Source organism: Kluyvera sp., assembly GCF_965301105.1.
The window spans coordinates 1-56,759 of sequence record NZ_CBDKZX010000016.1 but is presented as its reverse complement, the minus strand read 5'-3'; the positions used below and the strand labels follow the sequence as shown (position 1 = coordinate 56,759).

At 52.1% G+C, this 56,759-nt stretch carries 55 protein-coding genes, 2 tRNA genes and 3 pseudogenes (1 of these 60 running past the window's edge); 22 read left to right on the top strand and 38 right to left on the bottom strand.

Annotation, left to right across the window (positions count from 1 at the left end):
- Positions 1-569, bottom strand: the 5' portion of a protein-coding gene (locus ACW14G_RS08920; RefSeq protein ID WP_249022276.1) for a fatty acid desaturase. 403 nt of this gene lie to the left of the window's left edge; the window shows 569 of its 972 coding nt (coding positions 1-569); its start codon is at positions 567-569; its stop codon lies off the left edge, out of view.
- A 179-nt stretch (positions 570-748) separates the two neighbouring features.
- Between ACW14G_RS08920 and ACW14G_RS08915 the strand changes: the two are divergent.
- A pseudogene (locus ACW14G_RS08915) lies at positions 749-1,047 on the top strand (LysR substrate-binding domain-containing protein); the annotation flags it as partial.
- Between the two features lie 81 nt (positions 1,048-1,128).
- Here ACW14G_RS08915 and ACW14G_RS08910 read toward each other — a convergent pair.
- From ACW14G_RS08910 to ACW14G_RS08865, 10 genes are all read right to left on the bottom strand, one after another.
- Positions 1,129-1,965, bottom strand: coding sequence for an alpha/beta fold hydrolase (locus ACW14G_RS08910; protein WP_163449526.1), 837 nt, complete (start codon positions 1,963-1,965; stop codon positions 1,129-1,131).
- Positions 1,966-2,513: 548 nt separating this feature from the next.
- The gene (locus tag ACW14G_RS08905; RefSeq protein WP_163449527.1) at positions 2,514-2,780 is read right to left on the bottom strand and encodes a hypothetical protein; all 267 of its coding nucleotides are present in this window, start codon (positions 2,778-2,780) and stop codon (positions 2,514-2,516) included.
- Between the two features lie 645 nt (positions 2,781-3,425).
- The gene (locus tag ACW14G_RS08900) at positions 3,426-4,094 is read right to left on the bottom strand and encodes a Crp/Fnr family transcriptional regulator (protein WP_223803976.1); all 669 of its coding nucleotides are present in this window, start codon (positions 4,092-4,094) and stop codon (positions 3,426-3,428) included.
- A 29-nt stretch (positions 4,095-4,123) separates the two neighbouring features.
- Positions 4,124-4,603 (bottom strand): hypothetical protein, encoded by a 480-nt coding sequence (locus ACW14G_RS08895; protein WP_163449528.1) that lies wholly within the window; start codon positions 4,601-4,603, stop codon positions 4,124-4,126.
- The gene (locus tag ACW14G_RS08890) at positions 4,600-5,379 is read right to left on the bottom strand and encodes a winged helix-turn-helix domain-containing protein (protein WP_419057668.1); all 780 of its coding nucleotides are present in this window, start codon (positions 5,377-5,379) and stop codon (positions 4,600-4,602) included. Before ACW14G_RS08890 ends, ACW14G_RS08895 begins: the two co-directional genes overlap by 4 nt.
- Before the next feature lie 17 nt (positions 5,380-5,396).
- On the bottom strand, positions 5,397-6,584 hold the full coding sequence (locus tag ACW14G_RS08885) for an HD domain-containing phosphohydrolase (RefSeq protein ID WP_223803975.1): 1,188 nt from the start codon (positions 6,582-6,584) through the stop codon (positions 5,397-5,399).
- Positions 6,585-6,634: 50 nt separating this feature from the next.
- Positions 6,635-7,813 (bottom strand): fimbrial protein, encoded by a 1,179-nt coding sequence (locus ACW14G_RS08880; RefSeq protein ID WP_419057666.1) that lies wholly within the window; start codon positions 7,811-7,813, stop codon positions 6,635-6,637.
- Between the two features lie 24 nt (positions 7,814-7,837).
- The gene (locus ACW14G_RS08875; RefSeq protein ID WP_455648562.1) at positions 7,838-10,345 is read right to left on the bottom strand and encodes a fimbria/pilus outer membrane usher protein; all 2,508 of its coding nucleotides are present in this window, start codon (positions 10,343-10,345) and stop codon (positions 7,838-7,840) included.
- Positions 10,346-10,372: 27 nt separating this feature from the next.
- Positions 10,373-11,086 carry a fimbrial biogenesis chaperone gene (locus ACW14G_RS08870; protein ID WP_419057664.1) on the bottom strand — a complete coding sequence of 238 codons (714 nt, stop codon included), beginning with the start codon at positions 11,084-11,086 and terminating at the stop codon, positions 10,373-10,375.
- 38 nt (positions 11,087-11,124) lie between these two features.
- Positions 11,125-11,685 carry a fimbrial protein gene (locus tag ACW14G_RS08865; protein ID WP_416869992.1) on the bottom strand — a complete coding sequence of 187 codons (561 nt, stop codon included), beginning with the start codon at positions 11,683-11,685 and terminating at the stop codon, positions 11,125-11,127.
- Between the two features lie 456 nt (positions 11,686-12,141).
- Here ACW14G_RS08865 and ACW14G_RS08860 point away from each other — a divergent pair.
- A pseudogene (locus tag ACW14G_RS08860) lies at positions 12,142-12,642 on the top strand (LysR substrate-binding domain-containing protein).
- A 115-nt stretch (positions 12,643-12,757) separates the two neighbouring features.
- Here ACW14G_RS08860 and ACW14G_RS08855 read toward each other — a convergent pair.
- Positions 12,758-13,609 carry a LysR family transcriptional regulator gene (locus tag ACW14G_RS08855; RefSeq protein ID WP_228084740.1) on the bottom strand — a complete coding sequence of 284 codons (852 nt, stop codon included), beginning with the start codon at positions 13,607-13,609 and terminating at the stop codon, positions 12,758-12,760.
- Between the two features lie 145 nt (positions 13,610-13,754).
- On the opposite strand from ACW14G_RS08855, the gene ACW14G_RS08850 reads away from it, so the two are divergent.
- From ACW14G_RS08850 to ACW14G_RS08840, 3 genes are read left to right on the top strand one after another with little or no spacing between them, the layout of a single operon-like run.
- Positions 13,755-14,462, top strand: coding sequence for an AzlC family ABC transporter permease (locus ACW14G_RS08850; protein ID WP_419057659.1), 708 nt, complete (start codon positions 13,755-13,757; stop codon positions 14,460-14,462).
- Complete coding sequence (locus ACW14G_RS08845; protein ID WP_087050606.1) at positions 14,459-14,767, top strand: AzlD family protein; 309 nt, start codon at positions 14,459-14,461, stop codon at positions 14,765-14,767. The genes ACW14G_RS08850 and ACW14G_RS08845 overlap by 4 nt, the downstream gene beginning before the upstream one ends.
- A 42-nt stretch (positions 14,768-14,809) precedes the next feature.
- On the top strand, positions 14,810-15,505 hold the full coding sequence (locus ACW14G_RS08840) for an alpha/beta fold hydrolase (protein ID WP_419057657.1): 696 nt from the start codon (positions 14,810-14,812) through the stop codon (positions 15,503-15,505).
- 145 nt (positions 15,506-15,650) lie between these two features.
- Here the strand turns inward: ACW14G_RS08840 and ACW14G_RS08835 are convergent, their stop codons facing one another.
- Positions 15,651-16,271 (bottom strand): histidine phosphatase family protein, encoded by a 621-nt coding sequence (locus tag ACW14G_RS08835; RefSeq protein ID WP_455648564.1) that lies wholly within the window; start codon positions 16,269-16,271, stop codon positions 15,651-15,653.
- A 309-nt stretch (positions 16,272-16,580) separates the two neighbouring features.
- Here ACW14G_RS08835 and ACW14G_RS08830 point away from each other — a divergent pair, with 309 nt between their 5' ends.
- Together ACW14G_RS08830 and ACW14G_RS08825 are read left to right on the top strand one after the other, a co-directional pair.
- Positions 16,581-17,432, top strand: a complete 852-nt coding sequence (locus tag ACW14G_RS08830; RefSeq protein WP_223803972.1) for an aldo/keto reductase — start codon at positions 16,581-16,583, stop codon at positions 17,430-17,432.
- A 26-nt stretch (positions 17,433-17,458) separates the two neighbouring features.
- Positions 17,459-17,566: pseudogene (locus ACW14G_RS08825) on the top strand (aldo/keto reductase); the annotation flags it as partial.
- 212 nt (positions 17,567-17,778) lie between these two features.
- Here ACW14G_RS08825 and ACW14G_RS08820 read toward each other — a convergent pair.
- From ACW14G_RS08820 to proB, 3 genes are all read right to left on the bottom strand, one after another.
- A tRNA-Thr gene (locus ACW14G_RS08820) sits at positions 17,779-17,854 on the bottom strand.
- Positions 17,855-17,967: 113 nt separating this feature from the next.
- Positions 17,968-19,218: a glutamate-5-semialdehyde dehydrogenase gene (proA, locus tag ACW14G_RS08815; RefSeq protein WP_167576652.1), complete on the bottom strand. Its 1,251-nt coding sequence runs from the start codon at positions 19,216-19,218 to the stop codon at positions 17,968-17,970.
- A 10-nt stretch (positions 19,219-19,228) separates the two neighbouring features.
- Positions 19,229-20,332: a glutamate 5-kinase gene (proB, locus tag ACW14G_RS08810; protein ID WP_249022277.1), complete on the bottom strand. Its 1,104-nt coding sequence runs from the start codon at positions 20,330-20,332 to the stop codon at positions 19,229-19,231.
- A 287-nt stretch (positions 20,333-20,619) separates the two neighbouring features.
- Here proB and phoE point away from each other — a divergent pair, with 287 nt between their 5' ends.
- Positions 20,620-21,711: a phosphoporin PhoE gene (phoE, locus tag ACW14G_RS08805; protein ID WP_163449474.1), complete on the top strand. Its 1,092-nt coding sequence runs from the start codon at positions 20,620-20,622 to the stop codon at positions 21,709-21,711.
- Positions 21,712-21,790: 79 nt separating this feature from the next.
- On the opposite strand, the gene crl is transcribed toward phoE, so the two are convergent.
- The 3 genes from crl to gpt form a co-directional block, all read right to left on the bottom strand.
- Positions 21,791-22,192: a sigma factor-binding protein Crl gene (gene crl / locus ACW14G_RS08800; protein ID WP_065357890.1), complete on the bottom strand. Its 402-nt coding sequence runs from the start codon at positions 22,190-22,192 to the stop codon at positions 21,791-21,793.
- 57 nt (positions 22,193-22,249) lie between these two features.
- Positions 22,250-23,494, bottom strand: coding sequence for an esterase FrsA (gene frsA / locus ACW14G_RS08795; RefSeq protein WP_249022278.1), 1,245 nt, complete (start codon positions 23,492-23,494; stop codon positions 22,250-22,252).
- A 106-nt stretch (positions 23,495-23,600) separates the two neighbouring features.
- Positions 23,601-24,059: a xanthine phosphoribosyltransferase gene (gene gpt / locus ACW14G_RS08790; protein WP_064547670.1), complete on the bottom strand. Its 459-nt coding sequence runs from the start codon at positions 24,057-24,059 to the stop codon at positions 23,601-23,603.
- A gap of 256 nt (positions 24,060-24,315) precedes the next feature.
- Between gpt and pepD the strand changes: the two genes are divergently transcribed.
- The gene (pepD, locus tag ACW14G_RS08785) at positions 24,316-25,773 is read left to right on the top strand and encodes a cytosol nonspecific dipeptidase (protein WP_249022279.1); all 1,458 of its coding nucleotides are present in this window, start codon (positions 24,316-24,318) and stop codon (positions 25,771-25,773) included.
- 68 nt (positions 25,774-25,841) lie between these two features.
- On the opposite strand, the gene ACW14G_RS08780 is transcribed toward pepD, so the two are convergent.
- The 9 genes from ACW14G_RS08780 to ACW14G_RS08740 form a co-directional block, all read right to left on the bottom strand.
- The gene (locus tag ACW14G_RS08780; RefSeq protein ID WP_223803266.1) at positions 25,842-26,285 is read right to left on the bottom strand and encodes a GNAT family N-acetyltransferase; all 444 of its coding nucleotides are present in this window, start codon (positions 26,283-26,285) and stop codon (positions 25,842-25,844) included.
- A 2-nt stretch (positions 26,286-26,287) separates the two neighbouring features.
- Positions 26,288-27,343 carry a DNA polymerase IV gene (gene dinB, locus ACW14G_RS08775; protein ID WP_163449469.1) on the bottom strand — a complete coding sequence of 352 codons (1,056 nt, stop codon included), beginning with the start codon at positions 27,341-27,343 and terminating at the stop codon, positions 26,288-26,290.
- A gap of 95 nt (positions 27,344-27,438) precedes the next feature.
- The gene (gene nqrM, locus ACW14G_RS08770) at positions 27,439-27,654 is read right to left on the bottom strand and encodes a (Na+)-NQR maturation NqrM (protein ID WP_064547684.1); all 216 of its coding nucleotides are present in this window, start codon (positions 27,652-27,654) and stop codon (positions 27,439-27,441) included.
- Positions 27,655-27,656: 2 nt separating this feature from the next.
- Positions 27,657-28,880, bottom strand: a complete 1,224-nt coding sequence (gene nqrF / locus ACW14G_RS08765) for an NADH:ubiquinone reductase (Na(+)-transporting) subunit F (RefSeq protein WP_064547662.1) — start codon at positions 28,878-28,880, stop codon at positions 27,657-27,659.
- A 12-nt stretch (positions 28,881-28,892) separates the two neighbouring features.
- Entirely contained in the window at positions 28,893-29,489 is a 597-nt protein-coding gene (gene nqrE, locus ACW14G_RS08760) for an NADH:ubiquinone reductase (Na(+)-transporting) subunit E (protein ID WP_064547661.1), read from the bottom strand.
- A gap of 6 nt (positions 29,490-29,495) precedes the next feature.
- Complete coding sequence (locus tag ACW14G_RS08755; RefSeq protein WP_163449467.1) at positions 29,496-30,134, bottom strand: NADH:ubiquinone reductase (Na(+)-transporting) subunit D; 639 nt, start codon at positions 30,132-30,134, stop codon at positions 29,496-29,498.
- A complete protein-coding gene (locus tag ACW14G_RS08750; protein ID WP_163449466.1) occupies positions 30,127-30,921 on the bottom strand; it encodes a Na(+)-translocating NADH-quinone reductase subunit C in 795 nt (264 codons plus the stop codon). Before ACW14G_RS08750 ends, ACW14G_RS08755 begins: the two co-directional genes overlap by 8 nt.
- The gene (locus ACW14G_RS08745; protein ID WP_167577342.1) at positions 30,914-32,152 is read right to left on the bottom strand and encodes an NADH:ubiquinone reductase (Na(+)-transporting) subunit B; all 1,239 of its coding nucleotides are present in this window, start codon (positions 32,150-32,152) and stop codon (positions 30,914-30,916) included. The genes ACW14G_RS08750 and ACW14G_RS08745 overlap by 8 nt, the downstream gene beginning before the upstream one ends.
- A gap of 3 nt (positions 32,153-32,155) precedes the next feature.
- Positions 32,156-33,499: a Na(+)-translocating NADH-quinone reductase subunit A gene (locus tag ACW14G_RS08740; protein ID WP_167576662.1), complete on the bottom strand. Its 1,344-nt coding sequence runs from the start codon at positions 33,497-33,499 to the stop codon at positions 32,156-32,158.
- Between the two features lie 561 nt (positions 33,500-34,060).
- Here ACW14G_RS08740 and dpaA point away from each other — a divergent pair.
- Complete coding sequence (gene dpaA, locus ACW14G_RS08735) at positions 34,061-34,801, top strand: peptidoglycan meso-diaminopimelic acid protein amidase (protein ID WP_064547653.1); 741 nt, start codon at positions 34,061-34,063, stop codon at positions 34,799-34,801.
- On the opposite strand, the gene ACW14G_RS08730 is transcribed toward dpaA, so the two are convergent.
- Complete coding sequence (locus tag ACW14G_RS08730; RefSeq protein WP_064547651.1) at positions 34,772-35,539, bottom strand: class II glutamine amidotransferase; 768 nt, start codon at positions 35,537-35,539, stop codon at positions 34,772-34,774. The two genes, dpaA and ACW14G_RS08730, sit on opposite strands and share 30 nt — an antisense overlap.
- Before the next feature lie 41 nt (positions 35,540-35,580).
- Positions 35,581-36,162, bottom strand: a complete 582-nt coding sequence (gene lpcA / locus ACW14G_RS08725) for a D-sedoheptulose 7-phosphate isomerase (RefSeq protein ID WP_065357896.1) — start codon at positions 36,160-36,162, stop codon at positions 35,581-35,583.
- Positions 36,163-36,400: 238 nt separating this feature from the next.
- Here lpcA and fadE point away from each other — a divergent pair, with 238 nt between their 5' ends.
- On the top strand, positions 36,401-38,845 hold the full coding sequence (fadE, locus tag ACW14G_RS08720) for an acyl-CoA dehydrogenase FadE (protein ID WP_249022280.1): 2,445 nt from the start codon (positions 36,401-36,403) through the stop codon (positions 38,843-38,845).
- Between the two features lie 131 nt (positions 38,846-38,976).
- Positions 38,977-39,747, top strand: a complete 771-nt coding sequence (locus tag ACW14G_RS08715) for an amidohydrolase (protein WP_419059003.1) — start codon at positions 38,977-38,979, stop codon at positions 39,745-39,747.
- A gap of 51 nt (positions 39,748-39,798) precedes the next feature.
- Here ACW14G_RS08715 and ACW14G_RS08710 read toward each other — a convergent pair whose 3' ends face one another.
- Both ACW14G_RS08710 and ACW14G_RS08705 read right to left on the bottom strand, forming a co-directional pair.
- Entirely contained in the window at positions 39,799-40,275 is a 477-nt protein-coding gene (locus ACW14G_RS08710; protein WP_419059004.1) for a hypothetical protein, read from the bottom strand.
- Position 40,276: 1 nt separating this feature from the next.
- A complete protein-coding gene (locus tag ACW14G_RS08705; RefSeq protein WP_419059005.1) occupies positions 40,277-41,104 on the bottom strand; it encodes a winged helix-turn-helix domain-containing protein in 828 nt (275 codons plus the stop codon).
- Positions 41,105-41,958: 854 nt separating this feature from the next.
- Between ACW14G_RS08705 and ACW14G_RS08700 the strand changes: the two genes are divergently transcribed.
- The 6 genes from ACW14G_RS08700 to ACW14G_RS08675 are packed head-to-tail and all read left to right on the top strand — an operon-like array spanning position 41,959 to position 48,002.
- On the top strand, positions 41,959-42,561 hold the full coding sequence (locus ACW14G_RS08700) for a helix-turn-helix transcriptional regulator (protein WP_419059006.1): 603 nt from the start codon (positions 41,959-41,961) through the stop codon (positions 42,559-42,561).
- 53 nt (positions 42,562-42,614) lie between these two features.
- Positions 42,615-43,199: a fimbrial protein gene (locus tag ACW14G_RS08695; RefSeq protein ID WP_419059007.1), complete on the top strand. Its 585-nt coding sequence runs from the start codon at positions 42,615-42,617 to the stop codon at positions 43,197-43,199.
- Between the two features lie 52 nt (positions 43,200-43,251).
- Complete coding sequence (locus ACW14G_RS08690; RefSeq protein WP_419059008.1) at positions 43,252-43,932, top strand: fimbrial biogenesis chaperone; 681 nt, start codon at positions 43,252-43,254, stop codon at positions 43,930-43,932.
- 19 nt (positions 43,933-43,951) lie between these two features.
- On the top strand, positions 43,952-46,483 hold the full coding sequence (locus ACW14G_RS08685) for a fimbria/pilus outer membrane usher protein (RefSeq protein WP_455648561.1): 2,532 nt from the start codon (positions 43,952-43,954) through the stop codon (positions 46,481-46,483).
- Complete coding sequence (locus ACW14G_RS08680) at positions 46,474-46,992, top strand: fimbrial protein (protein WP_419059010.1); 519 nt, start codon at positions 46,474-46,476, stop codon at positions 46,990-46,992. The genes ACW14G_RS08685 and ACW14G_RS08680 overlap by 10 nt, the downstream gene beginning before the upstream one ends.
- The gene (locus ACW14G_RS08675) at positions 46,992-48,002 is read left to right on the top strand and encodes a fimbrial protein (protein ID WP_419059011.1); all 1,011 of its coding nucleotides are present in this window, start codon (positions 46,992-46,994) and stop codon (positions 48,000-48,002) included. The genes ACW14G_RS08680 and ACW14G_RS08675 overlap by 1 nt, the downstream gene beginning before the upstream one ends.
- Positions 48,003-48,078: 76 nt before the next feature.
- Here the strand turns inward: ACW14G_RS08675 and ACW14G_RS08670 are convergent.
- Both ACW14G_RS08670 and dnaQ read right to left on the bottom strand, forming a co-directional pair.
- Positions 48,079-48,155 (bottom strand) — tRNA-Asp (locus tag ACW14G_RS08670).
- A 129-nt stretch (positions 48,156-48,284) separates the two neighbouring features.
- Positions 48,285-49,016, bottom strand: a complete 732-nt coding sequence (gene dnaQ / locus ACW14G_RS08665; RefSeq protein ID WP_167576676.1) for a DNA polymerase III subunit epsilon — start codon at positions 49,014-49,016, stop codon at positions 48,285-48,287.
- Here dnaQ and rnhA point away from each other — a divergent pair.
- Positions 48,970-49,548, top strand: coding sequence for a ribonuclease HI (gene rnhA / locus ACW14G_RS08660; protein ID WP_167576678.1), 579 nt, complete (start codon positions 48,970-48,972; stop codon positions 49,546-49,548). The genes dnaQ and rnhA overlap by 47 nt on opposite strands.
- On the opposite strand, the gene ACW14G_RS08655 is transcribed toward rnhA, so the two are convergent.
- Positions 49,545-50,270 (bottom strand): class I SAM-dependent methyltransferase, encoded by a 726-nt coding sequence (locus ACW14G_RS08655; protein WP_167576680.1) that lies wholly within the window; start codon positions 50,268-50,270, stop codon positions 49,545-49,547. The two genes, rnhA and ACW14G_RS08655, sit on opposite strands and share 4 nt — an antisense overlap.
- A gap of 30 nt (positions 50,271-50,300) precedes the next feature.
- Between ACW14G_RS08655 and gloB the strand changes: the two genes are divergently transcribed.
- Positions 50,301-51,056, top strand: a complete 756-nt coding sequence (gloB, locus tag ACW14G_RS08650; protein ID WP_249022286.1) for a hydroxyacylglutathione hydrolase — start codon at positions 50,301-50,303, stop codon at positions 51,054-51,056.
- Between the two features lie 71 nt (positions 51,057-51,127).
- Positions 51,128-52,489 carry a murein transglycosylase D gene (mltD, locus tag ACW14G_RS08645; protein WP_167576683.1) on the top strand — a complete coding sequence of 454 codons (1,362 nt, stop codon included), beginning with the start codon at positions 51,128-51,130 and terminating at the stop codon, positions 52,487-52,489.
- 58 nt (positions 52,490-52,547) lie between these two features.
- On the opposite strand, the gene ACW14G_RS08640 is transcribed toward mltD, so the two are convergent.
- Complete coding sequence (locus ACW14G_RS08640; protein WP_163449448.1) at positions 52,548-53,342, bottom strand: endonuclease/exonuclease/phosphatase family protein; 795 nt, start codon at positions 53,340-53,342, stop codon at positions 52,548-52,550.
- Positions 53,343-53,484: 142 nt separating this feature from the next.
- On the bottom strand, positions 53,485-54,660 hold the full coding sequence (locus ACW14G_RS08635) for an MFS transporter (protein ID WP_249022287.1): 1,176 nt from the start codon (positions 54,658-54,660) through the stop codon (positions 53,485-53,487).
- A 104-nt stretch (positions 54,661-54,764) separates the two neighbouring features.
- On the opposite strand from ACW14G_RS08635, the gene yafC reads away from it, so the two are divergent.
- On the top strand, positions 54,765-55,658 hold the full coding sequence (gene yafC / locus ACW14G_RS08630; RefSeq protein WP_223803271.1) for a DNA-binding transcriptional regulator YafC: 894 nt from the start codon (positions 54,765-54,767) through the stop codon (positions 55,656-55,658).
- An 86-nt stretch (positions 55,659-55,744) separates the two neighbouring features.
- Here the strand turns inward: yafC and dkgB are convergent, their stop codons facing one another.
- Entirely contained in the window at positions 55,745-56,548 is an 804-nt protein-coding gene (gene dkgB, locus ACW14G_RS08625; protein WP_249022288.1) for a 2,5-didehydrogluconate reductase DkgB, read from the bottom strand.
- Between the last annotated feature and the right edge of the window lie 211 nt (positions 56,549-56,759).

The window sequence follows — 56,759 nt, the reverse complement described above, 5'->3', positions numbered from 1 at the left end:
CCGTGAGTGATCCACATCAGCATGGCCGCTACCTGCATGCGGCGAAAGGCTGACACGGCACTGCCCAGCGTCTGCACGATATCTATCAGCGGCGCCAGCAACAGCCGTCCGATAAAGGTGTTACGCAGATGAATCACCCGCTTCTGCCACGGGCGAAACCGCGCCCAGCTTTCATCGCTAAAGTAATAAGACTCAGGATCGTCCACGGGTACGGTAAGGTGGTCGTTACGGTGATGCGCCAGATGGGAGTCGCGATACAGGCCATACGGATACCAGACCGCCAACGGCAGCGTGCCGAAAAGCTGGTTCAGCCGGGGAAATCGGGTGGGATGTCCGTGGATCAACTCATGCTGTAGCGACATATACCAGGCGGTAAACCCGATAAGCAGCACGGTGGCGGGATATAAACCCAACGTCTGCCAGTTCGCCAGGGTCGCAAACCAGCCGCCATAAATGGCCATCATGATTATCCAGGTCGGGAGTTCGCTGCGCCACAGGATGCTGGTTGAAAGCTGGTGAATATGTTCTCGTTGTTGTTGGTGCAAATAGAGGGAGTTTCGTTTACCCATTCCTTCAGACGCCCTTTCCGCCAGTGTATATATGGCATGAAGATCGGGGATAACGCCTGAAATAACAAAGAACTTAAATCGCTATGCTTTGCCAGAAAAACTGGGGCTGCACCACGCAACATCGGGTTAGCCGCCGGACGATAATCGTTATACGAGCACAAGCACCAGCGGACTAAGCCGCGCATCCGTGTATTGCCTATCAGTTTGGCGACGGAAGTATGTAGCAGTGGGATCTCATCCAGAGTGACTCACCGGCCGCAGGGACAGTGGGCCTTATCTGACAGCTATATGGAAGCGGAAGCGCCCGGCTGAGTCTGGGACTGGCATATGTTCCCCTAGAGCTAGTCGCCGATAATTTAGAGCGCGGGGCGCTTATTCGGGTTTTTTAGGGCGTACGAATGGAGGGACTGTTTCTCTATTATCCGCATCGCAACGTCTCCCTGCCCTCAGGATGGAGATTGAAACGTTGAATATTTGAGCATTTATATGTCTACTGCCTGATGGTGGCGCCGAGACATATAACTGGAAGAGCGCGGGACACGCTCTTCCACTGCACGATTTATGATTTTATAAACGCCAGAATATCAGCATTAATGACGTCCGCATGCGAAGTATGCATTCCGTGAGGATAGCCCGGATAGATACGTAGCGTGCTGTTGCTCAGTAATTTGTCCTGCAACAGAGCGGCGTTTTTATAGGGTACAACCTGATCGTCATCACCCTGCATAACCAGAACGGGTACCGTAATGGCTTTCAGATCGTCGGTCTGATCCGTCTCAGAAAAGGCTTTGATCCCTTCATAATGAGCTTTTGCACTCCCCATCATCCCCTGACGCCACCAGTTATTGATGGTTCCCTGAGAAACCACCGCCCCATCGCGGTTGAATCCATAGAACGGCCCGGATGCCACATCAAGATAGAACTGCGCGCGATTGGCAGCCAGCGCCTGACGAAAACCATCAAAGACAGAAACCGGTGTGCCGCCTGGATTACTGTCGGTTTTAACCATCAGCGGAGGTACTGAGCTAATCAGAACTGCTTTTGCAACACGGCCTTGTGGCTGACCATATCTGGCCACATAGCGCGCAACCTGACCGCCGCCAGTAGAATGACCCACATGTACTGCATTTTTCAGATCCAAATGTTCAACTACAGCCGATGCATCAGCAGCATAGTGATCCATATCATGCCCTTCACTTATCTGGTCCGAACGCCCATGACCGCGACGATCGAAGGCAATAACGCGGAACCCCTGCGCCAGGAAGAAAAGCATCTGGTTATCCCAGTCATCAGCACTGAGTGGCCATCCATGATGGAACACGATTGGTTGCGCTGATTTATCGCCCCAGTCTTTAAAATAAATATTAACGCCGTCTTTTGTGGTTACGAATGACATAGCGGTTACTCCTGTATTTAGATCATCTGGCCTATTGCCTCTCACTTAAGGAATTAAACTACGCCTTGTTACCCGTAACGTATAATTGACTTCACCAATGAATATCATCAGCAGGACCTTTTATTAGTAATGGTTATGTCATCGTCGCGAGGGACCATGCCAGCGAGGGGTAAAAAGTGGATCTTCAGCAACTTGGGTGGAGATTTTCATGTCTCTCAATAACACCATTACTCCAGCTACTGGTGATGGTTTCGCATAGCACCCAAACGTCACGTTCACGCGGGAATACTTTGGCTGAGGTGAATTCGTGTTAATGGCGCAATAGCATGATGCAGGCGGCGCAGCCGGAAAACTGTGCCGCTATTTAGTCACAACTATCTGCGGGATAATGAGTCTGACCGCAAATTTGAGCGTTGAGGCAAGCCGGTTAGATAAGCAAAACTGATACTGATGTCACTGAAAGCACGGTGACGTTTAACATTGCAGCAGGGACATATATTAATTATAACAAACTTTATAGCATCGCCTTTTTTAATAAAGACAGACAACTATGAATAATTTAACGTCACAATCCGGGCTTGACTTAGCCTATTCTTAAAGGTGACGGTGACATGTTTAATTGTAGTCATAATACTGGCACCTTGTTTACTGTGGCAGATATTTTCAACGCCAAACGTCAATGCTTGTTCCACGCATTGCTGCCTTGCTGAAGCAGCATTATCGACTACCATTCCGGATAGATAAATTTTCCCTGCATAAACCGGCGCGTTAACTAAAAAAATCATAAAAGCAGCAATGCTTAATATATTTCTCATTATCATAGCCTCAAACTCAACAGGACAAATACCATACTACCCACAACATCCACTTATTCAAGAGGTTGTTTTGAAATAAATAAAAAATTGGTATTTACGCTTCATTTGACGACAATTCAAATAAATTTAAAATTTATATTTTCAATAAAATAACATTTTCATATCAACCTGGTGATTTAAACTTTATATTCAGAAAGAATCAGACGATAACAGTAAGGTTTCCATCTTCGTAGATGTGTGCACAGAGAAAAGGTGGAAACCGTCTGGAGGCGAGCTTGTTGTATTTTAAGTGTGACAACATCAGAGATGACAGGCCAGTGTGAACGCATCACTGCCATGTTAGTGCGGCAATACGGTAGCGGCAGTCATGCCTATCGACTGTATTTTACCGATATCCCCCTCTCATCATCGTTACCATTCACATCGTTCTTGCAGGCTTCAAAGAGAAGTGAAACGTGATGGTCAACGGTTGCAACATGAGCATTAAGCGCTGACTCAAAACCAATACAGAATTCGGTGAGAAACGAAGTGCATAAATTTTTAGGTGGACCTGCTCATGCGACGAAGCGGTGCGTTGCCGAGTCAGTCATAAAATGACGGGAGTGCGGTGGGAAGAAGCAGGCTTTGCCCACCACGTGATGACTTCTACAGTAAGGTAATCTCTTTCTTATTTACCGCGATGATTTGCTGCTCAACCAGCGTATCAAGCGCCCGCGCCAGCGTCGATTGTGAAATGCCCAACAGTTGCGCTAACTCTTTTTTGTTCAGCGGAAGTTCAAAATCGTGGTGGTCAAAACCATATTCTTTACGCGTATCTGCCATTAGCTGGATGAAGTCGCTGACTTTCTGTAACCCGTCGGGTTTTACCAGCACGCTAATTAACTGCTGCTTTTCTTTGGCGGAGCGTGAAAGTATATGAATAATCAGATTGGTAAAGTCTTGTGTAATCTGACTAATCTGATAAAAGTGACGGTTTTGCAGCTCACAAACTTCTACCTCAGTGGCGGCCTGGACGCTGTACTGATAGTGGCTGGCAAACAGCTCATCCACGCCCACAACCTGGCCGGGAAAGACGACACCCTGGAGGGTATTTTGCGCATCATAAACCTTCGCAATACCGCGCCTCAGTGCATACAATGCGCGAACTGGCGTGCCACTTTGATAAATATACTCGTTTTTTGCTACTCTTTTTTTACGCGACAAATCGTTGATAAACATAGGCTCCTGCCGGTCGAAAAGATACGACTGGCAGGCGGCCGCAAAGCCGCATTTGGAACAATTAACACAATTTGATTTTTTGATTTCTTGATGCACAAGAACTTCCTTGTGATGTTGAACGAACATCAGGACTGAATGACGCAATTCATCAGCGGTGAGAGCGCATTACCGATAGTGATAAAGTTATTATCATTTTTCGTCATATGCATTGAATATTCACCACTGAGAAAGAATATTTTAATGGCGAGCGGGGATAAGTCGGCCGGGACATTATCGTGGGCCATAGTTTCCTGAGAAAGTACTTTCACCCTATAGGAGTTATCTTTGATGTTTGTATAAGTGAATTTTACGTAACGGGATAAAGTATAATTCTTCCCCTGATAACCCATATCGCCGGATAAATTAAATTGCCCTGTTTTATTTTTAGACATTTCAAAAACAATATTACCTTTGAAGCTGAAAGCGTTACTGTCGGTACTATCAGTGTAGGTGAAGTTCGCAAAGCAACGGTCATCTAAATAGGACGAAGAATGATCCATCAATCCCCAGAAAAATGTAGCCGTTAAAGTGGCTATAACCGCAGACAGTGTTAGTGCAAACTTCATTTCATTTCCCAGTTAAATGCGTAATGGTTTTCACAATAGGTCAGCTCACCGACCTCTGAATCCAAAGAACACAATGAATAAAAAATCCGTCCGCGGCTACCGTAAAATACGCTTGGCTGGATATTCACCATCAACTGTGTCGGGTGCTTAAGGCATTTCTCATTTAGATTTGGTTCGGCGGATCGCAGCACTTCCAGTATTCTTTTCCGTGTATCTGCTGAAACATGTTCGTAGGTACTGATAGTGCATTTTTCTAAGTTCCCCATGAAGGCCAGATTGGAATAGCGCTCATTCTTCTGCGAGGGATACCAGACCCACAGATTAGCGATGATAAGCACAATCACGATGAAGGTGGCGAACACGTATTTTAGCGGTAAGGATTTCTTTGGCGTATATACTGGTTTAGGTTCGGCCCGGCCCGGTATCTCGTTGACCGCATCAATTCGCTCAATGTCGATATCCGCAGAAAAGAAAAAACCCACTTTCGGGACAACAATAATTGACTCTTCAATATCAGTGAACGAAGTCAGCGTTTTGCGCAAAATGCTGATGTACTGATTTAATGATGAGCTTGAGCTGGTGTGGCCAACAGACTCCCATACCTGCTCAAGCAGATACTGGCGTTCAAGTACTTCACCGGGTGAGGCGATAAGCAGTGACAGGATCCGGTTCGCCGTATGTGTGAGCTTTTTGCTTTCAGTAAGCTCGTCATCAGGAATGTTCAGCTCCCCGCTTTCCGTATCGTAAACGACTTTATTGGCAATCAAATATTTCATTTTCTGTTCTTACAGACTCAATACATTGCGACAAGTGGCTTCACAGTTGCAATATTATGGTCTAGTAATACCACGATGTCCCGATCCAACCTATAATTCGCCGCCTCTTCACGGAGTATGGTCAGCGCTTTCTCACTTTGCATGCCTTGTCGGTAAGGGCGATTCTCTGTCATGGCAGTAAAAACATCCGCGACGGCAAGAATGCGCGAAGGCATATCGAGCGAGGCTGCTGTAAGCCTGAAAGGGTAGCCGCTGCCATCCAACCGTTCGTGATGATTCGCAGCCCAGTGCACAATGTTGCCAAGCTCTGGAATCGGGTTGAGCATTACCAGCGTTTTATAGCTGTGCTGTTTCATTATCGCGTACTCATCGTTTTCGAGTTTCCCTCTTTTTTCCAGAATACTGAGCGGTGTAAAAAGCTTGCCGATATCGTGAAGGTAGCCAGCAATACATATTTTTTCCTGCATATCGCGATCGTAGCCGTACAGCTCAGCTAAGCGCGCGGCGACATGGGCCACGCTGGTGCTATGGGTGCGAGTAAAGCTGCTGTGGGTATCCACAATTCTGGAAATCAGCTGGCACACCTCCAGAAAGTCATGGTGATCGAGCATGTGGTCGTGTAGCGGGCTGATGGCGTTCAGTACCTGAGGCAGCATGGGGTTACCAAGCCGGAACCAGAAGCCGTCCTCGTTGCTGGATTCCTTTAGTGCATTGATCAACTTTTCTGGCCACTGCTCGGGCAGGAGGAAAAACTGCGTAATAATCTGTTCACGCTGAGCAATAAAGTCGCCTTTAATCGTGCGCAGATAAAGTTCGAACGTGTCCGCCATATGCACAAGATGGTTCACCAGCGGCAGGTTTTCGTCGTTAGTATCGGACCACTTCACATGGTGATTTTCAAGGATCGGCGTGACCGGATTAAGGAAACGGATCCCTGATGTCATCGTTCTCCCCAGTTGTTCATGGTTATCAAGAAAGTCCTCGCTACCGACGGTGAGCCTGGCGCGATCTTTGCTGAGCGCACCGATATCATGAAGCATCCCGGCCAGAAATGCCGTACTGACGGACTGTTGATCAAGCCGGGCATGACGGCTCAAATAATAAGTGATAATCGCCGTTCTTTGTAAGTGATTAACCAGATCTGCAGAAACTGGAACAATAATATTGTGTAATAAATTAAGCACAGTCTGAATTGATATCTTCATGACAACCTTTCACGCTATTCAAAAATAAATAAACTTAGATAAATAATGACCTAATCGTAACCAAGCATAATTTGTGCCGTCGCCACAACTGTGCCGGTACTTAGCGCGGAAGCTTTATAGACTTTGTAATAAGCATGCAGATAAATATATTGAATATCCTGAATGTCATCGTTTTTGGCGATGTCAAGAATTTGCGTCGCGTGTTCCATATCGTTACTACTGGATATTTTAACTTCTTCATAATCGCCCAAAAAATAGCGACTGCGAATGGCAATACCAACGCCACCAGCGGTTGTTTCATCATTAACCATAACTTGATAGCTGGTGTCAGTTGTGAGCAGATCGTTGCTGGACAGCCAGGCTTTAACGTTCCTCGTCGCCGTTTTGACACCTGCAAGGTTGCCGCATTTTAAGGGAATAGTGAAATCAGCCCCATTGGCTTTGCCGTTTATTTTTAGCATATTCAGTGATGCTGGCGGTAATTTTACCGTCATATTATGCGTCATATTGCAGGTAGTCTCTTTGGGTTCAAACTGAATAGTAAGTTTCTCGTAGGCAATAAAATGATCGGTATCCCAGCTTTTGCGAGCGGTGTCCGACATCATGTTATTCCACGCACGATAGGCGTAGGTCTTACTGGACAGTAACGGGCTATCACTGCCAGAACCGGTACCGCTCATCACGGCGGGAATGACGCTCAGCGCGCCGTTATACGTGGTTTTAGTATAGGTAGACACCCCCGTTGGTGGAGTGGTCAACAGCTCCGCGCGCACGGTGTATTGTGTCTGGTAAGCTATCGAGTGAATACCCACGATACCACTGACGGTAACTTTGGTATCACCGGTGATTTGCGCCGTCACTTTAATCCAATAGCTATTCTCACCATCCGCGCTATTAAAGTTAAGATACACCGGGTTGCTGTTAAAACCGGTGAAATAATAGAGATGATCCTGCAACAGCCCGCCGATACCCACATTCCCATAAACACAGGTCATACTGCCGGACCAGCTTGTGGTGTAGGTTTTCTCGACGACGTTTGAGGTCAAAAACTCAGAAGAAAGATTTAACGATTTATCCGCCTCGGCAACGCTGTTAAATAGAATGCCGCTATTACGGCAAGTATCGCCAGTTACCGCTCGGGCCTGAACATCTGCCGCTGCATTGGCATCATGCAGTGGGAGAAATATCAACCAAAAAACAGCTGCGATAATAAATAAATTTTTTCTCATGTTGGTATCATTACTCACATCAGGTTATCGGCAGATATTGGTGGCATTTTCTTTTGGCTGCATAATAACGCAGCTACGCTTTAATTTGCCTTTGCTGGTATTAATACGGATTGTGTCAGGCATCGTGTCAGATTTAATAAACATCTGACTTCCCTGAGACACATAGCCCAGCTCTTGATTCTGGTTATCTGAAACCAGTGCACCGAACGGTAGTTGATCGCCGTTGCTGTCCTGAACATCCAACATAAATACCTTGCGAGTATCTGTTTTATATTTCAGATAAGTGATGCTGCCTTCGTATGGGGCGATATTCAGCAAGTTGCCCTGTAAATCCACATCGCTGCTTTTAGTACCATCCTGTTCGAGATGGAAGTTATTTTGTCGATACGGCGTAGCGCTGGTAACCAAGGCAATACCGTGGTTATTGGTTCGCGTGGATGAGTCACCGTTGACCACAGCATTTTCTACACCGGGGGCTTCAAGAATGACAAAGTTCCGCCCGGTATTTGGTGAGGCTATCACCCCGCCCTGCCACGCCAGAATATTGCCGCTCGCCCCGAGGCTGGTTTGACGATACTCGCGAGCCATGCTTAGCCCGGTGTTAAGGCTGGTGAGACTATTTTTCCAGGAGGTATACAAATCAGCAGACCGTGAATTACCATCGCGATCGTGTGCAAGCATCAGGCTATAATCAACATTTTGCGCGCTGCCGCTCAAACTGACATCAGACGAAGTATACTGCCCCTTCTGAACGCTGGCATGTGTCGCGACGCTGCCCGGAGTCCCAAAGATAGACATCGGGATAGTCACGGATAAATAAAGATTATTTTCCGTATTCCCCCGCGAACGCAGCGAACTGACAACGTTACCTTCGTTATTCGTTTCATAGTCGTAGTAAGACTGCGAAACCTCAGAGCGACGCAGTGAAACGGAGTAATTCACGCTGTTAAAGACGTTACTCCAGGTCAGGTTATATTGACGACTGGTTTTTTGACCGCGCCAGTAATCACGCCAGTACGCCGATAACATAAGGCGGCCAAAATTATCCGGCAGCGGCTGATTAATATTGGCGCTGAAAGCCTGTTTGCTATTCTGCGTTGAGGTATTCGTACCACCGTAGTCCGCGATATTGGTTCGGGTCAGAATATAATCGCTGAACGATGCGTAATCCTGTGTCCGGTAGTAATAGGAAGCCAGCGTCAGGTTAGTTTTGGTCGGGAAGAATTTACTCCATGAGAGCGAATATTTTTCACCATGGCGCTGACTATCTCCCGGCAATTTATATTGTGATGTCTCAGCGGATGCCGATAGCGACCCTGCGTAGGGAAGGGACAGCGCGCCGCCAACCAAAAACGAACGATAGTCGGCATTCCAGATGCTTCCCGCGGTGGCGGTCACATAGTTGTTGATCCCCCGCGAATAGCTGAGTTGAGCGAAGCTGCTATGGTCGTTGATACCACGCATATCCACTTCACCAATGTTGAACTGATAGTCGCTGGTCCCTGGACGAAGCATGTCAGGAATGGAAGAAAAGGGCACCACAAAACGCTCGGTATTACCGCCGTTGTTTTTCACTTCCACAGAGAGATCGCCTCGCGAACCGGTTGGCATTAAATCCCTGATTGAAAAAGGACCAGCAGGAACCGTGAGCTGATGAATAATATGCCCGTCCTGATATACGCTCACGACCGCAGAACTCGTGGCAATGCCGTTAATCACAGGCATATACACACGTTCGCTGTCGGGCAACATCTGGCGACTTTTGTTGAGCGTCAGGCCACGAAAGCGCACGGTATCAAAGTAGTCTGAGGTGGTATAAGCACGGCCAACGCGCATTAGTGCGCCAATCTGCGCAATCGGCTTCTCCAGATAACGGGTTGTATTGACCCAATAGCTTTTACCGAGGTTGCTGTAACGCATCCACGTTGAATTGTCGATGAAGTGCCAGCTGGATAGGTTCAAGCCGCTGTTCAGTGACAGATAAACGTTATCGCTGTTGGTATATCCTTCGCTCAGGCCGTGAAAGTTGTAGTAGTTTACGTTGTAATTGGTATAAATGCCGTTGATACCCTGGTCCCATTTCTGCGGGGAAACCCAGTTACGGTTCTCGGTGATCACGTAGGCCTGCGGCACTTCCAGATCCAGACGCAGCTCGCCCGGCGTCAGTTTGCTTTTCCCGCCGTGCAGTAACGCATTGATATCGATCAGACGCACTGGCGCAGCTTCAACCGCGGCGTCCAGGTCGCTAATTCCCAGCAATGACACATCATCTCGTGAAATCTGTACCGTCGTTTTATCATCGTTGGCAATCGTCATAGCGAATTTGCCGCGCCATGCATTATTCACATAGATATCAAGATCGTACGTACCTGGGGTCATCACCAGTTTTGTATTACTCCAATCCATATCCGCGGAATTACCGACCAGCAGGCTACTGTTGAACGTTTCGCCGTACGCCCCAAAAGAAGAACATAAAGCGAGGCTGACGGAATGAACTAACAGGCTTTTACAAAACAGAAAACTGTTCTTCATCAGAATAGAACCTGGTATCAGCAGTAATTACGATTTATTAAGTAGGCTGAAGCGTTTAGTACCGTAATCATCAAGCCAGGTTATACGATACTGTCCACCGGAGTGGACTTTGTCGGATACGAGTACACAGCCGAATGGCTGAATAAACACGGTATCGGAGAGTAAATTGTCTTTTCTGACCTGCTTTAGCTGACCGCCCTGCCAACTGACAACCTGAGGGATGGTTAGATAGTACGGCGAATCATTTTTCAGGCAGGTTCGACCGCCCGATGTAGAAATCGAGACTTTTTCGATCGTTTTACTATCCAGTGGTTCCAGTGAGGTCGGACGATAAAAGACTTTAATGCGGTTACGAATCGCCACCTGGAGGTAGTTTTCATTGGCATCTTCCGGCGTAGGCGGAACGTCCAATACGTTAAGCCAGAATACGCTTTCTCTATCAGCAGGCAGTGTCTGGATATTTGTCGCGGCAATTTTCAACGTTTGTCCGCTATGACCGCTCATTTTGACCACCGGTGGCATCAGAGAAAACGGCACTTTGATCTTTTCTGGTGCTGCGGATGCATCACCGTTATCCAGCCAGGACTGTACCAGGTGGGTTTTATCACTGTCATTAACGAGCTGTACCGAAACAAATTTTGTTTCGGCTGGATAGATAACGCGAGTCTGATTAATGACGACGCTGGCGGCGACCGTCTGTGAAACTAGAGCTGCGAGGAGAAACACTATTAATTTTTTCATGATCTTGAAGGCCGGGGTTGATACCCCGGCTTATGTGATTAATCGTAGCTAAAAGAATAGGTTGCATCGGTAACCACTTTACCGGTGGTCGCAGCAGCGCCGCCAAAGTTGTAGTAGTTAGCGTGCATAGTCAGCGTAACGCCGTCAGCGCTAGATGCGTCTGCAGAGGTCAGGCCGGTATTGAATGCCGTTTCAAACGGTACAGCGGTGGAGCCGTCAGAGGTCAGAGCAATACCCACACCTTCTGCGCCGTTGGCGCTGTAGTTTTTCAGGTATTTGCCATCATCAGACAGGTTGCTGCTGGTGAAGGTGATTTTCAGAGTCTGAGTATCTGCATCCGCTGCGGAGCAGTTTTTTAGATTCATGGTGAAATTTTTGCTGTTGGCGGTAACGATACCCGTGGAGCTAGTTACGTCGGTAAGTGTGATCGGTGCCAGATTTACCGTGAAATCGGAACCATTATTAGTTGTCACATCACAGGTGGTGTCGGAGACAGAACCATTAAACGTGATAGTACCCCCTGCTACGCCGGTGCTTTCCGCTGCCATTGCTGCGCCAGAAAATACGATTGCCGCTGCGATTAACGTTTTCTTGAACATTCTTTTATATCCCAATTTTCAATATCAGTAGTGCCTATGCGCAGTGATCCGATGGGTGATAGAACATCGTATTGCACCGTCGCTTTTGGTTGGAATATAAAACCACTCACAACACCATCAGTAAACGTAAATATCGCTTAAATCATTTTTTTAAACCTAAAACACCATTTTTTAATTAATTTATAGGTTTATATTATTTTTGAAGATAAAAAGGAATGGGAAGGGAGAAAGGAATCGCTATTTAAAAAAACTTAAAAATAGTCATATGGCGATTTTTTCTTTTAGAGGAATGGCTGTTTTTAAATATTTCGCTTCGTAATTACAAAATATCGTTAAATACATTTAACAAAAACAAAACATCATCAGCAGTGAGAGTACATAGGTCGGAAAATGAGAAGGTCACCTCCCGGGTCAACGCATAGACACTCACAGTAATCTGCATGCCATGCAGATCGTATTTCACGGTGTGAATGTCATGATCTCCATGGCGATATCATCGAGGAAAGATTTGATGCCGGCGTCCGTCTGGGGCCTGAAGTTGGCCAGGGCATGGTAGCTGTGCGCATCACGCCCGATATGGAGATGGCGATTGTGGGTACTCCGGAACATTGTCGTCGCGACGGTTTTCCGCAAACCCCGGCGGATTTAAAAGCGCATCCCTGTGTTTGCCGACGCCAGCGTATACCAGTGGGAACTCAATCAGGATGATAAAAAATAACCCATCGACCAGAAGGACAATGGACCTTATCTGACAGCTATATGGAAGCAGCCGCCGCCCGGCTGAGCCTCGGGTTAGCCTATGTCCCTGTTGAACTGGTCGCGGATGATTTAGAACACGGTAAGCTTATCAGGGTGTTGCAGCGTTACAGCCTGCGAATGGAAGGATTGTTTCTCTATTATCCGCATCGAAACGTCTCCCCTGCCCTGCGGATGGTCATTGATACGTTGAAGATCTGATCGTTAGCGATGGCCGCTTCTTCACTATGCAAAATTGTGTCAGGTGTCCCTAAGCTTTCAATTCCAAGGTCCGCTTTGAGCGAGGAGCGGACGTTGAGGCACCTAATAAATCGTCTTAACTTTCAACTTTTCTGACCCGTAATGTCCTGAGGAGCAAATCGTACAAACTATCCACTGCAGGAGAACCCTGGGAAGTATGGCTTCTGAACAATGAGACTTCCATGGGTTCAAGAGGCCCCAAAAGATGTTCACTGCCAAGAATTTGCAGATGAGGTGGCACGCTGCACTGGGTCAGAACGGCAACAGCCAGGCCACTTTCTACAGCTGTAATCTGTCCCGACAGACTGGAGCTGTTATACACCACCTTATATCTCCGCCCCTGCAGTGCTAGTGCGTTGATAGCACTACGTTTAGCAAGGCTTGTACTTTCATAAACCGCAATGGGTAATGGATCGCGCCGCCAGACCTCAAACTGTGGAGAACCCACCCACACCATCGGTTCATAAAACAGTAACGCGCCCTGGTTGGGTTGCTCCCGGGAGACCAGGGCCAAATCGAGATCGCCGCTCTCAACGCGAGGAATGAGTGACGTTGATTGCTCGCAGCTCAGTTCGATCTCGACTGACCCAAAGTTAGGGGCAAATCTCTTCAGCGCAGGGGTAAGGTATTTTGCTGCATAGTCATCAGGAACTCCCAGACGAATACGCCCTGTTAACTCCTTACCGTGAAATGCGGCCTGTGTTTCAGCATGAAGGTCGAGCATCCTTCGGGCATACCCCAGCAGTTTTTGTCCTTCAGACGTGAGTTGATGTTGACGAGGGCCGCGAAGTAAAAGCTGACACCCTAATGCAGATTCCAGCTTTTTAAGTTGCATGCTGACCGCAGATTGTGAGCGATGGACTTCAGGTGCCGCAGCCGAAAGCGATCCCGCATCCACTACCGCGACAAAACATTTAAGCCAGTCCATCTGGAGGTCTTGATGATGCACCTTTGAGCCTTTCATTCGATAATCAAATATTAATATCAATTATTATGCGTTTTTATCGATTCCACAACACTGTCATAGTGGCCCCCTGTTTGCTTTCACTGTTATGAAATTCATGAGGTCCCGGATGACGCATCACCAGCCCGATTTGTCTCAACTTAATCATTCGCTGATATGGGATGGTTTTCGGCAGCTTATCCCGGTTTCACTCTTTGTCGCTATTTTTGGTGCCGCCTTTGGCCTGGCCGCATCGCAGAAAGGAGTGGACCCGACGTCGGCGACAATGATGAGTTTGCTGGTTTTTGCCGGTTATGCTCAATTCGCCACCTTAGAGCTTTGGACCGATCAGGTTCCTGTATTAACCCTTATCGCCACCGTTTTTGCCATTAATGCCAGGCATCTGTTAATGGGGGCCACTTTATACCCGTGGTTGCGCGCGTTAACACCCGCTAAACGCTACGGGATCATAATGGTCGTTTCCGATGCTAACTGGGCCATGTCCATACAGGCATTCAGCAGGGGAAGCGCGGGGTTGGGATTACTCTTTGGTGGCGGTCTTGCGTTATGGCTTTTTTGGGGAGCAGGGACCCTGGCAGGACTGTATTTTGGGAGCGTTATCCAGGATCCCAAAAGCGTTGGTCTTGATATGGTCATGGGGTGTTTTCTCCTTTCTATGGTGTTCGAAGGGGAAAGAAACCTGAGGATGTTGATTATCTGGGCCGCAGCGGCCAGTGCCTCGCTGATAGCGTATAAATGGTTACCAGAAAATAGTCATGTGATCGCTGGAGCCCTCGCCGGAGGTATTACTGGAATTATCATGAGAGAGAAAAAATGAGTATTGAGACGGTAGGCACAGGACCTCTTATTATTATTTTTATTATGGCGTTGGTCACACTCGTTACCCGATGGGGTGGTGTCTGGATTATGTCCTTTGTGCCTTTTAATCACCGAATAAAAGCCTTTATTCAGGGGATGTCAGGCTCCGTTCTCGTGGCGATTTTAGCCCCCGTTGCCCTCACAGGCGACAAAGGCGCTCAGATGGCATTATTGACCACGGCCGTCGTGATGCTGGTTTATAAAAGACCTTTAATAGCTATCACCCTTGGGATTGTCGTTTCAGCCTTGGTCAGATATTTTTAAACCGTTCCTGAGCTAATCCTTCGATATATTTAAGCGAGTGCTATGAGCCTAATGCCACGAACGATCGTTTTAATTCCCGGGTATATGCTGAATGAAATGCTCTGGCATGAATTTGAAACATACCTGCCGGCAAACTGTATTGTTCATCATGCTTCCGTAACCGGAGGACTAACCCTGCATGATATCGCGCAGCATATGAGTACCTGTCTGCCTGACAAATTTACGTTGATAGGTTTTTCACTGGGAGGGTACATTGCCCGGCAGTTTGCTGCAGATTTTTCGGATCGTGTGGAGTCCCTGGTACTGATTGCCAGTTCGTTACGGGAGGATACGCCATTAGAGGCGGAATCAAAGCGGCAAAGCGCGCAGTCATTGTCACCCGCAACGTTTAAGGGGCTGAGCAGCAATGCTATTGCCCGGTCACTGCACCCCCTAAACGCATCAGATCGGGATATGATTTCAACTATCCAGCAAATGGGACGTTGTCTCGGATTTGAAGCCTTCATTACGCAATCGACCTTAACCCGACAAGGTATTCCTTCAGCAACGATAGGTTGTCCCACTCTGGTTATTGCCAGTGAAGATGACGCCATCCGTTCAATGCAGGAGGCGGAGGAACTGGTCGATGCCATACCTAGTGCATCGTTGAGAACCATCAAGGATTGCGGTCATATGATCCCGCTCGAACAACCTGAGGCGTTGGCGAGAACCATTACTGAATGGATCTCAGTCGAGTAAATTACTGCAGTGGGTAAGGTCTGCTATTGGCACGCAGCGGACCTTCAGCTCAGTCAGCAACGTCCGCTGCGTGCCAAAAGCGGACATTGTGCTTAAATAATGATGACTCTGGCAGGATGGGTTTTCAATGCTTGAAAGGTAGCCACTAATTCAGGTGACGTAAATGTGTAGCAATCCCCCACTTTAGGCCGATACATTTTCCATTAATCAGGTCGATAACAGAATAACTTGCATTGGGGTGAGCATAGCGAGGGAAACTATTGACAGTCCCTTCTTTAAGAATTGCCAGAGTGCCCTGACTGACATGCCCGTGAGACACAATACATATTGTTTGTTGATGTGATGAGGTATCTTCCAGGTTTTGTAAAAAACGCATAACTCGCTGAGAAGCATGCGCCAGTGACTCCCCCCCAGGTGGACAATACTCTGCATCAAGCCTGAATAACGCATTTGCATCGTTCGGATGTTTTTGTCTGAGTAGTTCTAACGGCATACCTTCAAACTGACCAAAGGCCTGCTCTTTAAGGGCCGGTTCAGCCGTCAGTGAACAATGAAAGTGTTCAGCCAGGCTTTGCCCCATTTGCCAGGCACGCCCAAGCGGAGAAGCGTAAACACTCTCTATTTGATACTCACTTGCACTAAACGCTGCTAGTAGGACGGATGTTTCACGCAAACCCCGACAGGTCAAGGGGCTATCGCTGTGCCCCTGAATAATTCCTTCCAAATTCCACTCTGTTTCTGCGTGTCGAACAAGTATCAATTTCATCGTTAGCTGGCCATGCTCGTTGTTGATCAAAATGTCCCAACTGCGCGATGTCAAACACACACCGTTGAAGCAGCGGAAGGCTTTCCTGTTTTGGAAATAATGAACAAGTGTAGCTTATTGCCATTATGCAGCGGCTCTGGGGGTGAGGCGCTGAATTTTATCCGTAGTTAACTTCCGCTCTTGGCACAAAGCCGACCTTGAGTCCCTTATTAATGAACAAATCTAATAAACCCTAGCTAATTACCCCATCTAATTAAATAAATCACTTTGCGCTATCCTTTTCCTACTCAACGACCAAAGGATAACGTCATGCAAACTGTAAAACTGAACAACGGTATTGAAATGCCCCTGTTGGGCTTTGGTGTGTTTCAGATGTCTGATGCCGCTGAATGCGAAAGAGCCGTTATTGATGCCATCGATACGGGATACCGCCTGATTGATACCGCCGCGTCTTATCAGAATGAAACCCAGGTCGGGAATGCGCTGAAACAAAGCGGTATCACCCGTAACGAGCTCTTTGTAACGACCAAACTATGGCTGCAGGATACTAACTACGAAGGCGCTAAAGCACAGTTCGAACGCTCCCTGAATCGGCTGCAACTTGATTACGTCGATCTGTATCTAATTCACCAGCCTTACGGCGATGTCCATGGGGCATGGCGTGCTATGGAAGAACTTCAGCAGGCAGGTAAAATTCGCGCCATTGGTGTCAGCAATTTCCATCCTGACCGACTGGCCGATCTCATTGCCTTCAACAAGGTTTGCCCTGCGGTGAACCAGATTGAAGTTAACCCCTTCAACCAGCAGTTGCATGCGGTTCCATGGAATCAAAGCCATGGCATTCAGCCGGAAGCTTGGGCACCGTTTGCAGAAGGTAAAAATGGTCTGTTTGAGCATCCCATGTTAACAGCGATTGGCCAGAAGTACGGTAAAAGCGTTGGACAGGTTGTGCTGCGGTGGATCTTCCAACGAGGCATCGTTTCGCTGGCAAAAACGGTGCGAAAAGAACGCATGGAAGAGAACCTTAACATTCTCGATTTTGAACTGAGTGATGAAGATATGCTGCAGATTACCGCTATCGATACCGCAACAAGTGCTTTCTTCTCCCACCGCGATCCCGCCAGAATTGAATGGTTGACTGGTCGCAAACTGGACGTTTAAGACGCGATAAAAGAGACAATTAATCAATGCAAGAACGTTATCTGGGTCAATCAGAACTCGAAGTGTCCGCGCTTGGGCTCGGTTGTATGGGCTTAAGCTACGGCTACGGCCCGGCGGTAGATAGCGCTGGCGCTTGAAACGATTAAAATCGTCGGCGAATATTGCTCTCCCGAGCATCAGGCACGCATAGGTCATTGATATCTTGCGGGTTACACAGCGAATGGCGGACCCCGTTATTCCGAGTACCAAAGCGTATCGATCATCAGCACAAAGGCCGGCGGATGCCAAATACGGCACAAGAGGAGAAAGTAGTTTACTTAAAATTCAGATAAGCGCTTGATTTAAATGGTGCCGATAATAGGAGTCGAACCTACGACCTTCGCATTACGAATGCGCTGCTCTACCAACTGAGCTATATCGGCCCTGCAAGAGGTGTTCACGAGCGTGAATCACGGGGTAAAAGGTTAAGACTAACCGGGCGATGCGTCAATAGTCAGATTAATCAACCGCCTATTTTTGCATCGCCCGTTTTCAATTACGCACGAATGGTATCTTCGCCGAAGCCGATCCACTTGTAGGTGGTCAGTGCTTCAAGGCCCATTGGGCCGCGCGCGTGGAGTTTCTGGGTACTCACCGCCACTTCTGCACCCAAGCCGAACTGGCCGCCATCGGTGAAACGGGTGGAGGCGTTGACGTACACCGCGGAGGAGTCCACTTCGTTGATAAAACGGTTGGCGTTGCTCAGGGTGCGGGTCAGGATCGCGTCGGAGTGCTGGGTGCCGTGTTGACGGATGTGTGTAATGGCGCTGTCAATATCCGGCACCAGCACCACGTTGAGATGCAGCGACAGGTACTCGTTATCAAGCTCTTCCGGCTTCAGCGGCACCAGCGTTGCCGGGCCTTTCAGCTCGCGCATCACCGTCTCATCGCCGTGCAGCGTAATGCCGCTTTCAGCCATCTGCTGGCTCAGCGCTGGCAGGAAGCGATCGGCGATGGATTGATTCACCAGCAGCGTTTCCACGCTATTACAGGCGCTCGGGCGCTGGGCTTTCGCATTGACGATAATCTTCAGCGCCGCTTCAATCTCTGCGCTGTCATCAATATAAATATGACAAACGCCGATACCACCGGTGATAACCGGAATCGTCGACTGCTCACGGCACAGCTTGTGCAGACCCGCACCGCCGCGAGGGATCAGCATATCGATATACTTATCCATACGCAGCATCTCGCTCACCAGCGCGCGATCCGGATTGTCGATGGCCTGAATGGCTGCTTCTGGCAGACCGCACTCTTTCAGCGCGCGTTGGATAACGCCAACGGTGGCGGCGTTGGTGCGATACGTCTCTTTACCGCCGCGCAGAATCGCGGCGTTGCCGGTTTTCAGGCACAACGCCGCCACGTCAACGGTGACGTTCGGGCGGGCTTCATAAATCACGCCAATCACGCCCAGCGGGACGCGGCGGCGTTCGATGCGTAAGCCGCTGTCGAGCAGCCCGCCGTCAATCACCTGCCCTACCGGGTCGGCCAGCACGCAGACCTGGCGGACGTCGTTGGCAATCGCCGTCAGACGAGCTGGCGTCAGCGCCAGGCGATCGAGCATGGCTTCGCTCAGGCCGTTTTCGCGCGCCTGGGCTAAATCTTCGGCGTTAGCCACAAGAATCTCTTCACTTTGAGATTCCAGATGATCGGCAATAGTTTCCAGAACCCGGTTTTTCTCACGGCAGGATAACTGCGCCAGCGTATAGGAGGCCTGCCTGGCGGCAATGCCCATTTGTTCCAGCATGTCGAACTCCTTAGCGGGTAATCATGTCGTCGCGATGCACGGCAACCGGGCCATACTCGTAGCCGAGAATGTCGTCAATTTCCTGCGAGTGGTGCCCGGCGATAAGGCGCAGCGCATCGCTGTTGTAACGGCTTACGCCGTGAGCGATGTCGCGGCCTGCAAGGCTACGAATACGGATCACTTCACCACGAGAGAAGTTGCCTGTCACGTTTTTAATGCCTTTTGGAAGTAATGAACTTCCGCGCTCCAGAATGGCGGAGGTTGCGCCTTCATCTACAATCAGTTCACCGGCTGGCGGTGCGCCGAAGATCCAGCGTTTGCGGTTCTCAAGCGGCGTATCCTGGGCGTGGAAACGCGTGCCGACGGAGACATTCGCCATCACGTCGCCAATCACGCCCGGCAGGCTGCCAGCGGCAATAATAGTGTCGATACCCGCGCGGCAGGCGACATCTGCGGCCTGCAGCTTGGTGCCCATGCCGCCCGTCCCCAGGCCGGAGACGCTGTCGCCGGCAATGGCGCGCAGCGCGTCATCCACACCGTAAACATCTTTAATCAGCTCAGCGTCAGGATTGCTGCGCGGATCGGCGGTGAACAGCCCTTGCTGATCGGTCAGCAACAGCAGTTTATCCGCGCCCGCCAGAATCGCCGCCAGCGCGGAGAGATTATCGTTGTCGCCCACTTTAATTTCCGCCGTCGCGACGGCGTCGTTCTCGTTAATTACCGGAACAATATTGTTGTCCAGCAGCGCGCGCAGGGTATCGCGCGCGTTAAGGAAACGTTCGCGGTCCTCCATATCGGCGCGAGTCAGCAGCATCTGACCGACGTGAATGCCATAAATGGAGAAGAGCTGTTCCCATAACTGAATTAAGCGGCTCTGGCCAACGGCGGCAAGCAGCTGTTTAGAAGCGATAGTCGCGGGCAGTTCAGGGTAACCCAGATGCTCACGCCCGGCGGCAATCGCTCCTGACGTTACAATGACAATTCGATGTCCAGCTGCATGGAGCTGGGCGCACTGGCGAACCAGTTCAACAATATGCGCGCGATTCAGGCGGCGCGATCCGCCTGTTAAAACACTGGTGCCCAGTTTGACCACCAGCGTCTGACTATCACTCATGATTCTCTGCCGTTAAAAAGAAGAAGTATCGATCCAAACAAACGTTGTAACAGGAGTCAGCTCGCTTGCCAACAGGCAGCGCAGAAAGCCGGGGTTTTGTTGCGCGGGATCAGACAGCCTGGAGGCAAATGTTGACAATTTTATGACAGAAAAAATTAATCATACTTTTTTATATTCAATAGAACTTTGTCATAAATTTTTAACACGAGCGGGATAAAAACGTTCCTGTTTTTTCACAATGGTCTTTCACAGCACTCTTTTAAGTATAAAAAAACCGGGATTGAGAAATGCAAAAAACAGCTCTGGCATTAACAGTGATGGGTATTATTGCGTCGTCTTCAGCTATGGCCGCAGAAGTTTATAACAAAGATGGTAATAAACTGGACGTCTACGGCAAAGTCAAAGCCATGCACTATATGAGCGATGACTCCAGCGCTGATGGCGATAAAACCTACGTGCGTTTTGGTTTTAAAGGCGAAACAAAAATTAACGATCAGTTGACCGGTTATGGCCGCTGGGAATCTGAATTTGCCGGTAATAACGACGAAGGTGGTAGCGCTTCTTCGCAGAAAACACGTCTGGCTTTTGCCGGTCTGAAATTAAAAGACTTTGGTTCTTTTGATTATGGTCGTAACCTCGGCGCACTGTACGATGTTGAAGCCTGGACCGATATGTTCCCGGAATTCGGTGGTGATTCTACCGCCAAAACCGATAACTTTATGACCAAGCGCTCAAGCGGCCTGGCCACCTACCGTAACACCGATTTCTTTGGTGTGGTCGACGGTCTGGATTTAACCCTGCAATATCAGGGTAAAAATGACCGTAGCACCTATGCCACCGCCAACGGCGACGGTTTCGGTACCTCTCTATCTTATGATTTCGGCGGCAGCGACTTCGCGATCAGCGCGGCGTACACCAACTCTGACCGCACCGACATACAGCAGGCAAAATCGCTGGCGAAAGGCGGTAAGAATGCTGAATCCTGGGGCACCGGCGTAAAATATGACGCCAATAATATTTACCTGGCGATGATTTATACCGAAACCCGTAATATGACCCCAATTAAAGGTCTGGTTTCCGCCGACCAGGGCTTTGCGAATAAAGCACAGAACTTTGAAGCGGTGGCGCAGTATCAGTTTGATTTCGGTCTGCGTCCGTCACTCGGCTACGTGCAGATGAAAGGTAAAGACCTGGATAACGGGATTGGCGATCAGGATCTGATGAAATATGTTGATGTTGGCGCGACCTACTATTTCAACAAAAATATGTCGGCATTTGTCGATTATAAAATCAACCTGATCGATGAAGATGCGGTGACCAAACGTCTGGCTATTATGACCGACAACGTGGTTGCTGTCGGGATGACCTACCAGTTCTAAGATAATACGAAAAAGGCCTCCAGCTGGAGGCCTTTTTTATGACCGAATATCAAGGCCCGAAAATATCGGGCCTTTATTATTAAGCCGTGCGCTTCACCGCTTCATTCGCAAAACCGTCGGCAGGTTCCAGCGCTAAATCCAGGCTCTTCAGCAGTTCGCTCGCCCGCTCGTGGAAACCGCGCAGCGTTTGCTGCAGACGTTCTACGACCTCCGGGTCTTTGATCGCGACAGCCTGCCACGTTCCCTCTTTGTCGAACAGGCCGAACTGGTAGCTGTAGGTGAAACGATGCTCTTCAGCTTCCATTTCCATCCACCAGCCCCAGAACTCACGCTTCTCTGGCGCGGGTTTTACGTTAACGCAAACGGCCAGGCAGTCGAAAAAAAAGCGGTTGTCCTGGCACTGTTCTTCGCGGATATAGGGGCCAAGCGCAGTGAATTTCTTGATCAATCTACTCTTCGGGTGTCCACTCGGTAACGTCATTGCGATCTCCTTTAGTGATGCAACTGTTTTACCAAATCAATAGAATTTATCAATATATTAACAAAATCTATTGTTGATCCACCCGGCAATTTCCTTCAGCGCCTTATCAAAATTACGGTACACCGGGTTAAACGGAATCGGCATCAGCTTGCCCTGCGCCGATGACGAAACGATCAGCCGAGACTCTTCCTCCGGGCTGAAAGGATCGTTATCCCAGTAGCCGGAAAGCATCGGTGTCGGGCAGCGGCGCCCCAGTAAACCCTGCGTTTTCAGCGAGTAGCGGTTTAGCTCCACGCGTAACGCTTCATCAGAGGCATCATGCATACCTAAACGCGAGGCCAGGACGTCGAGGTACATTTCCGGCACGCGGCCCTGACGCAGCGGATCGCTCAGCAGGCTATGGACCACCGGGCCAAGGCAGGCCACGGCCTTCAGATTCCGCGCTTCCAGATAAGCCAGACGTACGGCGATGTTAGCGCCGAAGCGGAAGCCAAAAGCCGCGAGGCGGGTATGGTCCACCCAGGGAACATCGCGCAGCTGCTTAATCACGTGCTGATGCAGCATGCTGGAATCCTGGGTTAGCTTCCATTTGGAAGAAAAACCGATCGACGGCATGTCCACCGTCAACATCGCAATGCCAAGCGGGGCAAAATAACGCTCGTACAGGCTGTAATAGTCGCTTTGCAGGCCATCTAATCCACCGCACATCAATACCGTCGGGAACGGGCCATCGCCTTTCGGCATATGTAGAAAACCGGTGATTGGCGCGCCGCCGGGAATCGCAAACTCCAGTTCGCGCATTGACCCCGGCAGACGTTTGGCGGCCTCTTCATAAGCACGGTTCGCCAGCGCCTGCGCCTGTTCGGCGAGGTCATCCCCCTTCAGATGCGGATAGGCGGCAATGCTATAAAGATTAGAGGCATGCAGCCAGTGACGGCCGCTGAGGGTCTCGTCCTGCTCCTGCATGGCCTTCTGCTGCCACTGCATCGCCTGCGTTGACCACTCGTAAATCCAGTTGCCGCCGCGATAGCCCACCACGGTGTCGTACAGCTCATCGTCGGTGCGTTCAGCTGTGCTCATCACGATGCGTGCCTGTACATCGAGAATTTCCTGCGGCGAGACGCCACGCCAGATCCACATCAGGCGATTAATCATTCGATACCAGTGCGGTACGGTGCTGCCGCTCAGCGCAGACTGCATGCTTGGAGCTTCACCGCTACTGAACCGGCGTACCAGCGTGGACGTTTCAGGGTGTTTAAAACGCGGCTTAAATAGCGTTTCGCTGAGATTAGCTTCTGGCATCACAAAACCTCCATGGATACGATCTTTAATCCATTGTAACGCGTGGGACATTAAAAAAAACAACGCCCGGCATGACCGGGCGTTGGAAGCGCATTTATTGACTGAATTAACGGCCAGAAATAGGCGGTACAAATACCACGCCCATGTCCCACGGCTGTTCAATCCAGGTATCCTGCGGGATATCTACAACATAATCGTCAACCAGCGGGCGGCCAGCCGGTTTAGCGAAGATGGTGACGAAATGCGCTTTTGGATACATTTCGCGAATTGCTACGGCAGTACCGCCGGTATCGACCAGATCGTCAATAACGATAAAGCCTTCGCCATCGCCTTCTGCGCGCTTCAGGACCTTCAGCTCGCGCTGGTTGTCGTGGTCATAGCTGGAGATGCATACGGTGTCGACATGACGAATGCCCAGTTCACGTGCCAGCAGTGCGCCCGGTACCAAACCACCGCGGCTAACGGCGATGATGCCTTTCCACTGTTCAGATGGCATCAGGCGTGCAGCCAGCTTGCGCGCGTGAATCTGCAACATGTCCCAGGTGACGACGTATTTTTCGCTCATGTGAAGTGTCCCAGCCTGTGTTATACGGCTTAAAAAGTGTTCAAGGGGGAAATAGGTTGCGCGAGATTATAGAGATCTGACGCACTAAAAACCAGTGTTAAGCGGAATCCCCGGCTCTTTTTACGTGGTTTGTTCTACCGGAAAGGGCAGAAAGTGGTATTCTCAACCCCATCGCGCAAGCCAGGCTTGTGGTATATGTCTATGCTAACCCTTTACCTGCAAGCGACTTTTGCAGAAAGCCGTAAGGAGACTCATCGTGTCTGAACTGTCTCAATTATCCCCGCAACCTTTATGGGATATTTTTGCCAAAATCTGTTCTATTCCGCACCCTTCTCATCATGAAGAGCAGCTCGCCGCGCACATCGTCGGCTGGGCGAAAGAAAAAGGCCTTCACGCCGAGCGCGACCAGGTTGGCAACATTCTGATTCGCAAAGCCGCGACTCCGGGTATGGAAAACCGTAAACCGGTTGTGCTGCAGGCTCACCTCGATATGGTGCCGCAGAAAAACAATGACACCGTACACGACTTCGCCAAAGACCCGATTCAACCGTACATCGACGGTGAATGGGTGAAAGCCCGTGGTACCACGCTGGGTGCCGATAACGGTATCGGTATGGCTTCCGCGCTGGCGGTGCTGTCTGATGAGTCCGTTGAACACGGCCCGCTTGAAGTTCTGCTGACCATGACCGAAGAGACCGGTATGGACGGCGCGTTTGGTCTGCAACCGAACTGGCTGCAGGGCGACATCCTGATCAACACCGACTCGGAAGAAGAAGGTGAAATCTATATGGGTTGCGCCGGTGGTATCGACTTCACCAGCAACCTGCCGCTGACTCGTGAAGCCATTCCGGCTGGTTTCCAGACCTTCAAGCTGACGCTGAAAGGCCTGAAGGGCGGCCACTCCGGCGGTGATATTCACCTCGGACTCGGCAACGCCAACAAGCTGCTGGCACGCTTCCTGGTGGCCCACGCGTCGGAACTGGATCTGCGTCTGGTTGACTTCACCGGCGGTACCCTGCGTAACGCGATCCCACGTGAAGCCTTCGCCGCTATCGCTATTCCGGCAGACAAAGTCGACGCGCTGAAAGGGCTGGTAGAGACCTATCTGCACATTCTGCAAAACGAGCTGTCTGCCAAAGAGAAGAACCTGACGCTGGTACTGGAAAACACGACCATTGAAGGTAAAGCGCTGACTGCGGCATCTCGCGATGCATTCACGCAGTTGCTGAACGCAACGCCGAACGGTGTGATTCGTAACTCCGACGTGGCAAAAGGTGTCGTCGAAACCTCCCTCAACGTGGGCGTGGTTTCCATGACGGAAGATACCGCCACGATCCACTGCCTGATCCGTTCCCTGCTCGACAGCGGTAAAGATTACGTAGTGAGCATGCTGGAATCACTGGGTGCGCTGGCGGGTGCCAAAACCCAACCGAAAGGCGGCTACCCAGGCTGGCAGCCGGACGCGAACTCTCCGGTCATGAAGCTGGTGCGTGAAACCTATCAGCGCCTGTTCAACAAGGTGCCAAACATTCAGATTATCCACGCGGGTCTGGAATGTGGTCTGTTCAAGAAACCGTATCCGAACATGGATATGGTCTCCATTGGGCCAACCATCACCGGGCCACACTCTCCGGATGAACAGGTTCATATCGAAAGCGTTGGCCAGTACTGGCAGCTGCTGACGGAACTGTTGAAAGCGATTCCGGTGAAGTAAGTTCTACGCTTCGCCTGGCCGGTCTACCTGGTAGGTAGCCCGGCCATGTAACGCAACGCCGGGATATTTTACCGGCGTTTCTCCATCCGATAATTCACAAACGCCTCCCCACGCGCCACTACCCGCTGTTCTGCGACAACCTGAAATCCCATACGCTCAAAACACGGCCTGGCAGTGATACTTGCCTCCACCGTTAATGTTCCCGTTGGTATCAAAGCGAACAACTCGGCCAACAAAGCGCTGGCGACTCCCTGCCGGGAATGCGTCGGCGAAACAAACAGCAGGTCAATATAGCGATCCTCGGCGGTAATAAAACCGACGACTTCTCCCTCTTTTTCTGCGACCAGCACTCGCGAGGCCGCCAGTTTTTGCCGCCAGCGAGCTTCATCCACCTGAGCCCAGGCGTCGATTTGCGCGGGGGCATAGTGCTGGCTGGCTGTTTCCCGTACCGCACGCAGAAAAATCTGGCATAAGGTTGTGAAATCACCGTCGCGATAGGCCCGAATTTGCATCGTTAAATCCCTAACAGAAGCTGGCGTTCCAGCTGTGGATCCAGCAGTGAGACATGTAAACCAACCAGCCGTACGCCACGTTCCGACCTACGCTCGTGCCAGGCTTTGTGCGCGGTGGCGATCAGATCGTCTTTGTTGAGTTGCGGCCAGACGTGCTCCTGAGTGGTCTGCTGAAAGTCATTGAATTTGAGTTTAATTCCCTGACGGGCAATACGCAGATCGGGCCGGACTTTCGCCAACCGCCGTTCGAGTTCAGGGTAGAGACGCTCGACGATGGCTTCGCAGTCGACCCATTCATGAATGTCCTCTTCCAGCGTACGCTCCACGCCGATCGACTTGCGCTGGCGATCGTTGTGGATCTCACGTTCGTCGATCCCATGACTACGCTCCCAGAGGATCCGCCCGAATTTACCAAAGCGCTTGAGCAGCATCGCGAGATCGCTATTCTGCACATCTTCGCAGGTGCGCAGCCCCATACTTTCCAGCTTAGCCGCTGAGACTTTGCCCACGCCGGGAATTTTCGCCAGCGGCAGGGTTTGCAGAAACGCCGGGACCTCGGCGGGCGTAAGAACGAACTGGCCGTTGGGTTTGTTAAGATCGGAGGCGATTTTAGCCAGAAACTTCACCGGCGCAACGCCCGCAGAGGCCGTCAGCGCCAGCTCGTTGAAGATGGTCTGGCGAATTTCCTGCGCCATTAGCGTGGCCGAGCCGTGGCAGTGCACGCTATCGCTGACGTCCAGATAGGCTTCATCCAGCGAGAGCGGTTCAATCAGCGAGGTGTAGCGGGAGAAAATTTCCCGAATGTGGTGGGAGGCTTCACGGTAGGCTTCAAAGCGCCCCGGCAAAAGCGTCAGGTGCGGACACAGCTTCAGGGCGGTAGCGGTAGGCATTGCACTGCGTACGCCAAATTTACGCGCCGGATAGTTCGCCGTGCTGATGACGCCACGCTGCACCCGACTGCCGCCGATGGCGACAGGAATATCGCGCAGGGCGGGGTTGTCGCGCATTTCGACCGCGGCGAAGAAGCAGTCCATATCGATATGGATTATTTTGCGCATCGTTAGCCCTCACTTACCACTGGATAAGTATACAGCATAACTTTGGCAAATGAGAAGTGTTGCAAATCGCCCGGCAAAGCCGGGCGATTAAGGGACTACAGGATGCGGTTCTGTTGGCGCTGCGCCTCGCGGGCCATCCGCTTTTTACGCGCATCGCACGGTTCCGGGCAGTCGCACACTTTTTCGAGCCCCAGCGAAGAGATGCCGCCGCAGCTGCCCTGCAGGCTTTTCCGCTTCACCAGATACCCCAGCGACATACCGAGGATCACGAGGGCAAAAATGCAGAACGTCGCCAGAAATACCGTTAACATCATCAGCCTCCAAAGTCGTCGAGCATGATGTTTTCATCCTCCACGCCTAGCTCTTTGAGCATCTTAATGACCGCGGCGTTCATCATCGGCGGCCCACACATATAGAACTCACAGTCTTCCGGCGCCGGGTGGTCACGCAGGTAGTTCTCATACAGGACGTTATGAATAAAGCCGGTGTAGCCCGTCCAGTTATCTTCCGGTTGCGCGTCGGAAAGCGCAATATGGAAGGTAAAGTTCGGGTTATCACGTGCCAGCTGCTCAAACTCCTCTTCATAGAACATTTCACGCAGTGAACGCGCGCCGTACCAGAAGCTGATTTTGCGATGACTATGCAGGCGCTTAAGCTGATCGAAGATATGCGAACGCATCGGCGCCATCCCTGCACCGCCGCCGATAAACACCATTTCAGCGTCGGTGTCTTTGGCGAAGAACTCGCCGAACGGTCCGGAAATGGTCACCTTGTCGCCGGCCTTAAGCGACCAGATATACGAGGACATAATCCCCGGCGGCGCATCCGGCGCGGACGGCGGCGGCGTGGCGATACGCACGTTGAGCATGATGATGCCCTTTTCTTCCGGATAGTTCGCCATTGAATAGGCGCGCAGCGTCGGTTCTTTCACGTCGGAGACATAGCGGAAGAGATTGAATTTATCCCAGTCGCCACGGTATTCGTCCGGCACGTCAAAGTCGGCGTACGCGACTTTATGCGGCGGGCACTCAATCTGAATATAGCCCCCGGCGCGGAACGGCACGCTTTCACCCGCAGGAATCGCCAGCTTCAGCTCTTTGATAAAGGTGGCTTTGTTATCGTTAGAGATAACTTCGCATTCCCACTTTTTCACGCCAAACACTTCGTCCGGCAGCTCAATTTTCATGTCCTGACGCACGGCGACCTGACAGGCCAGGCGGCAGCCCTCTTTGGCCTCGCGCTTGGTAATGTGCGACAGCTCGGTTGGCAGAATTTCACCACCGCCCTCTTTCACCGTGACCCGGCATTGGCCGCAGGAGCCGCCGCCGCCGCAGGCTGAGGAGATAAAAATACCGTTGCTGGACAGCGTATTCAGCAGCTTGTCGCCCGCCGGGGTTTTAATCTGCTTATCCGCTTCGTTGTTAATTTCAATCACCACATCGCCAGCGTTAACCAGCTTCGATTTGGCAAATAAGATCAGCAGCGATAGCACCAGCACAATCAGCGTAAACATCACTACGCCAAGTATAATTTCCATGATTAACGGCCCTTATAGCTGCACACCGGAGAATGACATAAAACCTAACGCCATCAGCCCGGTGGTGATAAAGGTGATCCCTAAGCCGCGCAGTCCCGCAGGCACGTTTGAATACTTCATCTTTTCGCGAATTCCCGCCATCGCAACGATTGCCAGCATCCAGCCGATACCGGATCCAAAACCGTAAACGATGGATTCACTGAAGTTATAGTCACGCTGTACCATAAACGACACACCGCCAAAGATGGCGCAGTTCACCGCAATCAGCGGCAGGAAGATACCTAACGCGGTGTACAGCGACGGGAAGTATTTATCGAGGATCATCTCGAGGATCTGCACCAGCGCCGCAATCACCCCGATAAAGGTGATGAAGTTGAGGAAGCTGAGATCCACGCCGTCAACCAGCGCGCCGTCACGCAGCACCAGGTTGTAGACCAGGTTGTTGATCGGTACGGCGAGCCCGAGAACCACCGTTACCGCCACACCAAGACCAAAAGCGGTGGAGACCTTCTTCGAGACCGCAAGGAAGGTACACATCCCGAGGAAGAAGGCCAGCGCCATGTTTTCAACGAACACGGCGCGGACAAACAGGCTAATGTAGTGAGCCATAATCGGTTACTCCTTTTCCTGCTGTTCCGGCTTCCAGCTACGCAGCGCCCAGATCAGCAGACCGATAATGAAAAACGCGCTCGGCGCGAGCAGGAACAGGCCGTTTGGCTGATACCAGCCACCGTTTTGCACTGTCTCCAGCACCGTGACGCCAAACAGCTTGCCGCTGCCAATAAGCTCGCGCAGGAAACCAACGATGAGCAGAATAGCGCCATAACCCAAGCCATTGCCGATGCCGTCCATAAAGCTCGCCAGCGGTGGCGACTTCATGGCGAACGCTTCTGCACGCCCCATCACGATACAGTTCGTGATGATAAGCCCGACGAAAACCGACAGCTGTTTTGAGGTCTCATAGGCAAACGCGCGCAGTAACTGATCGACCACAATAACCAGTGAGGCAATAATCGCCATCTGTACGATGATACGTACGCTGTTAGGAATATGGTGGCGGATCATCGAGATGAACATGCTGGAAAACGCCGTCACCAGCGTGACCGCAATGGTCATCACAAACGCCGTTTCCAGCTTGGTGGTGACCGCCAATGCCGAGCAGACGCCGAGCACCTGGAGCGCGATCGGGTTATTGGCGATAAGCGGCCCCACCAGCAGGCGTTTCATCTCTTTCATTTCACCCTGTTCAGCCATGGTTCAGCCCTCCTTCACGCACCTGTTTCAGGAACGGGCCAAAGCCCAGTTCGCCCATCCAGAAATCAAAGCTGTGCTGCACGCCATTGGCCGTGAGCGTTGCGCCAGAAAGACCGTCCACCGCGTACAGATCGCCCTGTGGTGCCGCGCCCTTCATGACTTTCAGCGCCGGATGACCTTCATCGTTGACGACGCGTTTACCGACAAACTGCGCACGCCAGTTCGGGTTTTCAACCTCGCCGCCGAGCCCCGGGGTTTCTCCCTGATCGTAGTAAGTGATGCCTTTAATGGTGCGCCCGTCAGTGTCCAGCGCCACAAATGCATACATCATTGACCACAGACCGTTGCCATAAATCGGCAGGACGATCTCCTGTACCTGCTGCTTTTCGTCTTTGATGAGGTAGATTTCCACCATGTTGCTGCGACGACGAATACCGGCTGGGTCTTCGCTGGAAGACAGCGCGATACTCTGTTGCGGGTCCTTCAGCGCCTGGATCTGGTTAAACTTCCCGGGGTCGCCCTCAAGCATCGTGCCGCTTTTCAGATCCAGCAGCCGTGGCGTTACGCGGCTGGCATACACCTCAGCCACCTCGTCAGCAGACATCTTGTCGTGCATCAGCCCGGCCACCGCCAGAATATTGCGCTGTTTATCCAGCGCCCGCTGCTCCTGCTGAAGCGGCTTGAGGCCTACGGCAGAACCGGCAACCACAATAGAGCAGACCAGACAAAGCACCAGCACCACCAGCAGCGTTTTGCCGATGCTATCGTTACTTTTCTTCTCAGCCACGCGACTTCCTCCGCTTAATATTGGCCCGCACCACCAGGTAATCGAACAGTGGTGCAAAGAGGTTGGCGAACAGAATGGCCAACATCATCCCTTCTGGATAAGCTGGGTTAACGACGCGAATCAGCACGCACATTGCGCCAATCAGCGCGCCATAGCACCATTTGCCTTTATCGGTAAACGAGGCGGAAACCGGGTCAGTGGCCATAAACATCATGCCGAAGGCAAAACCACCGAGCACCAGATGCCAGTACCACGGCATGGCGAACATCGGGTTGGTTTCGGAACCAATCAGGTTAAACAGCGTGGCGCAGGCGATCATGCCGACCATCACGCCGGCCACGATGCGCCAGGAGGCGACGCGGCCAAAGATAATCAGCGCCCCGCCAAGCAGGATCATCAACGTGGAGACTTCACCGATGGAGCCCGGAATGTTGCCGATAAAGGCATCCATCCAACTGACCGGCTGCCCGCTGACGACGTTGACCAGCGCTTCACCACCATGGCTCGCCCATTGGGAGAGCGGCGTCGCCCCGGAGAATCCATCGGCGGCGGTCCAGACCAGATCGCCGGAGATTTGCGCCGGATAGGCAAAGAAGAGAAACGCACGCCCGGCCAGCGCCGGGTTGAGGAAGTTGCGACCGGTGCCGCCAAAGATCTCTTTCGCAATCACCACGCCGAAGGAGATGCCGAGCGCCGCCTGCCATAACGGCATGGTCGGCGGAACAATCAGCGCAAACAGTATTGAGGTGACGAAGAAACCTTCGTTGACTTCATGCTTGCGCACAATCGCGAACAGCACTTCCCAGAACCCGCCAACCAAAAAGACCGTGGCGTAAATTGGCACAAAGAACACCGCGCCCAGCATCATCATGCTGAGCCAGCCGGCATCCGGCGCGAAGCTGACGCCCAGCGCCTGCGCCACACTGTAGTGCCAGTTGCTGGCAATCACCTGCTGCAGTTGCTCTGCGCCGTACAGCTTGTGTAGCGCCGGGATGGTTTGCAGCCCGACGTTATACATCCCCCAGAACATCGCCGGAAAAACGGCGAACCAGACGAGGATCATCATGCGCTTCAGGTCGATGGCGTCGCGAACGTGCGCCGCGCCTTTGGTGACATGCCCCGGCGTATAGAGCAACGTCGCCGTCGCTTCATACAGCGGGTAATATTTTTCAAGCTTGCCGCCCTGCGTGAAGTGCGGCTCAACTTTTTCCAGTAGCTGTTTTAAGCCCATCACTTAACCTTCCTGCTCAATTTGCGTTAATACGCGGCGCAACACCGGCCCGTATTCGTATTTGCCCGGGCAGACGTAGGTGCACAGCGCCAGGTCTTCTTCATCAAGCTCCAGACATCCCAGCGCCTGCGCGCTGTCGGTATCGCCTGCCAGCAGGTCGCGCAGCAACATAGTGGGCAGAATATCCAGCGGCATCACCCGCTCGTAGTTGCCGATAGGCACCATCGCGCGCTCGCCGCCATGGGTATCCGTCGAGAGATTAAACAGCTTCTTCTTGAGGAAGTGGCCCAGCGTGGTGCGGGTAATCGAAAACTTGTCGCGCCCCGGCGTTACCCAGCCAAGCAGCTCTTTTTCGCGCCCTTCTTTCAGCACGCTCACCTGCAGGTGGAAGCGGCCAAGAAACGCATGCGGGCCCGATGCCTGGCTGCCGTTAAGTACAGAGCCGGACAAAATACGGTTTTCACCCTCGTGCAGCTCTCCCGCCAGCAGGGCATTGAGATCGGCCCCCAGGCAGGTGCGTAACAGACGAGGATGCTTAACCTGCGGGCCGCCAAGGGCGATGACGCGCTCGGTCCAGATGACACCGTCAAGGAACAGCTTGCCGTAGGCAATCACGTCCTGATAGTTCAGATGCCATACTTGCTTTTGCAAGCTGACTGGCTCGAGGAAATGAATGTGAGTACCGACTAACCCTGCCGGATGCGGGCCAGTGAACTGATTAAACGTCACCTGCCCCTGCGGATGACCGCCCAGTTTGCCGCCGCTGCTCTGACAGACGTGGACTTTACCGTCAGTCAAACGCGTCAGCACGGTCAGGCCGGCGTTAAACGCCTCGCGCTGGGCGAGAATAATTGGCTGTGGATCGGCGGACAGCGGGTTAGTGTCCATGGCAGTCACGAAAATCGCCGCCGGTACTGAACCTGGCGCCGGAGTTTTGCTGAACGGACGCGTGCGCATGGCCGTCCACAGCCCGGATTCCACTAACTGCGTCACCACCACTTCGCGCGGCAGCGTTGCCAGTTCATCGGCAGGATAGGCCGTAAAGTTCAACGACTCGTCACCTTCGACGTCAATGACTACCGACTGCAGGACGCGGCGTTCGCCACGGTGAATTGCGCTAACCGTACCGCTGGCGGGGGCAGTGAAACGTACGCCAGGAATCTTCTTGTCTTCAAAGAGCAGTTGCCCTTTCACGACCCTGTCGCCCTCTTTTACCGCCATCGAAGGACGCAGTCCGTTATATTCTTCGCCTTTTACCGCCACGCGGGTCACGGCAACGTCATCAATACGTTGCTGGTCGGGCAATCCAGCTATAGGCAGATCGAGGCCTTTGGTTATTTTAATCATACTGTTCGCAGGTATCCGTTAACGACAGCGTCAACTCAGCGCTGAGGCCAGCGTTTAGGTTAACGAGACAAAAGAAAGGAGGTTCGCCTGAAGGCCAATCGTATCCCATCACCAGGCATGATGAGAATCTGAAGCATCCTTTCTTACACTGTTTAGAGAGTTACTACCTGAATCATCCAGCGAGTATCCGTTTTACCCATTTTCAGCCTGAATGATTACGTAACGAAAGTTTACCATTTTATCCTTCGCTGATGCAGTAGTTCCGCTTTTCTGGCCACTAAATTGCGAGCTGAGACTCAAACTGCTACGGATTCGGACAAAGATATCTGGCGAATCATCGGTTTATCCTACACTCTTTTTACAGGCTTCCATTTAGCGGGCGATCAGCACAACACACCGCCCCATCGTGGGAATACAACACGAAATTGTAAACGCCAAACGCCCCACTTGCGAAAAAATGCGGTGGTGCTAAGGTGAGCGCACAAAAAACAGATTTGTCTGCTTTTTTCTCTCTGTTGCCTCTCCTGGCGTGTAGTTATTTTTTATCAAGGAACAAGTAGTATGCGCAAAATCGCATTATTTATTGCGATGCTTTTAATGCCGTGCGTTTCGTTTGCTGGGTTAATGAGCAGCAACAGTCCGACGACGCCTGTCAGCAAAGAATATAAGCAGCAATTGATGGGCTCCCCAGTCTACATCCAGATCTTCAAGGAAGAGCGCACGCTCGACCTCTATGTGAAAATGGGTGAAACCTATCAACTCCTTGATAGCTATAAAATTTGTAACTACTCCGGCGGTTTAGGGCCGAAGCAGCGTCAGGGCGATTTCAAAAGCCCGGAAGGGTTTTATTCGGTACAACGTAGCCAGTTGAAGCCAGACAGCCGCTTCTATAAAGCGATTAATATCGGCTTCCCGAACGCGTATGACCGCGCGCATGGCTATGAAGGAAAATACCTGATGATTCACGGTGCCTGCGTATCGGTGGGCTGCTATGCCATGACCGACTCGGGTATTGATGAAATCTTCCAGTTCGTGACCGGCGCGCTGGTCTTCGGGCAGTCCAGCGTCCAGGTCAGCATTTATCCGTTCCGCATGACCGATGCCAACATGGAACGTCATAAATATTCCTACTACAAAGATTTCTGGCAGCAGCTTAAGCCGGGCTACGACTACTTCCAGCAGACGCACAAACCGCCGATGGTTTCGGTCGTCGATGGCCGCTATGTCGTGAGCAAGCCGCTGAGCCACGAAGTGGTTCAGCCGCAGCTGGCGTCAAACTACGCGCTCCCCGAGGCAAAATAAGCGCCATTCGCCTGGCATAATCTTGTGCCAGGTTTCGTTCCCCGTCAGCGGTTGGGTGGCAATCACAGTCACCACATCGTTGGCGGTCGTTTCCTGCTGAAAATCAATTTCCACATCCTGATCCAGTAGCTTCGCCACGCCAAACGGCGCCCGACGGGTAATCCAGTACAGGTTGGTGGAGCAGAACGCCATGACGTAACGCCCGTCAGACAGCAGCATATTGAACACGCCTTTCGCGCGCATTTCTTCCGCCAGTGAAGCAATATACTTAAACACCGCCTGCATATTTCCTGGTGTACGCGGGTAGCGTTGGGTCAGCTTGTGCAGCAGCCAGCAAAATGCCTTTTCGCTGTCAGTTTCTCCGACCGGGCGGAATTGTCCGGTCTCCAGCGTTTTATAGCCAGAGAGCTGACCATTGTGGGCGTAGGTCCAGTTGCGGCCCCACAGCTCACGGGTGAATGGATGCGTATTTTCCAGCGCTACCATGCCGCGGTTCGCCTGGCGGATATGCGCGATCACCGAACAGGACTTGATAGGATAATCCTGAACCAGTTTGGCAATCGGCGACTGATAGCTGGGCTGTGGATCTTTAAAGGTGCGACACCCTTTTCCTTCATAAAAGGTGATACCCCAGCCGTCTTTATGCGGCCCGGTGCCGCCACCGCGCTGAACCAGCCCGGTGAAACTGAAGCAAATATCGGTTGGCACATTAGCGCTCATCCCGAGCAGTTCGCACATATCACACCTCCACAGCAAACGGGGCCGAAGCCCCGTGAAACTTATGCCTTAACCATCTCTTTTTCGATCAGCATGATCAGGATGTGAATCACTTTAATGTGAATTTCCTGCACGCGATCGGCGTAACCAAAGTGCGGTACGCGAATTTCAATATCAGCAGAACCGGCCATTTTACCGCCGTCTTTACCGGTCAGGGTGATGACCTTCATGCCTTGCGCACGTGCCGCTTCAATCGCTTTGATCACGTTAGCTGAGTTGCCAGAAGTGGAAATACCCAGCAGCACGTCGCCCGAGCGCCCCACGGATTCAACGTAACGAGAGAAAACATATTCATAGCCGAAATCATTGCTCACGCAGGAGAGATGGCTGACGTCAGAGATCGCAATCGCCGGGTAGCCCGGACGGTTTTCACGATAGCGACCGGTTAGCTCTTCGGCAAAGTGCATCGCATCACAATGAGAGCCGCCGTTACCGCAGGAAAGCACTTTACCACCGGCCTTAAAGCTATCCGCCAGCAGGACTGCTGCGCGCTGAATGGCATGGATATTGGCTTCATCTTTCAGAAAGTTTGCCAGCGTATCGGCCGCTTCATTCAGTTCGTTACGAATAAGATCCTGGTACATGAGGATAATCCTTCAGCATTAATAAAATTGTCGCCGCTAGTGTACCGGATAGCATCACCACAGAGAAGCAAGGGCCGATGTATTCAGCGGATGTTTGAATTTTTGGTGCGCTAAAAAGCATCAACAATGTGAGCGAGGTTGTAATTATTTTGTAAACACATTGCTAATTAAAATCACATCAACTACAACCATATCATCACAAGTGGTCAGACCTCCTACAAGACAGGGGCATTTCTCTATGATGATTTTGAGTATTGTTTTAACCATTGCTTTACTCGGTGCACTCTTCTATCACCGCATCAGTTTAGCGCTCGGTAGCGTGATTTTACTGGCGTGGACCGCGGCGCTCGGCGCTGCTGGCCTGTGGAATTTGTGGCTGCTGGTACCGCTGGCCATCATTCTGGTGCCGTTCAACTTTACGCCAATGCGTAAAGCGCTGATCTCCGCGCCGGTATTCCGCATGTTCAGTAAGGTAATGCCGCCGATGTCGCGCACCGAAAAAGAAGCGATCGATGCCGGCACCACCTGGTGGGAAGGCGATCTGTTCCGCGGTAATCCGGACTGGAAAAAGCTGCACAACTATCCGCGTCCGCAACTGACTGCCGAAGAACAAGCCTTTATTGATGGCCCGGTGGAAGAAGCCTGCCGCATGGCGAACGATTTCCAGATCACCCACGAAATGGCGGATCTGCCGCCGGAGCTGTGGGCGTACCTGAAAGAACACCGCTTCTTCGCGATGATCATTAAGAAAGAGTACGGCGGCCTGGAATTCTCCGCTTATGCTCAGGCACGCGTATTGCAGAAGCTGTCCGGCGTCTCTGGGATCCTGGCGATTACCGTCGGCGTACCGAACTCCTTAGGGCCGGGCGAGCTGTTGCAGCACTACGGTACTGAAGAACAGAAAAATCATTATCTGCCGCGCCTGGCGCGTGGTCAGGAGATCCCTTGCTTCGCGCTGACCAGCCCGGAAGCCGGTTCTGATGCCGGTGCGATTCCGGATACTGGCGTCGTCTGCATGGGTGAATGGCAGGGTGAACAGGTGCTGGGTATGCGCCTGACCTGGAACAAACGCTACATTACCCTCGCGCCAATCGCCACCGTACTGGGGCTGGCGTTTAAACTCTCCGATCCGGATAAACTGCTGGGCGGCGCGGAAGACTTAGGTATTACCTGTGCGCTGATCCCCACCAGCACCCCCGGCGTGGAAATTGGTCGTCGTCACTTCCCGCTGAACGTACCGTTCCAGAACGGCCCAACCCGCGGTCAGGACATCTTTGTTCCAATCGATTACATCATCGGCGGGCCAAAAATGGCCGGTCAGGGCTGGCGTATGCTGGTTGAGTGTCTGTCCGTAGGCCGCGGCATTACCTTGCCGTCGAACTCCACCGGCGGCGTGAAATCCGTCGCGCTGGCCACCGGTGCCTACGCGCATATTCGCCGTCAGTTCAAAGTGTCCATTGGTAAAATGGAAGGCATTGAAGAGCCGTTGGCGCGTATCGCAGGCAACGCCTATGTGATGGACGCCGCCGCGACCCTGATTACCTACGGCATTATGCTCGGTGAAAAACCGGCGGTCCTGTCGGCTATCGTCAAGTACCACTGTACCCATCGCGGCCAGCAGTCCATTGTTGACGCCATGGATATCGCCGGGGGCAAAGGCATTATGCTGGGCGAAGGCAACTTCCTGGCCCGTGCTTACCAGGGCGCGCCAATTGCCATCACCGTAGAAGGTGCAAACATCCTGACCCGTAGCATGATGATCTTCGGCCAGGGCGCCATTCGCTGCCATCCGTACGTGCTGGAAGAGATGGCCGCCGCGCAGAGTAAAGACGTTAACGCCTTCGATAAACTGCTGTTTAAACACATCGGCCACGTCGGTAGCAACAAAGTGCGCAGCTTCTGGTTAGGTCTCACTCGTGGCTTAACCAGCTCGACGCCGACCCGTGATGCGACGAAGCGTTACTACCAGCATCTGAACCGTCTGAGCGCCAACCTGGCCCTGCTGTCTGATGTTTCCATGGCGGTGCTGGGCGGTAGCCTGAAGCGTCGTGAGCGTATCTCCGCGCGTCTGGGCGATGTGCTGAGCCAACTGTACCTCGCCTCTGCCGTCCTGAAACGCTATGACGATGAAGGTCGCCATGAAGCCGATTTACCGCTGGTACATTGGGGCGTGCAGGATGCGCTGCACCAGGCAGAGCAAGCAATTGACGATCTGTTGAAGAACTTCCCGAACCGCTTTGTTGCCGGTGCCCTGCGCCTCGCCATCTTCCCGACCGGCCGTCATTACGATGCGCCGTCCGATAAGCTGGATCACAGCGTGGCGAAGATTCTGCAAACGCCGAGCGCCACCCGCTCCCGTATTGGTCGTGGCCAGTACCTGACGCCGAGTGAACATAACCCGGTGGGCCTGCTGGAAGAAGCGCTGGTAGACGTGATGGCGGCGGACCCTATCCACCAGCGCATCTGCAAAGAAATTGGCAAAAACCTGCCGTTTACCCGCCTGGACGAACTGGCACGTAACGCGCTGGCAAAAGGGCTTATCGATCAGACAGAAGCGGCCATTCTGATTAAAGCGGAAGAAAGCCGTCTGCGCAGCATCAACGTCGACGATTTCGCTCCTGACGAGCTGGCGACCAAGCCGGTAAAGCTGCCGGACAACGTGCGCAAAGTTGAAGCCGCGTAACCTTTTCGATTCGTTATCCCCAAAGCGGAGCCTGGCTCCGCTTTTTTTTATTCAGACTGTCCTCAGCGCGGCAGCGTCCTGATAAGGTGTTACAGTTAGATTTACGTCCTGCAATAAAGGAGCTCATCACCGTGCCTGGCTTGAAGATTACCCTTTTACAACAACCCCTGGTCTGGATGGATGGACCAGCCAACCTGCGTCACTTTGATCGGCAGATGGAAGAGATTGTCGGGCGCGACGTGATTGTACTGCCGGAAATGTTTACGACCGGATTTGCCATGGAAGCCGCCGAACAGTCGATGGCAGAGGAAGAGGTTGTCGCCTGGATGCGAGAGCAGGCACTGCGCACCAACGCCCTGGTTGCCGGCAGCGCCGCGCTGCAAACGCCGCTGGGTGCGGTCAATCGTTTCCTGCTCGTGGAGCCGGAAGGTCAGGTCCACCTCTACGACAAACGCCATCTGTTCCGCATGGCCGATGAGCATCACCACTATATTGCGGGTAACCAGCGCGTGGTGTTGACGTGGCGCGGCTGGCGCATTCTGCCGCTGGTGTGCTACGACCTGCGTTTCCCGGTGTGGTCGCGCAACCGCAATGACTACGACCTGGCGCTGTACGTTGCCAACTGGCCCGCGCCGCGTTCACTGCACTGGCAGGCACTGCTGACGGCACGCGCTATTGAGAATCAGGCTTACGTCGCTGGCTGCAACCGCGTTGGTACCGACGGCAACGGCCATCACTACCGCGGAGATAGCCGCATCATCACCCCACAGGGCGAGATTCTGGCTACCGCCGAACCCCATCTGGCGACCCGCATTGACGGAGAACTTTCTCTGACGCAACTCCAGGAGTATCGCGAGAATTTCCCTGCCTGGCAGGATGCCGATCCGTTTAGTTTAGGTTAAGCCGCCACAGCAGCGCAGGCATTTTTACAATGAGCAGTTTCGGGGGCGGGGTTACGTCTTTGTCCCCCGACACACATAGGTCGGCAACGAGCCTAAGGTGAATATATAGCTGCCATTTCGTTGCTCATTGATACGCATGTAGATACTTTTCCCTGAGTAAACAAAAAATAGCGGCTCGTACTTTGTTAGCCATTCATCGTTGATATTATCATCAGGAAATTTCATATTACGCTCGGACGTCAGATAGTAGCGATTATCGTCGCGTTCGACGCGAAAAAATATTTTCCGATTAAAAATTTTATTTTCATCGCTTTCTAAGCTGCCATTCATGCTCAGCGTACCGCTATGGCCATCAAAGACGTAGTTAAGCCAGACCGACAAGGTTTCGCCAGGATGATGCTGGATAAGGTTCGCCTTACAGCTAAACGACTGCGGGTAATAACGCTGCCACAGATAGTATCCCCCCGACAACAGCGCCAAAGTGAGGACAAAGCAGAACGCATACAGAGCCTTACGATAGCGAGCCATTTTAATGGTCCTCAATAAAATAGTCTGACAAGCACCGATTCGGTTCTGTCATTGGCCGGTCACAGCGAATCACGGAGGCGCGCGGCAGCATCGCGTACCACGAAACGTAGATCCACGGATGACTCACACATTCATCGGCAAACGGCAGCACATAGGCCAACGCTTTTTCTCGCTCACTTTGCGTTTGAATATCGTTAGCCAAATATATTCGACAACTTCCCGATAAGGCGGCAAACCGATACCCATCCTCAAAGAGGGAGTCATAGGAATTGCTTTGGTTGATAATACCAACGCCGAATAGCATCAACAGTATCATCAGCACGACCACCAGTCGCAGCGAATGCCTCGAGGATAGCGCTGGATCTTCTATCTGCTCGGTTAAAGCGGATGCCTCCGCCAGCGTGTTATTCGGTAGCGTCGTTTCAACGCTAACCGCAGAAGATTGCTTCTCTGCTACCGGCGGCTGATGTTGCGGAACCGGATGTGATTCACGAATAATAATTTCTGTGTCACTGGCCAGAGTTAAGCCAATGCGGGGAATAGTCACAATCGGATCGGTCGCAAAACCAAATTTTTTTAAGCCCTTACGCAGAATAGAAATATTCTGATAAAAGGTGTTTGGCGAGACCTGCATCCCTCGCCGTTGCCAAACGCTATCCAGAAACTCCTGCTGAGTCACAATGCTTCCTATTCTTTCAATTAATAGCAATAAGCAGCGCCCGGCGGGTGAGTTTAATACTACAACATGTTCTGGATTTTCGATTTCACGTAGCGTACCGGTGGCTGGATGAAATTCAACGATTCCGTTAATGATGTAATGCTTATGCATATGGCAGTCAACGTTCTCCGTTTATTAGTTCAATCCATACTTTTGTAGAAACAAGTCAGCGTACAGGCCGTACTACGTTGAACATTAATGTGACTGATAAATCTATCGCTGTACATATTAGCCATTAGCGAAAAATCTTATTTTTGTCTTCACCCTCTGTCACTTTTCTGAAGCAAGTAAAAACATCTTCAATTCATTCGGTGTGCGGCCTAAAGATACTTATTAAGTATCTGCATCTTTTCTCTCATCTTTTCTGAAACAGTGCAATATTACGCCTAACACATTAATTAAGAAAAAATTAACAATCCCCTCAATTCATGACTTACCGCACATATTTAACTCAACCACTCCATAGCGCTAAAGAGCCATAAACATCAATAACACCACACCAATAATGCGTTTTCAGGCATACACAGGAAGACTTTATCACCACCCAGACTACGCAGCAATGTCAAGGCTTGGGGACCAATTTTGTTTACGCCGGTTCAATATCATTATCTATTCTGGTTGTAGCCTTTACATCGCAAAGGTAAACCTTCGTCAATATCATTCGTACTATCATTACGTTACCAGACGGTACCTTACACAGTGAGTTTCATAAGATTTTTTTCATTAAAACACCTTTCCTCCCCCAGCCACACTGCTGTGATGATACAGCTTTATGCGCAGAATTGCCGTTTTCCTCTTCCTCACAATCTGGTTTGATATAATGTGAGAATAGTTAAGATTAATTCAGTCCCCCTCTTTATTCTACCGAGTATAGTAGATTCATGCAGTGTTAATTGCTTCGAGAGTACCGGTTGCAAACAGCCGTTCAGGCTCTCCTCATTGCTACAATAATTTGAGGAAACAATATGACCAAGACGCTTGAACGCGAACATCTTCTCAACATTGCTTTAATAGGTGGCGATAGCTATGCGCGCCAGGGTATTGCGGCTTTATTGCAGAGTATTGATTCCACATTCCAGATAATCGTGTCTGCGGGTGATTACCCTCAATGTGATAAAGCCCTTGAGGAAAATAATATCGATATTCTGATACTGTCCGGAACGGAGAAAAACAGTCCCGGTTTCGAATGTCTGAAGTATATCAAGAAAATTCGCACAAAATATCCACACATATTGATCTGTATGTATTCCGTATCTTCAGAGTCATTACTGTGGATTCGTGGAGATATTGATATCTACTTATCCTTGCAGCTCCCCATTTATAAATGGCGAGCACATCTATTAAGAATGCCAGTAGCCCGCTTTCAGCGGGATATAAAACCCATAGCGTTATCGCTGACGCCAGGAGAATGGAGGGTATTAAGGGAATTAAAGAACGGACTGGATATTCGTTACATTGCGGAAAGAGAGAAGCTTTCTTATCGCCGGGTTAGCGCCTTAAAAAGCTCAGCGATAAGAAAACTGGGGCTCAGAAACAAGACAGATTTGCTGGTTTTCTTAACCAGTTAGGCTGCCGGATTCAGAGCGAATCTCGTAATAACAAAAACTATGGAATATAAAAAATGAAAATACGCATCAATAACAAAACGCTGTTGATTTTAAGTGCAGCGGCTCTGTTACCGATGGGATCAGCAATGGCAGCGACCACCAGCGGCGGTACCGTTAATTTTAGCGGTAGTGTCGTCACCTCCGCCTGCGCAATCAGTGCTAACAGCGCCAACATTGACGTCGATCTGGGTCAGGTCAGAACAGCAACTCTGGCCGCGGCAGGCAGTGAAGCCAGCACCGCCAAAGCATTTTCTATCACGCTGGAAGATTGTGAAATCGCCGACACCTCTGCTTCTACCGCGCAGAATCCAATTTCCGCCACGACGGTCGCCGTAACCTTCACCGGCACGCCGGACAGCGGTGATACCGATAGCCTGGCGACAGGGGCAAACGGCAGTTCTTCTTCCGCGCAGAACGTCGCCATTCGTCTGTATGACGAAAAGGGGAACGTCGTAAAACTGGGTGAACCTGCCGCAGCCGTTCAGCTGCGTAAAGGCTCCAATACCCTGAACTTCAGCGCGAAATACTACTCGCCGAAAGGTGGCGCAACCGCAGGTGATGCCAGCGCCGTCGCCACTTATACCGTGACTTATTCCTAGTTCCTCTGCCCGGCCACAGCGGCCGGGCCTGCTTGTTTACTGGAGAAACACCATGCGCTTATTTACCGGGCTTTTTCTGACCAGCACGCTGTTCACTGCGACCGCTTATGCGGGCGGCGTGGGTCTCGGCGCGACGCGAGTGGTTTACTCTGGCGCGGCGTCACAGTCGACGCTGCAGGTGAGAAATACCCACACCGCGTCAACGTTCTTAATCCAGTCCTGGGTAGAGAATGCCGCCGGCGAGCGTTCTAACGATTTTATTATTACGCCGCCACTGTACGTTCTGAAACCGTCGACTGAGAGCGTGGTGAAAATCATGTTTACCGGTAAAGCGCTGCCGCAAGATCGCGAGACGCTGTACTGGATAACGGTTAAAGCGATTCCGCAGCAGAATAAAAGCAGTGCGGCTAACTCATTGCAGTTCGCCTCCGCCAACCGTATTAAAATCTTTTATCGCCCGGAAGGTATCAGCCACGATGCCAGCCATGCGTGGAAAAAACTGGGCGGCAACGTGCGCGACGGGAAAGTCACGCTCACAAACCCAACGCCGTATTACCTCACCACCATCAATCTAAAAATTGACGGTAAGCCGGTCGCGCCGGTCATGGTGCCCCCCAGAGCGAATCTCACGCTGGAGGGTTCATTTGCCTCAGCTCGTACCCTGAGCTACCAGATCATTAATGATTTTGGCGCCTGGACATCGCCGACTGACGTTCCCCTGGCCCGGAACTAGTGAAATAAGGCATATAAGCGTGAAAGTAAAAATCGTTTGTGCCCTGATTGTTTGCTATGCCATGCGTGACGTCGCCGCCGCAGAGGGCGATTTGCGATTCAATCCAGCATTCCTCAACGGCGAAAATGCCGCGACAGCCGATCTCTCATGGGTAAATGCAGGCAGCGCGCTCCCGCCGGGCGATTACAATATTAACGTCTACATCAATCAAAATTTTGCCTTCACAGGGACCGTGAATTTCAGCGTGGATAAGGAGGATACGCAGGGATTATCGCTCCCCTGCCTGACACCAAAGCAGATGGACGCGCTGGGCGTGGATCTTCGTCAAACGCAGTTGGAAAACGCGTCACAGATAAAACGCTGTTTTTTCCTCAATCATCTGTTTCCCGATGCGACCGTAGATTTTGACCAAAAAACGCTGACCCTCAATTTCACACTGCCGCAGAGCAATATGCGTAATCTGCCGCGTGGTTTTGTCAGCCCGGAGAGTTGGGAAAGCGGCATTACATCCGCCTGGTTAAACTACGCGGTAAATGGCGCCAACAACGAGTATATCGGCGAGACGCGCACTCGCGATCGGCAACTGTTCGTGAGTCTCAACAGCGGCGCAAATATGGGCTCATGGCGGCTACGCGACTTTACGACCTGGACCAAAGATTCCAACGACCTCACCCACGTCCAGACCTGGCTTCAGCGGGATGTTCCCAACCTACGTGCGCAGGTCTATGCGGGTGAAACCTATACTTCTGCGCAGATATTCGACTCCGTAGGGCTTCGCGGCCTTGCCATGAAAACCGATGATAATATGCTGCCAGCCAGTCTGAGCGGCTATGCGCCCGAAGTCCGCGGCATCGCTCGCAGCAACGCGACGGTGACGATTCGCCAGAATGGCAACATCATCTATCAGACTAACGTGACGCCCGGCGCCTTTGCGCTGAAAGATCTCTACCCGACCTCGTCAGGCGGCGATCTGTCGGTCACGATTCAGGAAAACGATGGCAGTAAAACCCAATACAGCGTGCCGTTTGCCAGCGTCCCCAATCTGGTACGCACAGGACAATTAAAATATGCGTTGGGCGCCGGTAAATTTCGCCCGGCCAATAACCAGAACGCCCCGCAATTTGCCCAAGGAGAGCTGTTCTTCGGCTGGCAATACGGGCTGACTTTTTACGGCGGCGCGCAGTTTTCCTCCAACTATAATGCGCTCGCGCTCGGTGTGGGCCAGAACCTCGGGCGTTTTGGCGCCTATTCTGTCGACGTGACGCACGCTCGCAGTACGCTGGCGGATAGCAACCACTATACCGGCGCTTCCGTGCGTTTGCGCTACAGCAAGCTTTTGAACGATATCGGCACACGCTTCAATTTCTATTCGCTGCGCTACTCGACCGAAGGCTTCTATACGCTCAGTGACACCACCTATAAAAGAATGAACGGCGGCACGCCGAAGCAGGTCGTGGCGGATGACGGCACCATGGTCACCAGCTATGAGAATGTCTATAACCTGCATATGTCGCGTAAGGCAAAGCATCAGATGCTGCTGTCGCAGCCTTTGGGCGAATGGGGATCGCTGTCGCTCTCGTGGGATCAACAAAGTTACTGGAATACGTCCAGGAAGACCCAGGGGATCCAGTTCTCCTGGAACACGACAATCAAGGACGCTTCTGTCGGCGTCAGCTTTCAGCGCAGCACCAGCCTGTACGATAGCCAACAGGACAATATTCTGTCGGTATCGCTGTCGGTACCGTTCGGCTCGCCACAGCTGGCAACCCGCGCACGCTTTACGACGACGCAGGCAGATTCAACGGAAACAACGAATAGCGCAGGCCTCAGCGGTTATGTGCCGGGTGTGGAAAATATGTACTACAACGTTAGCCAGCGTTACAGCCCTCAGCAGCAGTACGGTGGCGACGCGACGGTTCAGTACGAAGGCCGGTGGGGCAACTACAACCTTGGCTACGGCTATGGCAGCGACTCCCGTAATCTGAGCTACGGCATCAGCGGCGGCGCCGTGCTGCACAGCGGCGGTTTAACCCTCAGCCAGCCGCTAGGCAATACCAATATTCTGGTCAACGCGCCGGGGGCGAGCAACGTGGCGGTTATGAATCATAAAGGGATAAAAACCGACAGCCGCGGTTATGCGGTGATCCCTTACGCCACGCCATATCGCGTGAACCAGGTCGCACTGGATGTCACCACCGTCGGCAACGACGTAGAGCTGGATAACGCGATCGTCAACAAAACGCCGACAGACGGCGCGATGGTACTGGCCAGCATTACCACTCGCCAGGGGGCGAAGGGGATGTTTATCGTCCATTATCGCCGCGAGGTGCTGCCTTTTGGCACCGTGGTGTCGTTGCAGGACGATGACAGTACCAGCGGAATCATCGGCGACGGTGGGAGTCTGTATCTTTCCGGCCTGCCTCGTCAAGGCGCGCTTAAAGCCGTCTGGGGGCGCGACAGCGCGCAAAGCTGCACCATCCACTATCGCTTAAATGAGCAGGACTACCAACCCCGCACCGGACTTTATTCTCAGGAGGTCGAATGTCAGTAATCGCTCGTACCTCCAGCATCGCGCTATTGTTCGCGCTGAGCGCGCCAGCGCTGGCCTACGATGTGTTGATATCCGTCAGCGGCAATCTGATTGGCAACACCTGCGAAGTCTCCGCTAACGCCAAAGAGCAAGACGTTTTCCTGGGCAACATTAGCGCGAAACAATTTAGCGGTGCCGGTGCAGCGAGCCATATTGCCACTCCCTTCACCCTTAAGCTGGAGTCATGCGGCCCCACCTTTTCCGGCGTAAAGATCCGTTTCAGCGGGACGCCCGACCCGGACGAACCGCAACTGATAAAAGTCGCTGATGGCGGGGCCAGCGGCGTGGCGGTGCAAATCCTTGATAAAGAGGGCGTGATGATTCCTCTCAATACTCAAACCGCTGTCTACGGTTCGGCAGGCGACGATAGCGTTCAAATGACTTTTTACGCACGGCTGGCGGCAACCGGAAAAACGATCAATAGCGGAGACGTTTCGGCCGTTGCGACCTGGACTACGGAGTATCAATAATGCGTTTTTTACTTTTTACCGGCTGGCTGCTAGCCGCAGCAAACGTTCAAGCTCTGACCTGGGAAGCTGACATAATCCTCTCACCCACTGCGCTGAGCTATAGCGGCCCGGCGGACTCCGTCATCCCGGGCAGTACTATCGGCTCGGCATGGAGCGCCAGCGCTATCGCAGTAGAGGTTTTCTGGTGCGGTATCGTTTTTTCCTGCACAAAAGGCACCATGGAACCTTCCAGCAGCGCCATCTCGTCCGGTATGACCGTGGCGATGGATGGCGCCAACTACACTATTTTTGAAACCGGTGTACCTGGCATCGGTTTTATTCTCGGGCTGAAAGATGCCAATGGGAAAAACTACATCCCCCTGCAAACAGGCGTCAGCATCACCTACCCAGCAGACGGAGCCGAAGGCTACGCGCCCGCATTAGGCTGGTCAGCCAAGGTGACGTTTATCAAAACAGGAACGGCCTTAAAGTCAGGGGTTTATCAGACACCAACCATTAACGCCGCGATCCTCACCGCCTATAACAACGAAACGAAAACGGCGAAGGTGATTATCAACCCCACCACCATCACGGTGACGGCCAGCGGTTGCACGGTAGGCACCAAAAGCGCCAATGTGAATCTGGGCACGCTCGATGTGCGCACCCTTCCCACCGTGGGCAGCACCTCGCCATCCGGCACGTTTAACGTCAGCCTGACCTGCGATCAGTCAGTGGCGGTCAACGCAGTGATGACCGATCAAACCACGCCATCGAACAGATCGTCGGTCGTAACGCTAACCGGCGAGTCTTCGGCCTCCGGCGTGGGCGTTCAGTTCTTTTATAACGGCAACGGGCCGCTGATGATGGGGCCGGACAGTTCCGCAGCCGGAACGACCAACCAGTTCTTTATCCAAACGACCTCTGCCGCACAGACGCTGTCGCTGCCATTTCAGGCGCAGTACATTCGAACCGGCGATCTGACGCCGGGGTCTGCCAACGCGCTGGCAAGCATTACGTTTTCGTATCAGTAGGAAAAATGTCTGACAAGGAAGAGTGGGAAGCAGAAATGAAAAAGGGCCAAGCTATTTCTAGCTTGGCCCTGAATAGTGGCGGAACGGACGGGACTCGAACCCGCGACCCCCTGCGTGACAGGCAGGTATTCTAACCGACTGAACTACCGCTCCGCTGTGTTCCCTTGGGAACGAGGCGAATATTACGGATTCCCTCGGAAACCGTCAACGCTTTTTCTCTGTTTTTGAATCGTTTGCTGCAAAATTCGCCCATACGCTTATTTTCACAGCAAAATAGCGGTTTTATGCCCGCCAGAGACAGCTTCCGCCCTTCTTCTGCACCAGATCAAGCCGCGATTCATGATTCATCAGCTCTTCATCGGTCGCATAAACAACGCGCAGTTTACTCGCCGCGCGGACAATACGCTGAATTCCGGTATCCCCCACCTGTTGCTGCCCTTCGCCTTCCATCGCAAATTTAATCGACGTCTGCCCACCGGTCATCGTCAGATAGACGTCTGCCAGGATCTGGGCATCGAGAAGCGCGCCGTGCAGCGTACGCTTGGTGTTGTCTATTTCATAGCGCGAGCACAACGCATCGAGGCTGTTACGCTTGCCGGGGAACATTTTCCTCGCCAGCGCCAGGCTATCGGTGACTTTACAAAAGGTATCTGTTTTTGGAATACCGCGATTGAGCTTACTAAACTCATAGTCCATAAAGCCGATATCGAACGATGCGTTATGGATGACCAGCTCCGCGCCGCGAATGTAGTCAAGAAACTCATCGGCAACGTCGGCAAAGGTGGGTTTATCCAGCAAGAACTCGTCGGCGATACCGTGAACGCCGAAGGCTTCAGGGTCCACCAGCCGGTCGGGCTTGAGATAAACGTGGAAGTTGTTGCCGGTCAAACGACGGTTGATTACTTCGACGGCACCGATCTCGATGATCTTGTGACCTTCATAGTGCGCGCCGATCTGGTTCATACCGGTGGTTTCGGTATCCAGAACGATCTGTCGCGTAATTGCAGTGCTCATATCAGTCATTTATGTCAGACTTGCCGTTTTACTTTCGATTGCAGATACAGGAAGTCTACCAGAGATGCTTAAACAGGTAGAAATTTTCACCGATGGCTCTTGCCTTGGTAACCCAGGCCCTGGCGGTTATGGCGCTATTTTACGCTATCGTCAGCGGGAAAAAACCTTTAATGAAGGCTATCGCCTGACCACCAACAACCGGATGGAGCTGATGGCGGCGATCGTCGCGCTGGAAGCGCTGAAAGAACCGTGCACCGTGGTGCTGAGCACCGACAGCCAGTACGTACGCCAGGGGATCACTCAGTGGATCCACAACTGGAAAAAACGTGGCTGGAAGACGGCGGATAAAAAGCCGGTGAAGAATGTCGATCTCTGGAAACGGCTCGATGCGGCCCTCGGCCAGCATGACATCCGCTGGGAATGGGTGAAGGGCCACGCCGGGCATCCGGAGAACGAACGCTGTGATGAGCTGGCACGAGCGGCAGCCTCCGCGCCAACCCACGACGACGTTGGCTACCAGCCGGAAGCCTAAGCGTCCGGCGGTTTACGGTACTGGCGGGTCGCGCCGACCGCCTGCGGGATACGGCTTTTTGCCTTATTTTGTCGCATCGGGTTCAGCGTCAACGGAATGGTGCGTTTACGCGCGACAATCAGTTGCAGACAACCCAGCGCAGGCAAATGGGTGCTCAACATGACGCCCCCCTGCTTCGCCCAGGGCAGCACCTGAAAACGGCTCTGGTGCAGCACTTCAAAATTCAGCAGCGCCAGCCAGTCGAGCTGGCGGGTCATGGTAAACATTCGGCTGTTGTAAGGGACGGATTTGCGCAGCACCGGAAACAGCTTGCGTAGCCCCATCAGGCTCACCGGGTTGAAGCTGCTGATAATCAGCCAGCCGTCATCAATTAACACACGGTCGGCTTCGCGCAGCATACGGTGTGGGTCGCTGCACCAGGGCAACGTATGGGCGAGCAGGCAGGCGTCAACCGACTTCTCGGCAAACGGCAGATGCAGCGGATCGGCCAGTACCTGCATCGGGCTGCCTTCCAGCGAGATATTGACCTGATGTGAGATCGCACAGGCTTCGGTATTGATTTCGGCGCTCAGGTTACCGACCTTGAGCAGGTGAAAACCGTACAACTTTCCGAGCCAGGGTTTCAGTTGACGATCGATAGCCTCGCGATAATATTCACCCCAGGGCAATTGCGCCCACGAGACAGGCGCTGAGACTGTTTGAGGTATCCTTGCCGGTTTCATCACACCTTCCCTACGCTTAAGAGGTAACTAATGAATCTTAACAGTATTCCGGCGTTTCAGGACAACTACATCTGGGTTCTTAATGATGAAACGGGCCGTTGTCTGATTGTCGATCCCGGTGAAGCCGCCCCGGTACTGGCAGCGATCGCCGAAAACGGCTGGCAGCCGGAGGCGATCCTCTTAACCCATCACCACCACGATCACGTTGGCGGCGTGTCGGATCTGCATAGGCATTATCCGAATCTGATCGTTTACGGTCCGGAAGAGACACGTAACAAAGGAACAACAAAAATTGTCGCCGATGGCGATCGGATCCGCGTACTCGACCAGGAATTTCACGTTTTCGCTACACCGGGGCACACTTTAGGACATATCTGTTTCTACAGCGCGCCGTGGCTTTTTTGCGGCGACACCCTGTTTTCCGGGGGCTGCGGACGTTTATTCGAAGGCACGCCAGCCCAGATGTACCGCTCGCTGCAGCGCATTAACACCCTGCCAGAAGAGACGCTAGTTTGTTGCGCACATGAGTATACGCTCTCCAACATGAAGTTCGCCCTGAGCGTTTTACCGCATGATTTGTTCATTAACGAATACTATCGAGAAGTGAAGGAGTTACGCGCAAAAAACCAAATAACACTCCCCACAACTCTGAAAAAGGAGCGTCAAATTAATCTCTTTTTAAGAACGGATGATATTGATTTAATTAATGAAATAAACAAAGAAACAAAGTTGCTACAATCTGAAGAGCGTTTTGCATGGTTACGGTCAAAGAAAGATAACTTCTGATACTTCCGGGTTGCGTTTTCGAAAGTTCGTCGTTATTATCGGTCGTCTTTTAAGCAACTATTGACACACACATGAAGGCAAAAGCGATATTACTCGCCTCTGTCCTGCTCGTGGGGTGCCAGGCGTCACAGCAGGGCAACGTCCAACAGCACGCACAGAGCCTTTCTGCGGCTAGTCAAGGGGAAGCAAGTAAATTCGCAAGTCAGGCACGTTGGATGGACGATGGGACATTCGACATGCAGAATCAGGACTTGTGGGCTTATATTGGCGACGAGCTAAAGATGGGAATCCCGGATAACGCCCGGGTTCGCGAACAGAAACAGAAGTACTTACGAAATAAGAGCTATCTCCACGATGTAACTTTACGGGCAGAGCCGTATATGTACTGGATAGCCGGGCAGGTTAAGAAACGTAACATGCCAATGGAACTGGTATTACTACCCATAGTGGAGAGCGCTTTTGACCCGCACGCAACGTCTGGCGCCAATGCCGCAGGCATCTGGCAGATCATTCCGAGCACAGGGCGCAATTATGGTCTGAAACAGACCCGCAGTTATGACGCACGTCGTGACGTCGTTGCTTCCACAACGGCAGCACTGGATATGATGCAGCGTCTGAACAAAATGTTCGACGGCGACTGGTTATTAACCGTGGCGGCGTATAACAGCGGTGAAGGCCGTGTAATGAAAGCGATGAAGGCGAACAAAGCCCGTGGTAAGCCTACGGACTTCTGGTCACTTCCATTGCCTCAGGAAACGAAGGTCTACGTACCGAAGATGCTGGCTTTGAGCGACATCCTCAAAAACAGCAAACGCTATGGCGTTCGTCTGCCAACAACCGACGAAAGCCGTGCGCTGGCGCGTGTTCGCCTCGATAGCCCGGTTGAGATCTCTCAGCTTGCAGACATGGCTGGTATGCCGGTCAACAAGCTGAAGACCTTCAACGCAGGCGTTAAAGGCTCTACGCTCGGCGCAAGCGGTCCAAAGTACGTGATGGTGCCACAGAAGCATGCAGATCAGCTGCGTGAATCCCTGGCCTCCGGTGAAATTGCCGACCTCCAGCCAACGCTGGTTGCTGACAATACGCCGATGTCCAGCCGCAGCTATCAGGTTCGCTCAGGCGACACGCTGTCAGGTATTGCATCACGCTTAGGCGTGACGACGAAGGACCTGCAGCAGTGGAACAACCTGCGTGGCAGCAACCTGAAAGTGGGCCAGAGCTTAACGGTAGGTGCGGGCAGCAGCGCTGCGCGTCTTGCCGATAACAGCAGCATTACGTACCGCGTACGTAAAGGTGATTCGCTGTCGAGCATTGCAAAGCGTCACGGCGTGAACATCAAAGATGTGATGCGCTGGAATAGTGACACTGGCAACCTGCAGCCGGGCGATCAGCTCACGCTGTATGTTAAGAACAGCGACCGTCCTGACTCCTGACAGGCATCCAGTAAAAAAGGCACCGTTTCCCCCGGTGCCTTTTTTTATATCTTCTGCCCTACCTGCTGGGACTGAATTCGACGATCAATGGATTGTGGTCCGATGCGCGAGTAACCAGCACGGAAGCATCGTTCACGTTCAACCCCCGATAGAAGACGAAGTCCAGCGGACGACCAAACGCCCGGCGGCGCTGATCGTCGTCAAAACGTACCGGGCGCAGCGACATATCGCGCGCAAAACGGTACAGCGCGTTCATACGCGGACGACTCCAGGCGTTGAAATCCCCGGCCATGATCACCGGGCCGTTATGTTGGGCAATCTGTTCGCCGATGGGCATCAGCTGCTTACTGTAGACATCAACGCCAAGGCTAAAGTTAACGGCGTGAATATTCACGACCATCAGCAATCGCGAATCAGGAAGTGGGTAAACGGTCACTAACGCCGATTTCGCCAGACGCAGAATCGGCTCACGTTCACGTAGTGGGCAGCAGTAAACAGGCTGGGCAGCGGACAGGGTCATCACGCCAGAAGGATGATGCGGCAGCGCGAACGCGGGCACCTGATCGGCCGCAAGATAGTTAGTGGTCGCAAACTTTACCAGTTCTGGCGTGGTTTGCGCTTCCTGCAGTAGCACCAGGTGCGCATCTTTACCGTACTTATTCAGCACCGACAGCCATTCAGCGCGCTGCTGCTTAAAGATATTCCACACCAGGATGCGAATATTCTCTTCAGTGCTTAACGGCTTACCCACCGATAATGCCTCGCTCAACCCGGAATACGCGCCCGGCGGCGGGAGGATCCGCTCTGCGGGCTGTCCGGCAATATAGCGCATGGCGTAGGTATTTTTTCGCACTTTCTTTTATAACCTCAATAAGCAAAGAACCCGCCTGATTCCAGGAAGGTTCCTCAGTTATAGGGGCTTTTGCCCACGGTTTCAACGCTATTTGTGATAAAGCTGGGTGAACTTCTGTAAGCCTGTGCTTACCGAAAAAATTCTAACCAAGTACGGCGCGACCCGACTTGTCCAGGCGGCCACTCAAACCGGTCAACAGCAGCGCTCCCACCACAATCAGCGCGCCAATCCACGGCGTTTGTGCCAGACCATAGTGTTCGACGGTTTGTCCCCCCACTACGGAGCCGATAGCAATTCCGACATTAAAAGCGGCGATGTTCAGGCCCGATGCCACATCAACGGCAGCTGGCGTATACTCTTCGGCTTTCTGAACCACATAGACCTGCAAACCTGGCACGTTACCAAAGGCAAACACACCCATCACCAACACCGTTGCCAGCGCAGCATACTGAATTGACGCCGTGAACTGGAAGACCACCAACAGCGCCGCCAGCGCGGCAAAGATAAATTTCAGCGCCGGTACCGCACCGTGCTTATCGGCCAGTTTACCACCCCAGATATTCCCTACTGCGACCGCCACACCGTAGCCTAACAGGATCCAACTGACCGCGTTCGGTGTAAAGCCAGCCAGATTTTGCATCATCGGCGCCAGGAAGGTGAAGGCGGTAAAGACGCCGCCGTAGCCCAGCGCGGTAATCGCGTAAATCATCAGCAGACGCGGGTGAGTCAGCACTTTCAACTGGTCAGTTAAACTTGCTGGTGCACGGCCAGGGATATTACCCGGTACCAGTATGGCGCTGGCAATCAGCGCAATCACGCCCAGTAAAGAAACGGCCAGGAAAGTTTCACGCCAGCCAAAGTGCTGACCGATAAAGGTACCCAGCGGCACACCGGTGACCAGCGCCACGGTCAGGCCACCAAACATAATGGCAATCGCCGAGGCGGCTTTCTCTTTTGGCACCAGACTGGTGGCAATGGTTGAGCCAATGGAAAAGAACACGCCGTGCGCCAGACCAGTCAGCAGACGCGCGACAACTAAGGTGGCGTATCCCGGCGCCTGCCAGGCCAGCAGGTTACCGACGGTAAACAGCACCATCAAGGCCAGCAGCAGCTGTTTGCGCGGCAGTTTGCCCGTCAGGGCCGTGAGCACCGGCGCGCCAATAGCCACACCCAGAGCATAGATGGAAACCAGCATCCCGGCGGAAGGCAAGGAGATGGCAAGCTGTTCAGCAATCGTCGGAACCAGGCCGACAATCACAAATTCGGTTGTGCCAATAGCGAAGGCACTGATCGTTAAGGCTAGTAGCGCCAGCGGCATAATTTACTCCACATCATCAGTATTAAGATGACACGTAGTATGCCGGGGTGTTTAAATAACAAAAATATTCAGAATCTCAATAGAATTTTGCGTCAGGTGCAATAATGAGAGCAACATCAGAAGAGATCGCCATTTTCGTGGCGGTAGTTGAAAGCGGAAGTTTTAGCCGGGCAGCGGAGCAGCTTGGCCAGGCTAACTCGGCGGTGAGCCGGGCGGTAAAGAAGCTGGAATCTAAGCTCGGAGTGAGCCTGCTTAACCGCACCACACGTCAGCTTAATCTGACTGAAGAGGGAGAACGCTACTTTCGTCGCATGCAGGTTGTGCTACAAGAGATGGCCGCGGCGGAAAATGAGCTACTGGATACGCGCAATACGCCGCGTGGTCTGCTGCGGGTCGACGCAGCCACGCCGGTGATGTTGCACTTCCTGATGCCGTTGATTAAGCCGTTTCGCGAACGCTACCCGGAGATGACGCTCTCGCTGGTATCGTCTGAGACCTTTATCAACCTGATTGAGCGTAAGGTGGACGTTGCCATTCGGGCGGGGACATTAACCGACTCCAGTCTACGCGCGCGCCCCCTGTTTAACAGCTATCGTAAGATCATCGCATCGCCGGAGTATATTGCCAGTCATGGCAAGCCGGAGAACGTTGCAGATTTGAAAGAGCACCAGTGCCTTGGTTTCACCGAACCTTCTTCGCTGAACACGTGGCCAGTGTACTGCTGCGATGGGCAGTTTATGGAAGTCAGCTGCGACATTACCTCCAACAGCGGAGAAACACTTAAACAGCTGTGTTTGAACGGCAACGGTATTGCCTGCCTGTCGGATTATATGGTGGATAAAGAGATTGCGAGCGGGGAGTTTGTTGAGCTGTTGGCCGATAAGCGACTGCCTGTCGAAATGCCGTTTAGCGCGGTTTACTACAGTGACCGGGCAGTGAGCACCCGTATCAGGGCGTTTATTGATTTTCTGAGCGAGTACGTGAAGGAGAATCGGTAACGAATCGCACGGCTGATTGGGAGGCCCGGAGTCGACATGAGCGTTTCGTCCGGGCTACCAGAGGGTTTCAGAGGGTTAAAGGGTCATTAGTCCCACTCAGGAGCCAGACCTTCCGGGCTAACCAGGCGGTCGTTGCAGTCCAGCGCGGCGATGGCTTTTTTATCTTCAGCATCTAATTTCAGATCCTGCGCCAGCAGGTTGCTTGCCAGATTTTCACGTTTAGTAGAAGACGGAATTACCGCATAGCCTTCACCCATTGCCCAGGCCAGAATAACCTGCGCAGGCGTCGCATTATGTTTCTTCGCGATGGCTGCAATCACTTCATCTTTCAGTGCCTTACCGTATGCCAGCGTCATGTAAGAAGTGATATGGATACCGTGCTCGGTAGCCCAATCAACGACTTTGCGATTTTGCAGATACGGTGACAGCTCAATCTGGTTAGTGGCGATATTCTCTGCGCCTACGGCAGCAATAGCGCGCTCCATCAGCGGAATCGTGAAGTTAGAGATCCCGATCTGGCGAGTCAGACCTTGTTTTTTCGCTTCCAGCAGCGCAGCCATAAACTCTTCAACCGCCACGGCATCATTCGGCGACGGCCAGTGGATCAGCGTCAGGTCAACATAGTCGGTACGCAGCTTCTGCAGGCTTTCTTTGAGACTCGCGATCAGCTTGTCTTTGCTCAGGTTTTCAATCCAGATCTTGGTGGTGATGAACAGCTCATTACGCGCAATGCCGCTTTCGGCAATTGCCTGGCCTACGGCCGCTTCGTTGTCATAGATCTGCGCGGTATCGATAGTACGGTAACCAAGCTCCAGCGCGGTTTTAACGGATGCAATAACAACGTCGTCTTTCAGGCGGAAGGTACCGAGACCAAATGCAGGGATTGTCATGATTTTCCTCTTTATTTATCAAAATGGGTTAACTGAGACCATTATGACGAGGGAGAGGATTGAGAAAAAGATCGTGAAATGCAGAGGATTTTTGCTAAAACAGCAATAATTATCCGACGCGCAAAGAAAAAAGCCCTGAGCAAATATGCTCAGGGCTCTTAATAAGTGGCGGAACGGACGGGACTCGAACCCGCGACCCCCTGCGTGACAG

Excerpts from the sequence above, each read along its gene's own strand:
- ACW14G_RS08910 (WP_163449526.1), bottom strand. The coding sequence starts at position 1,965 with ATGTCATTCGTAACCACAAAAGACGGCGTTAATATTTATTTTAAAGAC.
- ACW14G_RS08905 (WP_163449527.1), bottom strand. The coding sequence starts at position 2,780 with ATGAGAAATATATTAAGCATTGCTGCTTTTATGATTTTTTTAGTTAAC.
- ACW14G_RS08895 (WP_163449528.1), bottom strand. The coding sequence starts at position 4,603 with ATGAAGTTTGCACTAACACTGTCTGCGGTTATAGCCACTTTAACGGCT.
- ACW14G_RS08890 (WP_419057668.1), bottom strand. The coding sequence starts at position 5,379 with ATGAAATATTTGATTGCCAATAAAGTCGTTTACGATACGGAAAGCGGG.
- ACW14G_RS08885 (WP_223803975.1), bottom strand. The coding sequence starts at position 6,584 with ATGAAGATATCAATTCAGACTGTGCTTAATTTATTACACAATATTATT.
- ACW14G_RS08880 (WP_419057666.1), bottom strand. The coding sequence starts at position 7,813 with ATGAGAAAAAATTTATTTATTATCGCAGCTGTTTTTTGGTTGATATTT.
- ACW14G_RS08875 (WP_455648562.1), bottom strand. The coding sequence starts at position 10,345 with ATGAAGAACAGTTTTCTGTTTTGTAAAAGCCTGTTAGTTCATTCCGTC.
- ACW14G_RS08870 (WP_419057664.1), bottom strand. The coding sequence starts at position 11,086 with ATGAAAAAATTAATAGTGTTTCTCCTCGCAGCTCTAGTTTCACAGACG.
- ACW14G_RS08865 (WP_416869992.1), bottom strand. The coding sequence starts at position 11,685 with ATGTTCAAGAAAACGTTAATCGCAGCGGCAATCGTATTTTCTGGCGCA.
- ACW14G_RS08855 (WP_228084740.1), bottom strand. The coding sequence starts at position 13,609 with ATGGACTGGCTTAAATGTTTTGTCGCGGTAGTGGATGCGGGATCGCTT.
- ACW14G_RS08850 (WP_419057659.1), top strand. The coding sequence starts at position 13,755 with ATGACGCATCACCAGCCCGATTTGTCTCAACTTAATCATTCGCTGATA.
- ACW14G_RS08845 (WP_087050606.1), top strand. The coding sequence starts at position 14,459 with ATGAGTATTGAGACGGTAGGCACAGGACCTCTTATTATTATTTTTATT.
- ACW14G_RS08840 (WP_419057657.1), top strand. The coding sequence starts at position 14,810 with ATGAGCCTAATGCCACGAACGATCGTTTTAATTCCCGGGTATATGCTG.
- ACW14G_RS08835 (WP_455648564.1), bottom strand. The coding sequence starts at position 16,271 with ATGAAATTGATACTTGTTCGACACGCAGAAACAGAGTGGAATTTGGAA.
- ACW14G_RS08830 (WP_223803972.1), top strand. The coding sequence starts at position 16,581 with ATGCAAACTGTAAAACTGAACAACGGTATTGAAATGCCCCTGTTGGGC.
- proA (WP_167576652.1), bottom strand. The coding sequence starts at position 19,218 with ATGCTGGAACAAATGGGCATTGCCGCCAGGCAGGCCTCCTATACGCTG.
- proB (WP_249022277.1), bottom strand. The coding sequence starts at position 20,332 with ATGAGTGATAGTCAGACGCTGGTGGTCAAACTGGGCACCAGTGTTTTA.
- phoE (WP_163449474.1), top strand. The coding sequence starts at position 20,620 with ATGCAAAAAACAGCTCTGGCATTAACAGTGATGGGTATTATTGCGTCG.
- crl (WP_065357890.1), bottom strand. The coding sequence starts at position 22,192 with ATGACGTTACCGAGTGGACACCCGAAGAGTAGATTGATCAAGAAATTC.
- frsA (WP_249022278.1), bottom strand. The coding sequence starts at position 23,494 with ATGCCAGAAGCTAATCTCAGCGAAACGCTATTTAAGCCGCGTTTTAAA.
- gpt (WP_064547670.1), bottom strand. The coding sequence starts at position 24,059 with ATGAGCGAAAAATACGTCGTCACCTGGGACATGTTGCAGATTCACGCG.
- ACW14G_RS08780 (WP_223803266.1), bottom strand. The coding sequence starts at position 26,285 with ATGCAAATTCGGGCCTATCGCGACGGTGATTTCACAACCTTATGCCAG.
- dinB (WP_163449469.1), bottom strand. The coding sequence starts at position 27,343 with ATGCGCAAAATAATCCATATCGATATGGACTGCTTCTTCGCCGCGGTC.
- nqrM (WP_064547684.1), bottom strand. The coding sequence starts at position 27,654 with ATGTTAACGGTATTTCTGGCGACGTTCTGCATTTTTGCCCTCGTGATC.
- nqrF (WP_064547662.1), bottom strand. The coding sequence starts at position 28,880 with ATGGAAATTATACTTGGCGTAGTGATGTTTACGCTGATTGTGCTGGTG.
- nqrE (WP_064547661.1), bottom strand. The coding sequence starts at position 29,489 with ATGGCTCACTACATTAGCCTGTTTGTCCGCGCCGTGTTCGTTGAAAAC.
- ACW14G_RS08755 (WP_163449467.1), bottom strand. The coding sequence starts at position 30,134 with ATGGCTGAACAGGGTGAAATGAAAGAGATGAAACGCCTGCTGGTGGGG.
- ACW14G_RS08745 (WP_167577342.1), bottom strand. The coding sequence starts at position 32,152 with ATGGGCTTAAAACAGCTACTGGAAAAAGTTGAGCCGCACTTCACGCAG.
- ACW14G_RS08740 (WP_167576662.1), bottom strand. The coding sequence starts at position 33,499 with ATGATTAAAATAACCAAAGGCCTCGATCTGCCTATAGCTGGATTGCCC.
- dpaA (WP_064547653.1), top strand. The coding sequence starts at position 34,061 with ATGCGCAAAATCGCATTATTTATTGCGATGCTTTTAATGCCGTGCGTT.
- ACW14G_RS08730 (WP_064547651.1), bottom strand. The coding sequence starts at position 35,539 with ATGTGCGAACTGCTCGGGATGAGCGCTAATGTGCCAACCGATATTTGC.
- lpcA (WP_065357896.1), bottom strand. The coding sequence starts at position 36,162 with ATGTACCAGGATCTTATTCGTAACGAACTGAATGAAGCGGCCGATACG.
- fadE (WP_249022280.1), top strand. The coding sequence starts at position 36,401 with ATGATGATTTTGAGTATTGTTTTAACCATTGCTTTACTCGGTGCACTC.
- ACW14G_RS08710 (WP_419059004.1), bottom strand. The coding sequence starts at position 40,275 with ATGGCTCGCTATCGTAAGGCTCTGTATGCGTTCTGCTTTGTCCTCACT.
- ACW14G_RS08705 (WP_419059005.1), bottom strand. The coding sequence starts at position 41,104 with ATGCATAAGCATTACATCATTAACGGAATCGTTGAATTTCATCCAGCC.
- ACW14G_RS08700 (WP_419059006.1), top strand. The coding sequence starts at position 41,959 with ATGACCAAGACGCTTGAACGCGAACATCTTCTCAACATTGCTTTAATA.
- ACW14G_RS08695 (WP_419059007.1), top strand. The coding sequence starts at position 42,615 with ATGAAAATACGCATCAATAACAAAACGCTGTTGATTTTAAGTGCAGCG.
- ACW14G_RS08690 (WP_419059008.1), top strand. The coding sequence starts at position 43,252 with ATGCGCTTATTTACCGGGCTTTTTCTGACCAGCACGCTGTTCACTGCG.
- ACW14G_RS08680 (WP_419059010.1), top strand. The coding sequence starts at position 46,474 with ATGTCAGTAATCGCTCGTACCTCCAGCATCGCGCTATTGTTCGCGCTG.
- ACW14G_RS08675 (WP_419059011.1), top strand. The coding sequence starts at position 46,992 with ATGCGTTTTTTACTTTTTACCGGCTGGCTGCTAGCCGCAGCAAACGTT.
- dnaQ (WP_167576676.1), bottom strand. The coding sequence starts at position 49,016 with ATGAGCACTGCAATTACGCGACAGATCGTTCTGGATACCGAAACCACC.
- ACW14G_RS08655 (WP_167576680.1), bottom strand. The coding sequence starts at position 50,270 with ATGAAACCGGCAAGGATACCTCAAACAGTCTCAGCGCCTGTCTCGTGG.
- gloB (WP_249022286.1), top strand. The coding sequence starts at position 50,301 with ATGAATCTTAACAGTATTCCGGCGTTTCAGGACAACTACATCTGGGTT.
- mltD (WP_167576683.1), top strand. The coding sequence starts at position 51,128 with ATGAAGGCAAAAGCGATATTACTCGCCTCTGTCCTGCTCGTGGGGTGC.
- ACW14G_RS08635 (WP_249022287.1), bottom strand. The coding sequence starts at position 54,660 with ATGCCGCTGGCGCTACTAGCCTTAACGATCAGTGCCTTCGCTATTGGC.
- yafC (WP_223803271.1), top strand. The coding sequence starts at position 54,765 with ATGAGAGCAACATCAGAAGAGATCGCCATTTTCGTGGCGGTAGTTGAA.
- dkgB (WP_249022288.1), bottom strand. The coding sequence starts at position 56,548 with ATGACAATCCCTGCATTTGGTCTCGGTACCTTCCGCCTGAAAGACGAC.